Genomic DNA, 40,791 nt, shown 5'->3' on the forward strand with positions numbered 1-40,791 from the left:
CCGTCGCCGCGCGGGCCAGGCCCTCATCCAACCGCAGCCGCAACCCGCAATGAACATCCCCCTGCTGATCCTCTGTCCCATCGCCGAGCGCCATCTCGACATCCTGTCGCAGCGCTTCGACGTCACCTATGCCATCACCAACGAGGCGCGCAAACAGGCCGTCCAGGAACGCGGCCATGCGTTCCGGGCGGTGCTTACCATTGGCACCATCGGCCTGAGCGGCGAGGAAATCGCCGCCATGCCCAAGCTGGAGCTGGTGTCCTGCATGGGCGCCGGCTACGAAACCGTGGACGCGGCCGCCGCCAAGGCGCGCGGCATTGTCATGACCAACGGCCGCGGCGCCAATGATGACTGCGTCGCCGATCACGCCATGGGCATGTTGATCTCCGTCGTGCGCAATTTCCGCAAGCTGGACCAGCAATGCCGCGCCGGCCTCTGGCGCACGCAGATCCCGGTGCCGCCCGGCGTGTCGGGCAAGCGACTTGGCATCCTGGGCATGGGCGCCATCGGCGAAAAGATCGCCACGCGCGCGCAGGGTTTCGGCCTGAGCATCGGCTATCACAACCGCAATCCCAAGCCCGGCTCGGCGCACCCGTATTTCGACAGCCTGACCGCCATGGCCGAATGGTGCGACGTGCTGCTGTGCGTGGCGCCCGGCGGCGCCTCGACCCGCCACCTGGTCAACGCCGCGCTGCTGCGGGCGCTGGGTCCGCGGGGATACCTGCTGAACCTGGGACGCGGCAGCATCGTCGACACGGCGGCGCTGGCCGCCGCGCTGCGCGACGGCGTCATCGCCGGCGCGGGCCTGGACGTCTATGAAAGCGAACCCGAGCCGCCCGCCGAGTTGCTGGCGCTGGACAACCTGCTGCTGACGCCGCACGTGGGCGGCTGGTCGCCGGACAGCGTGGAAGCGCAGTTCACGATCTACCAGCAGAACCTGGATGGACACTTTTCGGGGCGGGGCGTGGTCACGCCGGTTTGACGCCGGACATTCAGCCCTTGCGCGCGACGATGTACGGCCGCCGGTCGCTGCCGCCGTCGGCGTGGATTTCCGTCGCCAGGATCTCGAACCCGGCGGCGGCCAGTTGCCGCTCCAGCGCCGAGGCGCTGAACGCGCCGGCATAGGGCGCCTTGCCGATGGCGCGCATGGCCGGCAGCAAGGCCAGCCGGATCAACGGATTCATGTCGCCCAGGCACGGCGTCTTGGAGATGAACAGGCCGCCGTCGGCCAGCAGGGCGTGGATGCGCCGCAGCGTGCCGGGCAGGTCGCGCACCAGGTGCAGATAGTTGAACGCCAGCACCGCGTCGTGTTGGCCGGCCCGCAATGCCGGATCCTCAGCCGTCGCGGCGAGGAAGGACAGGGCGGCAACCGGGGCGGCGGCCAGCTTTTCCTGCGCGATCGCGATCATGGCCGGCGAGAAATCCGTGCCCAGGTAGCTGGCCACGTCGGCCGCCAGCCGCAGGGCGGTGCTGCCGGTGCCGCAGCCCAGTTCCAGCACATGGTCGCTCTTTGCCAGCAGTTCGCCGGTGCGCCGCAGCGTGCGTTCATAGCCTTGCGGATCCGAGACAGCGGAAGCCGCGTATCGGCGCGCGCTGCGGTCCCAGAAACGGGCGTCGTTGCTCAGGGTCATGGGGCGGTCCTTGGGCGGGCGGGGCGGACGCCCGGCGCAAGGCAGCATACACCGGCGCCCCTGGCGCCGGGCGGGCGGATGCCCGCCGGCGCACCGGCCCAGGCGGGGACCGGACCCGTCGCGGGCAGGATTCAGGTCCGACGCTTGACCAGCACCACCAGCGACACGCCCAGGATGATGAGCGCCGACGCCGCCACCAGGAGCTGCGTCACGGCCTCGCCCAGGAACAGCGCGCCGCCGAACGCCGTCAGCACCGGCACGCTCAGCTGCACGGTGGCGGCGTGGGTCACCTTCAGTTCCTTGAGCGCCGCGTACCAGAGGATGTAGCCCAGGCCCGAGGTCACCGCGCCGGAAGCCACCGCATAGATCACGCCGGTGGGATCCAGGTCCACGTGCGAGGCCTGGAACTGCAGGAAGAACAGCACCAGGGCGATCGGCGTGGCGCGGATGAAGTTGCCGGCGGTGGCCGAGGCCGGATTGCGCGAGCCCCGGCCCGCCACCGAGTAGGCGCTCCAGGCGATGCCCGAGACGATCATCAGGAAGCCGTAGAACAGGGGCGGGGCGCCGACGCTGGGCAGCATCAGCATGACCAGCCCGCTGACCGCGAAGGCCACGCCGATGCTCTGCACGAAGGACAGGCGCTCGCCGATGACCAGGCCATACAGGATCATGCTGATCTGGATCGAGGCGAACAGCAGCAACGCGCCCGTGCCGGCGGGGATCTGGGAATAGGCAAAGGCGAAGGTCATCGCATAGGCCAGCAGCGCCAGCGCGCCGAACCAGCTGCCCTCCAGGTTGCGGGACTGTCGCTGCAGATACAGCACCAGCCAGAGGATCAGCGCGCCGGACAGCAGCCGGATGGCGACAAAACTGGTTGGATCGATCGGCGTCTGCTTGAGCGCGATGCGGCACAGCAGCGAATTGCCGGCGAATGCCAGCAGGGACAGCAGGGTCAGCGCGAACAGGCGGGGAGTCATGGAGGAGTCAGCCCAGGAAATGTTTGACGGCGTTGATTTCGTCTTGCTTGACCAGCATGGGGAAATGCCCCGTGCCCGCCACGGTGTAACGTTCGGCGCGCGGGCCGCGCCCGGCCATGGCGCAGGCGTTCTCCTCCGTCAGCACGTCGGAATTGGCGCCGCGCACCAGCAGCACGCGGGCCCGGATCCGGTCATACCAGTGCCACAGGTCCAGGTCCGCGCCAGCGTCGCGGAACAGCTGCTCCGCGATGCGGATGTCGTAGCGCAGCGTGTAGCCGCCCGCGCCATCAGGCTCGATCATGTGGGCGGAGACGGCGCGCCACTGCGCGTCCGACAGCGGTCCGCAGGACGCGGTCATGATCTTGAAGGTGAGCACCGCCTGCTCCAGGCTGCGAAAGCGCACCTCGCGCTGGATCGAGCGCGCCGCCTTCAGGAACACCTCGCCGGCGGTGACCGTGCCCACGTCGTTGAGCACCAGGCTGCGCACCGCGTCGGGATGCGTCGCGGCATACATCATGCCCAGTATCCCGCCCAGCGACGTGCCGATGATGTCCACGGGCCGGCCCCGCAGGCCGGCCGAGTCCGCCAGCGCGTGCAGCACGCGCAGATAGGTCTGGTGGTTGTAGTCGGCCGGATCCGCCAGGCGGTCGCTGTCGCCCCGGCCGGGCAGGTCCAGGCAGAGCACGCGCCGGTCCGCCGCCAGCGCGCGCGCCAGGAAGTCGAAATCGCGACCGTTGCGGTTCAGGGCATGCAGGCACAGCGCCACGCGTTCGGCGTCGGGCCGGCCCCATTCGTGGACCGCGATGCGGCAGGCGGCGCCGCCGATCTCGCAGCCGATGCTCAGCTGGCGGGGCGCGTTCTCGGCGCGCCTATCGGGATGATTCATGGTCTTCCATCCAAGGTGGGAGCACGCCGTCGATGGCGCAGGCGATGCCGGCCTGGGCCTGGCCGCGGGCCCTGAAATCGGCGATGCAGGCGGTGGTTTCCGCCACGACCTGATCGGTCACGGCGCGATGCGCGATGGCCTGCACCAGCGCCTTGGTCGCCGGCAGCGAGGCCGGGCTGCCCTGGACGATGTCGTCCACGCAGCTGGCCACCAGGCCGTCCAGCTCGCCGCTCGGGCAGATCTGGTGCAGCAGGCCCGCCTGCAACGCTTCCTGGGCCGACAGGGGCCTGGCCGTCAGGAACAGGTATTTCGCCAGCCTGGGGCCGAGCGCCTGCACCACATAGGGGCTCATCAGCGCCGGCAGGATTCCGACGCGGACCTCTCGCGTCCGGAAGCGGGCGTGATCGTTGGCGATGGCAATGTCGCAGGCCGCCACCAGCCCCAGCCCGGCGCTCAGCGCATCGCCCTGGATCTTGGCGATGGTGGGGACCGGCGAGTCATGGATCGCCTTGAACAGGCGGGCCAGCGTCGCCGCCGAGCGCAGGTTGTCGGCCGGCGAGGCGTGCGCGCCGGCCTGCATCCAGCGCAGGTCGATGCCGGCGCAGAAGGTGTCGCCCTCGGCCGACAGGACGATGGCGCGCAGGCCGGCCTGTCCGGCCAGCTCGCGCAGGGCGCTGGTCAGGGCGGCGATGACGCCCTGGTCCAGCAGGTTGGCCGTCTCGGGACGGCAGAGCCGCAGTTCGGCCCAGCGGCGCTTGGGGTCGAACTGGACGAGGACGGGCGGGCGGGGGGAGGGGTGGGACATGGCGGTCCGGGCGGTCGCGGTTCAGGCCAGGGCCGCGTCGGCTTCGGACGCCGAGGCCAGCTCGTCTTCCAGCGCCTCGAGACGGGCAATGGCCCGCTCGATATCGTTGCCGTAGACCTCCAGCATCGCGTGTATCCAGCGTTCCAGGCCCATGCCGATGCAGGCCGTGTAGGCGGTCTGGCCGTCCACGCTGCTGATATTGAAGCGCTGGCCGAAGAAGTTGCGGTGGAAGTTGGACGAGGAAATCGCCAGATCCTCGCCGTACACCATTTCCTGCTTGGTCGGGAACATCTTCTGCGTGACCGCGCGGGTGGAGTTGGGATCGAAGAACGGGTCCATCGCGTTCTCCAGCCGAGTCTCGACGCCCAGGGCGCCCGCCAGGTCATGGATGCGGCCGCGCGCCAGGCTCAGCGCCCGGGTCACCGGCTCCATCTCGCCGATGAACACGATCTCGCGCATGCTGAAGGACTTCAGCCGCCGCAGCCCCAGGTAATGGCTCTCGTTGCGGTAGCAATTCGCCGCCGTGGTGATGGTCTTCAGGCGGCCGACCGGCGCGTCGCGGTGATGGCTGTACACGGGATAGCAAGCCGCCGGCGGCAGGATATGGGTCGCGTGGGCCAGGCAGTCGTGGCTGATTTCGGTCCAGGCTTCCCGGCTGGCGCCGCGCCTGTCGTTCATGGCCTGGGCTTCAGTCGCGGACACCAGCAGCGGCAGCTGCGGGAAGTTCTTGAAGTAGTCCAGCGCATCCACGTCGGCCACCTTCAGCAGCGGCGGGAACTGCATGCGCTCGGCCTGCAGCGAGGCCGCGATGTTCAGGAAGCTGGCGTCCAGCAGGTCCTTCAGCCGGACCGCCAGCGGATCGAGCGTGGCCAGCCCTTCGTGGGTAGCCCAGTGCTTGCCGGAATCACACATTCACCACCCCCGCTTTCTGGTTGAAATTGTCGTAGATGCCGCGAACCGTGCGGAAGGCGCCGACATCGCCGGAGTCGAGCAGGATCTCGCAGCCGAAGTGGTCCTCCAGGAACAGCAGGAACTCCACGAACATCAGGGAATCGACGATGCGGCTTTCGATCAGGTCCACCGTGTCGTCGATATGGACGTCGCCCAGTTCCGGATTGCGCTCCGCGACGAAGCGCTTGATTTTCTGCGTCAGTGCGGCCAGGGCCGGGTTTTGATTATTCATTTCAGGCTGCCCCTATCTTTGCGAAGAATTTCCTTACCTTGGCCGTCATGGCCTCGTGGTGGGATTGCCGGCCCGGATCGGCCATGACGGCATTGCGAAATTGATAAGCGTCGGCGATGCCCGCGTCCCGGTACATGGCCGGGTAATACAGCGAGTCCAGGCACCAGCCGATATAGCGATCCAGATAGGCGCGGCATGCGTCGATATCCTCATCCGCGCAATTCTTGCGCGCCTTGTCGAACAGATCCGCCACGATGGCGCGGCCAAAGGCCATATGGCGCGCCTCTTCATAATGGTGCAGGGCATTGAGTTCGCGTATTACCGCGGGCACGGCCTCGTCGGCCGCGATAATGACGTTGTAGTAATCGAGCATTTCCTCCAGGATCAGGATCCTGGCGAATATCAGGAAGGCATTGGCGGCGGGCTTTAATGGCTGCGCCTGGAATTGCGAGCGCTTGTCGACATAGACCTTGCCGCCGTAACGGGTGCAGAAATTGGAAAAGAACCAGCTATGGTTGTTTTCCTCGCATACGAAATGGTGCATGTAGTCGGATACGTCCTCATAGCCGGGGCTGTGCATGCAGTTCAGCACATCGCGCAGCAGATGCCGTTCGCCGTGGACGTTGAAGCTGTAGAACCAGATGCTTTCCCATTTGCTGAGCCTGAGCAGCTGCTCGGGCGTCAGCGTTGCGCCTGCCTGGGTGCCATGCACCGTCATCAGCTCTTGCGGCATCCACATGACGTCCTCGGGCAGCGACTCGGGCCAGTCGATGTCCAGGAACGGATTGGTCTTGTTCCGGATGGACAGGGCCGTGAGGCGGTCGACAGTCGCCTTGCGTTGGGCGTGCGTGTCGGTCCTGACCGGATTTGCGGTATCCAGCATTTTGTCTCCTTCGCATGACATGGTTATCTTTCTGACGAAGCCGGCCCGTCGCGGGCGCGCCGGAAAACCTTGCGCCCCGGGCCGTAAAACAGCAAAACGCCTGCCGGCATGCGCATCCAGCGCGTGCGTGGCATATCCGGCGCGCTTTCTCGGGGAAAGCGCGCCTGAAACAGGAAGAGGGGATATTCAGACGACCGGCGGACGCCGGCCATGCCCGATCCGAAAATGCTGCGAATAATCAGACGCCCGGAGCGGAGAAATCATTGATAATCCCTTCAGTGACAAAAAATAACTAAACGGAGTATGCAGCCATGATCACCTGGAATAAATGGTGCGTCACGAATTTCACTCTTGCGGAACTTGGAGTAATTTTTGATGGACAAGCTGAAAAGCATGGCGGCATTCGTATGTATCGCGGAGCAGGGCAGCCTGACCGCCGCCTCGCAGGTATTGGGCGCATCCTTGCCGACAGTGGTGCGTACGCTGGCGGCGCTGGAAGCCGACCTGGGCGTGCGGCTGTTCAACCGCAGCACCCGGCGCATCGCGCTCACCAATGAAGGCCTGTGCTACCTGGACAGCTGCCGCCACGTGCTGGCGACCCTGGAAGAGGCCGAATCGGCGCTGCGCGAAGACACGGGCGAACTCGCCGGCCAGCTGACGATCACGGCGCCGGTACTGTTCGGCCAGATGCACGTGGCGCCGTCGCTGAATCGCTTTGTCCGGCAACACCACAAGGTGCGCTGCAGCCTGATGCTGGCGGACCGCCAGGTGAATCTGCTGGAAGAGGGCATAGACCTGGGCGTGCGCATCGGCCGGCTCAACGATTCCTCGCTCGTCGCGCACCAGGTCGGGCAGGTGCGGCGCATGGTGGTGGCCGCGCCCGCCTACCTGTCGGCCCAGGGCGAGCCGACGCATCCCAAGGACCTGCTGCAGGCCAACTGCATCGACTTCTCCGGCGCCGGCCATTCCTGGTGGGCCTTCCAGAACAATGGCCGCATGTTCACCTTGCCGGTGGCCGGCAACCTGGAGTTCAACCATGTCGCCCCGGCGCTGGGCGCCTGCCTGGACGGCCTGGGCTTTGGCATGTTCCTGTCCTACCAGGTGGCGCCGCACGTGGCGCAAGGCCGCCTGACCACCGTGCTGGCCGACTACGAACTGCCGCCCCGGCCGGTCAGCGTCATCTATCCGCACGCAAAGCTGCTGCCGGCCCGCACGCGCGCGTTCATCGAATGGATCAAGACGGATCTGGCCAGCGAGGGCTGCTTCACCAGCGCCGCCCCTATCCCCGCAGCACCTGCCATTCTTCCTTGCCGATGCGGCTGATGTGCTCGGTGCGATAGTCGTTCAAGAACGGGTTGAACTTGTTTTCCTCGGTGTGCTGATGCCTGAACCCGCACTTGGCCTGGGCCTTGGCCGACTGCAGGTTGTCGGCGAAATAGCCGCACCACAAGGCCCGCATGCGCAGGTCTTCGAAGGCATGGCGCATCAGTTCGCCGACGGCTTCCGGTATCAGCCCCTGGCCCCAATAGGGCACGCCGATCCAATAGGCCACCTCGGCCTCGTCGTCGGCGATCTCGAAATTGCTGTCCTGGCCGATCAGCAGGCCAGCCATGCCGATCGCCATGTCGTCTTCCTTGCGCGCCACGGCATAGACCTCCGGGCGCGCGAACACGGTCTGGATCACCTCCAGGCTATAGGCCGGGCTGTCGTGCACTGGCCACCCTGCGATGGGACCGACGCGGTCATCGCTCGCGTAGCGATACAGGCTGGGCGCGTCGCTGTCGCGCCAGGGGCGCATGATCAGGCGTGGGGTGTGCAGCATGATTCCTCTCTGGATTCCACCGATGAAACAGGCCGAATTGTAGAAACGGACAAGCGCGAGGGTAAGGCAGTGATCTGGGTAGAATCGGTAAATTTGAAAACTAGTGGCTGGAAATTGAAGAATCTTCCAGCAAAAAACAGCCTAAATGGAAACTTGCTACCAGGCTTTGGCTGACGGCGCCGATGATGTGTACATGGGCGACTGCCAATTCGACGCGCCGCTCGGCCGCCCCGTGCCGCTGGCCTATGTGACCGTGCTGGTCTGCCGCCAGGGCAGCGCCGAATGGGAAGTGAATTTCCAGTCGTACCGGATGGCGCCGGGCGATTTCCTGGTGCTGGCCGAGGATTCCATCGCGCGGCTAAAGAGCAGCACGGACGGGTTCGCCTGCGCCGCCTACCTGATGAAGCGCGCCATCGCCGCAGAGGTCGCGTCCGGTTTACCCAACCGCTTGTTCCGCTACCTGAGCCGCAACCCGTTCTTCACCGCGGAGCAGGGCGGGGCGGCATTCATGGCCGCCTGGCAGGCGCTGGCCGCCATGCTTGGCCAGCAATGCGCCAGCCATCGACGGGCCATGCTGGTCAATCATTTCCAGAACCTGTTCCTGTGGATCTGCGAACGGACGGATGCACTGCAGGCCGAGGCAAGCAACGATTTCAGCCGGCCCGAGGCCATCTGCTGGCGGTTCTGGGAATTGATAGGCAAGCACTGCCGGCGCCAGCGAGAGGTCGGGTTCTATGCCGACCTGTTGCACATCACGCCCTATTACCTGGCGCAACTGAGCCGGAAGTACTTCAACGACGCCCCCAAGACGCTGATCGACCGCCAAGTGGTGCTGGAGATCAAGAAGCAGCTGGCCCAACCCGGGCGCTCCATCCAGCAGATCGCCGATGCGCTGCACTTCGCCGACGCGTCCTATCTGGGCAAGTACTTCAAGCGCCATACCGGCGCAGGCCTGGGCGAACGACGGAAACACCAGGCGGCGGCCTTGGGCAATGCAAAAAGCAAAACCGCAATATGAAATGCAATTTTGCCATGCATCATTTTAAACAATGAATTAAACAGAAAATAATTACTAAAACATCATTTCATAAATTCAAGTCATTGATATTTATGGGATTTATTCATTTCTAAAATGTCGTAAATATGTTTACTGCATTGCAGCATTCAATCTAGAATCAATGCAGGCCGGCAAGCTTGACATGGATCACATGGCGCCCCGGCGAACCGGCGCGGCACGCATCAGGAATGAAACCCGCGGCACAGGATTCACTTCTGGCCGGCGCATTGCGTTGATGGCCCCCAAATCAAAGGAGAAACACCCGTCCACACCATGATTGGATGACCCGGGCAGTTGCATTCGCACGAAAGCGTTATTGATGTTGCGTGAAATCCGACAAAGGCGCCGCGAGCGTCCGGATTGGAGGAGACCTTTACTCATCCTGCGGGATGGGCACTCAACCAGCACTTTCGAGGGATTAACCATGCTTGCTTTTGTCAAAGACGCGGGGTATCGAATTGGTGAGTTTGAGTTCAAAGCGGGTTGGCTGACGGACGCCGAGAAATCCACGCTGGACGTCCTGGCCAGCCATTACGGCGACGTCGCGCGCACGCCGGAAAAACTGTCGGACGAGATCGATCTTTCCCACCTCCGGGCGGACGTGCTGCGCACCTTCCCAGGCATCGCCAGCGCTTCGGAAACGATCAAGGATCTGCTTGAGACGCGCTATTCGGCGCTGATCCTGAAAAAAAGCGGCCTGGCCGGCCTGGACCTGGACCAGCAGCGCCGCATCCTGTTCCTGCTATGCCTGGCGCTGGGCTGGCCCACGCCGACCGACAGGGTCAATCGCCAGATCATCTGGGACATCAAGAAGCGCGAGCTGCCCGCCGGCCAGGTTTCCACCTTCTCGGAAAACGCCTATGAGGCCAAGCTGCATACGGACACCCAGTACTTCCCGAATCCCGAGAGGTACACGCTGCTCTATGTGGTGCGGCCGGCCGACGACGGCGGCGTATCGCTGATCCGCGACGGCCATCACATCGTGGACTCGCTCAAGAACGGCAGCCAGGGCGACTGGGCGTTCCAGCACCTGTCCAGGACCAAGCTGCCGTTCCGCATCCCCACGTCGTACACCAAGGAACGCCGGCAGGACGTGGCCGAAGCCACCTTCGCGCCCATCTTTGCCGACAAGCCGCTGATCCGCTACCGCAAGGACACGCTCGAAGCCGGCCTGAAAGCCCATCCCGAGTACGACACCGCCGAGAACCGGCTGGCGCTCTACATCCTGGAGAACGTCATCGGCAACCAGGAATTCACCACCACTTGCCGGCTGGACGCGGACGACATCCTGCTGACCAACAACCATGAAGGCTTGCACGGCAGGACGGAGTTCAACGACCACGCGCGCCACCTGATCCGGATCCGCATCAGCGACCAGCGCCACGCGTCCCAGGACGCAACCCTCAGCTAAACAGGAGAACAGGCATGTCGGACACATTGGCTATCAACGCGGAGCCGTCGGGCATCCCGATACCGGCAAGGTACTTTGCCGCAATGGCGATTCTGATCGGCATCTTCATGGGGGCCCTGGACACGTCGATCGTCAATGTGGCCCTGCCGACCATCGCCAAGGAACTGGACGCCACGCCGGCCGCCATCATCTGGGTGGTGAACGCCTATCACGTGGCCAGCGCGGCCACCATGATCACCTTCGCGGCGGTCGGCGCGGTCTTCAGCTACCGCCGGGTCTATTGCATCGGGCTGGCCGTCTTCACCCTGACCTCGATCGGCTGCGCCGTGGCCAACGACCTCTGGACCCTGGTCGCATTCCGCAGCCTGCAGGGCTTCAGCTACGCCGCCATGGTCAGCATCGGCATCGGCATGTACCGCAAGATCTATCCGCCCGAGCTGCTGGGCTCGATCCTGGGCATCAACGCGCTGATCGTGGCGCTGGGCACGGTCGCCGGGCCCACGCTGGGCGGCATCATCGTGTCGACGCTGGGCTGGCCCTGGCTGTTCCTGATCAACGTGCCGTTCGGCGTCGCGGCGCTGTACCTGGGCCTGCGCAACCTGCCGGCGGACGAGGGCAGCGGCGCGCGGCTCGACCTGTCCAGCATCGGCTTTTCCGTGCTGGCCATCGGCTTCGTGGTGATCGCCATCGACCAGGCCGGCCGCTGGGACAACGGCATCGTCTGGACCTTGCTGGCCTGCGGCGCCGTGCTGGCCACCGTGTTCCTGCGCCGGCAGCGCCGCCTGGACGCGCCCTTGCTGCCGCTGGACATCTTCGCGTCCAAGCGCTTTTCCTTCGCCGCCGCGGCCTCGCTGGCCGCGTTCTCGGCACAGGGCATTTCCTTCGTGGCCCTGCCGTTCCTGTTCCAGTCCGTCTATGGATACAGCGCCATCCAGTCGGCCCTGCTGTTCACGCCGTGGCCGGTGGTGGTGACCGTGGCCGCGCCGCTGTCCGGCCGGCTGTCCGACAAGATCAACGCGACCCTGCTGTCCACCATCGGCGTCGGCATCTTCGCGCTGGGGCTGTTCCTGATCGCGTCCATGGACCACGCGCACGACGTCACCGACATCCTGTGGCGCCTGGGCCTGTGCGGACTGGGCTTCGGATTTTTCCAGGCGCCCAACAACAAGGAGATGCTCAGCAACGTGGCGCGCGCGCGCAGCGGCGCCGCCTCGGGCGTGCTGGCCACGGCCCGCACCCTGGGCCAGTCGCTGGGCGCGGCGGTGGTGGCGGTGGTGCTGTCCGGCGTGGCCAGCCAGCTGTTCGCGAGCGGCAAGGTCGGACAGATGCAGACCGCGCTGTGGATCGCCGGCGCGATCGCGATGGCGTCCTGCTGTCTCAGCCTGGTGCGCATCCATCGCTGAGGCGACAGGGCAGGGCCGCCGTGGACGAAGCCCGCGCGCGGCCATGGCACAATCGCCCTGTCATCCGAATGCAGACAGGCACGAGGCGGCAAGGACCAGGAAGCGGCCCTTGCCGCCTCGCCGCGTTTCTCCCATCGCTTTCAACTTCCATGGAAATCATGATGTCGGACAGCAAGACACTCGTCGTCATCGGCGGCAGCTCGGGCATCGGCCTGCGCACCGCGCAAGTGGCCGCCGCGCAGGGCGCCCAGGTCATCATCGGCGGCCGCGACCGCCAGCGCCTGGACGAGGCCCTGAAGACCCTGCCGCAGAATGCCATCGCCAAGCAGGTCGACGCCTTCTCCAGCGCCTCGCTGGCGTCGTTCTTTGAAGACCTGCCCGTGGTCGACATGCTGTTCACGCCGGGCACGAACTACACCGTCACCCCCTTCGCCCAGGCGACCGAGGAACAGGCGCGCAGCCCGTTCGAGGGCAAGTTCTGGCCGCAGTACTGGGCCGTGCACGCGGCCCTGCCCAGGCTGGCGCCGGATGCCTCGGTCCTGCTGATGTCGGGCGCGGCCAGCGCGCGTCCCATCAAGGGCGGCGCCGCCTACGCCGCGGCCAACGCGGCCATCGAGGGATTGGCCAGGGGGCTGGCCACGGAACTGGCGCCGCGCCGCGTCAACGCGATCGCGCCCGGCACCATCGACAGCGACCTGTGGCAGGCGCGCCCCGCCGAGCTGCGCGAGGCCGCCTTTGCCCAGTACCGCGCCAGCACGCTGCTGCAGGCCGTGGGCCAGGTGGACGACGTGGCCAACGCCGCCTGGATGCTGCTTTCCAACCGCTACACGACCGGCACGACGTTCTTCGTCGACGGCGGCTACGCACTGCGCTGAAGCGGAAACCGGCCGTCGGCGCGCCGGCCGGCCGGACGCGCACTGTTTTTCAACCGCGCACAGGAGTACAGATGGACGCGCGCAAGACCCTGCTGGACAAGCTCGAAGCGCTGGACGCGCTGGACGAAGACCATTTGCCGGTCGTCACGCTGGACGAGTATTTCGACGGCAACGAACAGGAGGACTCCATCGCGCCCAACCAATGGGGCTACGGACGTCCGACCCTGCGCGAGATCCATGCCCATTTCCAGGCCATCGCCCGGCGTCCCGACGTGCAAGGCGTCTACGTGGGCCTGCACCAGGATTGGGGCATGGCGCTGGAATGCGACGACTGGCCAGCCGCCGAGAACATCCACGTGATCTCGTCCGCATCGCAGGCGGACGCCGAGCAGTGGCTGGAAGGCCTGGAGGCCGACGGCCTCGTCACCGGCTGGCCCTACGGCAAGCATGCCGCCGCGCCGGAAGCGGGGGAGGGGTTCCAGGTCTATACGGTCTGCTGGGACTGATTCTTCCCGGGCGTGGTCCGGCCGCTACGCCTGCCTGGCGGCACGGCCCGCGCGCGGACATGCCTGTGCGCTGGATTCAGGCCCAGGCATCCAGGATCGTCCGTGCCAATGGCGCGACGTCTTCTCCGGCCAGCAGCCGCAGCCGGACCAGCAGGGCATTGGGGCGGGCGGCCGCGATGCTGAACGGCTCGCTGCCGATGGCGTCCACGCCCGCCTGGCGCAGGCGCGACACCAGCTCCTCCGCGCGCCGGCCCCGGCCGGCCGGCAGCCACAAGCCCCAGCCCGCCGTTGACGGCGACCCCAGTGTCTTCAGCTCCGTGCGGGCGACGGCCTGCCACAATGCGCGCGCATGTTCCGCCTGCCGCGCCTGGATCGCGCCGACAGTGCCGTCCTCCAGCCAGTGCCGCGCCAGCTCGATGAGCAGGGGCGCGCAAGCCAGCCCCCATGACATGGCCAGGCCCTCCAGGACTCGCCGGTTCGGGTCGGGCGCGACCAGGTAGCCAAAGCGCAGCCCGTCGCCCAGCAGGCCGGACATGCTGCCGACCAGCCAGGTCCGTTCGGGCGCCAGCCGGTACAGGCCGGAGGAGGCCCTGGGCGCCAGATGCCGGTAGGTCAGGTCTTCGATCAGCGCGAAATCATGCTTGCGGGCCAGCTCGGCGATGGCGCGGCAGCGCTGCGGCGGCATGACCCAGCCCATGGGCAGATGCGCCACGGGCATGCAGTACAGCGCCTTGATCCGCCTGCGGCGCAGTAACCGCTCCAGCTCGTCCGGCAAGGGACCGTCGCCGTCGAAGGCGATCGGTTCCAGGTCCAGGCCGAGCTGGCCGGCGACGAGCTTCCAGCCGGGATAGGTGATGGCGTCGGCCGCCACCCGCTGCCCGCGCTGCGCGATCGCCAGCGCCGCCAGCCGCAATGCCGCCTGTCCGCCGTGCGCGACGCAGATCCGCTCCGGCGGCACATCCAGCCCCATTCCGGCGAAATGCGCGGCCAGGGCCCGCTGGATCGACGTCCTGCCCAGCGGGCTGGCCTGTCCGGTCAGCTGCGCCAGGTCGGGCTGGGCGGCAACTGCCTTGAGCGCGGCGCGCAGGTCCTGCGCCTCCAGCGCTACGGCACTGCGGCCCAATGACGCGTACCTGGCCGCCGCCGACAGCGGGCCGGCATCCATCGGCCGCTCGCGCACGAAGGTGCCACGCCCGACTTCGCCGATGACCAGCCCCTGTTGCCGCAGGCTGGCGTAGACCCGCGCTGCGGTGCTGGGACCGATGCCGCGCAGCCTGGCGAAATCCCGCACCGGCGGCAGGGCGCTGCCGCCAGCGAGTTCGCCGCCGCGGATGGCCGCCGCCAGTTCCGCCGTCAATCGTTCATAGAGGTTCATGTCGCGCGCAGCCGGGTCCGATGTGATCAATACAATGAGTGGATTGTATTGCTATACGGCGCCATACTGCCTCACACAATAATTGGAGGTCATGGTGGACATGTCGATGCAGGCCATGTTGTTGATGTTCGCGCTGGGCTTGCCCTGCGGCGTGGTGGCGGTGACGGCGGGAGGAGGGGTGACGCTGGGCGTGCCGCTGCTGATGCTGGTCGGCATTGCCGCCGATGACAGCGTCATCGCGGTGAAGGTGGCGCTGTGGGCCGCCTTCCTGACGGGCTCGCTGGCCCATGCGAAGAAACTGCCGGAGACCGCCGTGCCGGTGCCCGGATGGCTGTGGCCCATGTGCCTGCTCGGTTCCGTGCTGGGCGCGCAGCTCCTGACCATCATCGACCCGATGCGGCTGCGCAGCGTGGTGCTGTTCCTGCTGGTTGCGTCCATCGTCGGCACGTTCTGGGCCGGACGCCGCCCGAAGACGGTCAACGTCTCGCCCAGCGCCATGCAGCGGCTTGCCGGTTTCGTGCTGGTGCTGGTGCTGGCGGTGTATTCCGGGTTCTTCGGCGCCGGCTATGGCGTCTTCCTGATCCTGACGCTGGTGGCGCTGCACGGCCACACGCCGTCCACCGCCGCCGCGCTCGGCACGCGGCTGAGCCTGGTCATCTCGACCGCTTCCGTGGCCGTGTTCATCTGGCGCGGCGTGGTGCCGTGGCCGACGGCGCTGCCGCTGGCGCTGGGCTGTGCGCTGGGCGGCACGCTGGGCGCGAAGGCGGTCAGCCGGCTGGGCGATGGCGTCGTGCGCATGACCACCTGGGCGGTCAGCATCCTGGCGGCGATCAAGCTGCTGGCGACGTAAGGGCAGGGCGCCCGGAGCGACCGCGCGCCGCCCGGGGCCAGGCCAGGGCGGCGGGAAAGCCGCCTGCAACAAGCAAAAGCCCTCCCGCGAGGGAGGGCTGAGCAGGCCGTTACAGCGCCTGCATCTCGGTGTTGGCATTGCGGCCGGGGGCCGGCGTCGCCGGTGCTCCTCCGGCTGGCGCGACCGGCGCCGAGGCGGGCGTGGCGCCCGGCACCGGCACTTCCACATACGGCAGCTGCAGCACCCGGCTCGTCATGCCGCGGATCTGGTTGGTCAGCGCCGGACTGTCGTTGAGCTTCTGGCCATACGACGGAATGATCTCCTTGAGGCGCGCCTTCCAACCCGCTTCCATCTGCTGTGGAAAGGCCTTGGCCAACAGGTTCAACATGATGGGAGGCGAGGTCGAGGCTCCGGGCGAGGCCCCCAGCAGCGCGGCAATGGTGTTGTCCTTGTCGGTCACGACTTCGGTGCCGAACTGCAGGATCGCGCCTTTCTCCGGATCGCGCTTGATGACCTGCACACGCTCACCCGCCGTCACCAGGCGCCAGTCCTCGCGCTTGGCCTGTGGGTAATACTTGAGCAGTTGGGCGTGACGGTCCGCGTCGGTCAGTTGCGCCTGGTCCACCAGATACTTGACCAGATCGAGGTTCTCCATGCCCACGTCCACCATGCTGGCGACGTTGTTGTGGGTCACCGACGAGAACAGATCGAAGGTCGAGCCCTGCTTGAGGAACTTGGTCGTGGCCAGCGCGAACGGACCGAACAGCACCACCGGCTTGCCGTCGAGCTTGCGCGCATCCAGGTGAGGCACCGACATCGGCGGCGAATCGGTATCGGCCATGCCGTAGGCCTTGACCGCGTGGCGGCCGGCAACGGCCGGCGCATCGAAGGCCAGGAACTGGCCGCCCACCGGGAAGCCGGCGTAGTTCTTCGACTCGGGAATGCCGGACAGCTGCAATACCTTGAGCGACGCGCCGCCGGCGCCGATAAAGACGAAGCGCGACTTGACCGTGCGCTCCTGATTGGTCTTCAGGTCCTTGACCGTGACGTTCCAGGTCTTGTCGCCGTTCTGGCGCAGCGCGGTGACCTCGTGCCGCAATTGCAGCTTGAAGTTGGGGTTGCGTTGCAGGCCCTGGGTCAGCTGGTTGGTGATGACGCCGAAATTCACATCGGTACCCAGCGGCATGTAGGTCGCGGCAACCTTCTGGCCGGCATCGCGGCCCTCCATCAGCAAGGGCGCCCACTGGCGGATCTGCGCCGGGTCGGTGGAATATTCCATGCCGTAGAACAGCGGGCTCTTGACCAGGGCATCGCGACGCTTGCGCAGATACTCGATGCGGTCATCGCCCCAGACGAAGCTCATGTGGCCGGTGGGGTTGATGAAGTCCGACGGCTGGCCCAGGCGGCCAGCCTTGACCTGGTGCGCCCAGAACTGGCGTGAAATCTCGAACTGTTCGGCAATGTTGATGGCCCGCTTGATGTCGACGGAACCGTCAGGCATCTCGGGGGTGTAGTTCAGCTCGGCGAAGCCCGAGTGGCCGGTGCCCGCATTGTTCCAGCCATTGGAGCTTTCCAGCGCCACGCCGTCCAGGCGTTCGAAGAGCTCGACGCGCCAGTCCGGCTGCAATTCCTGCAGGTAGGTGGCGAGGGTCACGCTCATGATGCCGCCGCCGACAAGCACGGCGTCGAGGGGCTTGTCGTTGTCCGGAGCCGGGACCGAACGTTGGTGCAGCGGCCAGTACAGGAACAGGGCGACTGCAATCACCACCGTCACGACCAGGCTGCCCAGGATCTTGAGAAACTTTCTCATGGGTATAAGACCTCACGGTTCAAGGGATCATATTGTTGTAGTTATGGGCACTTCAGGGAAAAGGGGAGTGCGGCACCTCCGGAGCGGGCGAATACGCAAGCAACTTCCTGGGGGGAGCCGGGATGGGGCTGTTGCGGGAATATCATGGAATGGGAGCCTGACCGGCGGCCCGGCTCGCGGCAAGCCAGGGCTGAATCTGTCGCTGAGTGCGGAGTCAGGTCACGCGCGCAGGCCCAAGACTAGCCGAAACCACTGTGTCGAACCGCAATACCCAGGAAGCGAGCATTGACTTCCAGGGCCCGCCCATTTTCCCTGACAAAAGTCAGCCAATAGGCGTGCAGGCGGTCCACTTTATTGCTGGATGGCACGGAAATCATGGAGCCTCCAGGCGGGATCCTTCCGCAACGCGGGCGAGCGGGTGCTGTACCGCTGGAACCAGAGCCGCGAGTCAAACCAAGCCATAGGCAGAGCTATGAAAGCGCATGCCCAATAGTCGCGTGAAGCGGCAACTAGCGGAGCGGTGCTGGCCCTGCCTTCCGACGCTAAGCGGAAGGCAGTCCAAGCCATCCATGGGTGCCAACGTAAATGCCGACTGCGAAGATCAGCACACTGGACAGGTAGGGAGCCCGCCGAGCAATTGCGCTGAACCAGGGAGGAGCACGCTGGGTAACGTGCCGCACGCCAAGCGCCGCAACTGCCCCAACAGTAACCAGGGTAATGGCCAGCCCGATCGAGAAGCACAACACCAGCACAGCCCCCAAGGTGAACTCCTTTAACTGCAAACACAGGAGCAACACGGTGATGGCCGCAGGGCAGGGAACAAGACCTCCCGTCAGTCCAAACAGGGCGATCTGCCAGTTGGTCACATTCCGGTTCGCGAATCGCCGACGGATGTCGGTGGCATGCGCCAGCTGGTGGGCGTCCTGATATCGCTCACCCGCGACATCCAATCCGCGCAACGCTTCGTGAATGTGATCGTGCTGGTGGCTGTCTGGCTCCAGGAACGCGACGTCATGGCTGTGGACGCGGCCATGCCCGGTGTCGGCCTGGTGTCGCTCCAGACCGTGGGTGTGCCCGTCGTGCTCATGATTGTGATGGGAGTGGTCGTGCGCCTCGCCATGCTGTTCCCGCCAGGTTCGCCAGAACATCCAGGCCGCGATCAGCACGATGACCACGCCCGAGGCCAGCTGGAAGTAGGGCTCCAGTTCCTCTGCCGCCACGCCTTGCCATAGATACATGCCGCCCAGGCCGATGCCCCACACGATCAGCGTGTGCGAGATGGTCGCGGTGACGCCGAGCAGCACGGCCTGCCACACCGTTCCCCGGATCGCGACGATGAAGGCGGCCATCATCGTCTTGGAGTGGCCAGGCTCGAGGCCGTGCAGGGCGCCCAGCAGGATGGCGCTGGGAATGAACAGCCAGGCGTGCGACGCGCCCCGGGCAAGCAGCTCGGCAAACGACAACATGGGAGACATGGCCCCTAGAGGTACTTGGTGATCTCTTTGAATTCGTCGATGGTGCGCTGCTTGTCCGCGTCCAGATCGCCCACGGCGTCTTGCAGGCAATGATCGATATGGTCCTGGATCAGGATCTTCTTGGCCTGCGAGATTGCCTTTTCGACGGCGTGCAGCTGCTGGGCCAGATCCAGGCAGGGACGATGCGCTTCCATCATCTGCAGGATGCTGCCCAGATGGCCTTGCGCCCGCTTGAGTCGCTTGGCGACAGCATCGTGATGGTGGTGGGGATTGGTTTTTTCCATGCGGCATCATATCCCCCCCGGGGGGATATGATCAGGAAGGCCATGTGGCCGGCATGGGATCGAAGCCTGGGATGTACCAGCGGCGAGCCGGCTGGAACGGGCACGCCACAATACAATCCACGCTCCAGAAGACACCACTGAACCAGCGAGACCAGTCATGCAGATCGCCATTGCGTCCGACCACGCCGGATACGAACTGAAGGAACAGCTCAAGAGCGCATTTGGCGACATCGAATGGCTGGATCTGGGCACGGATGGCGAAACGTCGGTGGACTATCCCGATTTCGGCTTTGCCATGGGCGAGGCGATCACCAGGCGAAGAACCACGCAGGGCATCATCATCTGCGGATCCGGCATCGGTATCTCCATTGCCGCCAACCGGTATCCGGCGGTGCGGGCGGCCTTGTGTACGGACGCCACCATGGCGCGCCTGAGCCGCCAGCACAACGACGCGAACGTGTTGGCGCTGGGCAGCAGGATCGTCGGGCTTGAGGTCGCGCGCGATTGCGTCCGGGCATTCCTGGATACGCCATTCGAAGGCGGACGCCATCAAAGACGGACGGACAAGCTGGGAAGCGTGAATAAAGCGGATTGAAGCGGCGCCAGCACGGCGGGGAACACGGGGACCTAAGCCGGCAAAGCGCGGCTGCAGGGTGAAGCCGCCCGAAATTCGCATAATTTTTACTTTACATAATACACATTATGCGTAATACGACCCCAGGCGAGAGATGAGCTCCCGTCGGCGTTCTTCGCTTGCGGCCGACGTTCCCGGTGCGGTTCCCATCTCCCCACGGATTCGCCATCTGAATCCTCGACTCACAAGGATCAACCGCCCGACAGCCTCCGCGAAATCCAGGCTCTCATCCCTCGTTATCGGCAACCCGCTAGAACGCCGCCTCATAGATCGCCAGCGCGTCAGCCTCAGTGACTTCCCGAGGATTGTTCACCAGCAATCGCGTCTGCCGCATGGCGTCGCTGGCCATCCGTGCCAGATCTCCCCGTTTGACGCCAACCTCGCCCAGGCTGCGCGGAATCCCCGTGTCGACCGCCAGCTGTTCAAAATAGCCGACCAAGGCAGCCGTCCTGGCCTCGTCGCTGCCCGTCGCGCCCGGTACCACCACCCCGGCGATCTCGGCATAGCGCCTGCTGGCGGCTGGCGCGTTGAATTTCAGCACTGGCGCCAGCACCAGCGCGTTCGACAGCCCGTGCGGCACATGGAAAATACCGCCGATGGGATATGCCAGCGCATGCACGGCCGCGACCGGGGAATTGGCGAAGGCCTGCCCGGCGAACATCGCGCCCAGCAGCATGGCGCTGCGCGCTTCCTTATTGCCGCCGTCCCGGCACGCGGTCAGGATATTGCGGGACAACAGCTCCAGCGCCTTGATGGCCAGCGTGTCCGACACCGGGTTCTTCAGATGCGCCGAGGTGTAGGCCTCGATGGCATGCACCATGGCGTCGATGCCGGTATAGGCCGTGGCGGCGCTGGGCAGTCCCAGGGTCAGTTCCGCATCCAGAATCGCCAGATCGGCGTACAACTGCGGCGCGACCACGCCCATCTTGGTGGTTTCCCCGGTCGTCACGATGGATACCGCCGTCACTTCCGAACCGGTGCCGGCGGTCGTCGGCATCTGCACCAAGGGCAGTCGCTGGCCGGACACTTTCCCTACGCCATACATGTCCGCCAAGGGCTGCTGGCCCGCCAGCAGCACGGCCAGCAGTTTCGCCACGTCCATGGACGAGCCGCCGCCCAGGCCCAGCACCACCTCCGCGTCTGCCTGGCGGGCGCGCTCGGCGGCTTCCAGCACGACGGATTCCGGAGGATCGGCGACCACATCGTCGATCACGGTCACCTGCCAGCCATGCCTGGCCAGGTCGGCCAGGGCCGGCGCCAGGAGGCCGCTCTTGTGCAGGAAGCCATCGGTGACGAGGCACAGCCGGACCTGCGCCGGATACTGCTTGCGCAGCAAGGCGCCGAGCTGGCGCGCCGCGCCGAATTCCGAAATGATGGTTGGGACAGTCTGGAATTGGAAAGCGTTCATAGGACGTTGCATCAGGAGTTGTTCAGCAAGGTTTCACGCAGGAACGCGGCGGCCCGGATCAGCATGACGCGCCCGGTATCGATACGGCCCGCCGACGTGATGATGCCATGCGCGTGCGCTGGCAGGTGATGATGTTCGACACGCGCGCCGGCCGCGATGGCTCGCGCGGCGTAGGCCACGCCCTCGTCCGCCAGGGGATCCAGCCCGCAACTCAGCAGGAACAGGGAAGCGTTGGACGGGCGCGGCGCCAGGAGTGGAGAAAGAAGCGGAGAAAAAAGCGAGGGAAAACGCGCGTCGTCCAAGGAAGTACCCGGTCGCAGGTAGTGGTCGCGGAACCAGTGCATCGAGTTGGCGGTCAGTGGGAATCCGGCCACGATGCGTTGGTACGAAGCCGTCTCGCCACGCAGATCGGTCACGGGATAGAACAGCACCTGCGCCCGCACGATGCAAGCCCGAGGCAACAGAACCTGCGTGTTCGCCAGGACCGCGGCCAGGTTGCCGCCGGCGCTGTCGCCCGCCAGGCCCAGCCGCGAAACATCCACGTCCAGGCTCGCGGCATGATCGACCAGCCAGCGCAACGCGGCGGCGCAATCGTCCAGCGGTGTTGGAAACGGATGCTCGGGCGCCAGGCGATAGTCGACGGCGTACACCGCGGCTCCGCTTTCCCTGGCCAGCGTCCGGCAGATGGCATCGTGCGTGTCCAGGTTGCCGATCACCCAGCCTCCGCCGTGCATGAACAGCACTGCCGGCGGCTTGCCCGATGCGTCGCGGCGATACTCACGCACGCGCAGGGTCGCGCCTGGAACCGGCACCTCATGATCGCGGACGACGGCGCAATCGGCGCGCGGCAGGCCATTGGCCTCGCAGCCGCGCAGGTAGTTCTCCCGCGCGGTGGCCAAGGGCACGTCCTGAAAAGAAATCTCGCCGCTTTCCCGATAGGCCTGGATCAGGTCCCGCGCATCCGGGGCGATCGAGGATAGCGGGACGCGCTCGACGTCCTGCTTGCGCCGTTCGCTCATCGCGCCGTCTCCGCGCGCAGCCACAGATAGTCCTCCGCGTTCCAGCGCACGGCCGCCTGGTACTGATCCGCGGTCCCGGACCAGTTGTTGATGACCTTGCCCGCCGCGTTCTTGTACCAGCTGGAGCAGCTGGCGGAAAACGCCGACGTGGTCATGTCCGCCTGCAAGCGCTCGTTGTAGCGGGCATACACCAGCGGCTTGACGCTCAGCGCCGCGCCCTGCTCCTGCCCTGCCCTTAACGCCTCGACGATGTAGCGCTGCTGGATTTCCAGCATGGTGATGATCGAGTTGTGATTCAGGTTGGTATTGGGCCCGTAGATCAGGAACATGTTCGGGAAATCCGGCACGGCCATGCCCAGATAGGCGGCCGCGCCCTCTGCCCAGGTCTGCGACAGGTTGGCGCCCGCGGCGCCCAGCACCGCCAGATCGCCATGGAAGGCCTGGCTGGCAAAGCCGGTGCCGAACACCACCGCGTCGAACGGCAGTTCTTCGCCGTCGGCCGTCACGATGCCTTGCGCATAAAAGCGCTTGATCGCACGCGTTTCCAGCGTCACGTTGGACCGCGTCAGCGCCGGATAGAAATCGTCGGAGCGCAGGATGCGCTTGCAGCCCAGCTCGTAGTCCGGCGTCAGCTTGGCACGCAGCTGCGGGTCGGCGACCTGCGCCGCCAGGTGCGCCTTGGCGATGTCGACGCCCTGCCGCTGCTCGTCCGTGCCCATCTGGGTGCGGCGAAAACCGTTCTCCCGGAAGGCATGCAGATGCTTGCGCGAGGCCTCGAAGGTAGCCGGGTCGGCCTCATAGGCGTCCAGTTGCTCCTGCGTGAACACCTGCTGATTGCGGGGCATGATCCAGTTCGCCGAACGCTGGAACACCGTCAGGTGCGCGACATCGGGCGCGATTTCGGGCACGTACTGCACCGCCGACGCGGCATTCCCCACGGATGCCACGCGCTTGCCGCGCAGTTCGACGGCGCCATTCCAGCGCGCGGAATGGAAGCTCGCGCCCCGATAGGTTTCCAGGCCGGGGAAGGCCGGAATCGACGGCTGGTTGAGCTGCCCCCACGCCGGCACGAAGTAGGTTGCCGTGTAGCGCTCCCCTCCCCGCACCTCGAAACGCCACAAGCCGCTTTCGCCGTCCCAGCGCGCCTCGGTGATCTCGCGATTCAGGCGCAGATGCGCGCGCAGGCCGTAGGCGTCGGCCAGGCGCTGCATGTAGCCCAACAGTTCCTCGCGCCCCGCGTACATGCGGCTGACGCGCAGGTGCGGAAAGAATGAATAGCAATAGAGATGGGCCTCGGTGTCGCAGGCCGCGCCCGGATAATTGTTGTCCAGCCAGACGCCGCCGATATCGCCGGAGCGCTCGAGGATGACGAAATCCTCGTCGCCGTTGCGCGCCAGTTGGGCGCCCATGCCCAGGCCGCCGAAACCGGCGCCGAGGATCAGGGTGCGGAAATGCGTAATGCGTTCACTCATGATGCTTCTACTCCAATCGAATCAGGCGCCGTGACGGTCCTGGTGGGCGCGGTCCACCTCGTGCAGGGACACATTGCGGGTTTCCGACAGCACGGCCAGCGCCAGCAGGGACAGCACCACGGTGCCGGCCAGATAGGTCACGATGGGTCCGGTGCCGCCGTAGTCGCGCAGCAACAGGGTCGCGACCAGCGGCGCGATCGAACCGGCCACGATGGTCGCGATCTGGTAGCAGAACGATGCGCCGGCATAGCGCATCGAGGTCGGGAAGATCTCCGAGAAGTACGCCGCCTGCGGGCCGTAGCAGAGCGCCTGGAAGAACAGCCCCATGCAGATGACGCCGAGGATATGGACGTTCGAGCCCGAATCCAGGCCAGGGAAATACAGGAACGCCCAGACCAGCAGCCCGGCATAGCCCAGCGCGATGCAGGCCTTGCGTCCGATGCGGTCGGACAGGTAGCCGCCGAACAGCATCGAGAAGAACTGGAAGATGTTCGCGATGAACATGATGAACATCACCGTCTGCGACGGCAGCTTGGCGTGCACGGTGAGATAGGTGATGGAGAACACCACGATCACGTAATAGACCGTGTTCTCGCCCACGCGCAGCAGGATGCTGAAGAACGTCTTGCCCGGATAGGCGGCCAGCGCGTCCTTGAGCGAGGCCGCCTTCTTGCGCGCCTCCTTCTGCCGCCGATAGGACTCCACAAAAATCGGCGCGTCCTCCACCGAACGGCGAATGTAATAGCCGACGAAGACGATGATCCCGGACAGCCAGAAGGCCACGCGCCAGCCCCAGTCCAGGAAGGCCTCCTTGGACAGCAGCGAGGACAGGCCGAACAGCACGATCGACGCCAGCACATTGCCGATGCAGGCCGCCGATTGCGGATAGCTGGCCCAATAGCCGCGCCGCTCGGGCGGCGAGTGTTCGGCGATCAGCAGCACCGCCCCGCCCCACTCCCCGCCCACGGCGAAGCCTTGGATGAAGCGCAGCAAGACCAGCAGCGCCGGCGCAGCGAAGCCGATGGCCTGGAACCCCGGCAGGCATCCCATAAGGAAGGTGGAAGACCCGACCAGCAGCAGGCTGAACTGCAGCAGCTTCTTCCGGCCCAGCCGGTCGCCGAAATGGCCGAACACGATGCCGCCCAGCGGCCGGGCGATGAAGCCGACGGCATAGGTCGCGAACGCGGCGATGATGGCGCTCAGCGGGCTGTCGACCTTGGGGAAGAACAGCGGCCCGAACACCAGCGTGCTGGCCACGCCATAGATGAAGAACTCATACCACTCCGCGACCGTCCCGGCCATCGAGGCGGCCACGACTTTCTTGATTTCACTGTTGCCTGCTTGCTGCGCGGGAATCCCGCCTGCCGGGGCGACGCCCGCGCTATTGCTGATGGCCATGCCGACCTCCTCCTCGTAACCGATTTCTTGTCTGTCTTGGGGAAAGCGCGATCATCAATCTTGATTGCGCTCAAGACATGTGGAATAAAATCCATATAGGAGACGGGAGCGTATCGCTGGCCCCAGAGCCGCGTCTTGCATCAGCGCGCAAGCGACTTGCGCCAGGCTGCAAAGACATCCTCCAGGAGAGACATATGCAGTTGGTTTTCGATGCCCGGCAGCATGCGCTGCCGCAACGGTGCGAGTTATGGCAGACGGCGCTGTGCAGCGCCTACATTGCGCTGGATGCGGAACTGCCGGGCACCAACGACTACCAGGGCAGCCTGAGCAAGGATGATTTCGGTCCTGTATCGATCACCGACATCCGGCTGTCGCAACATGTGATCCGGCGACGCAGGCAGCATCTGGCCCAGCTCGACAAGGACTGCTACTACCTGCAGATCCTGCAGAAGGGCCATGCCCAGCTCGTCCAGGGCAGGCACGAACTGCCGTCGAACCAGGCGGTCGCCGCGATGTTCTATTCCGGCGAGCCCTACGACCTGCAATGCCTGGCCGACATCCGCGCGCTCTATCTTGAAATCCCGCGTGAAAGCCTGAGAAACCGCATGGCGCGCCAGGATTTCCCCATCGCGGGCAACGTCGGCATCGGCAGCGGCGTCGGCAAGCTGGCCGCGCAGCTATGCGTCAACCTGGCGGCGGAAAGCCGCGCCATCACGCATGCCGACAAGGCCCGGCTGGGCGCCGAACTGCTCAACATCGTCGCCCTGGTGCTGGACCGCGACCCGGGTCCGGACACGGATGGCGACCCGCATCGGCTGGCGCGGCTGAGCCTGATCCAGTCCTGGATCGAACAGCATCTGTCCGACCCTGAACTGTCGCTCGAAGCCATCGCCCGGCATCACAACATCTCGGTGCGCCTGCTGCATCATCTGTTCCGCCAGGAAGGCGAATCGCCGGCGGAATGGATCTGGAGCCGGCGGCTGCAGAAGTGCCATGACCTGATCCGCTCGCCGCAGGAAATGCACCGATCGATCACGGACATCGCCTACTCGCTGGGCTTTAGCAGCTCTTCGCATTTCAGCAATGCGTTCAAGGCCAGGTTCGGCATGCGGCCCAGCGAGGCGAGACGCAGCTAGGCCGCGACCACGAGGCAACCGGCGCAGGCCGAACCCGGGCAGCGCCAACGGCCTGCACGCCTGTCCCCTGCAAACTTCAAGCGTACGGAAGCGCCTCGAACGCCGGCAGCGCTTGCGGCGGGACCGAAAGCCACGTCAGCCCGGGAAGGCGCTGCGCGTCGATCTGCGCGACAGCGCCTGCGCGAACCGCCAGGCAATCGCTGCCGTCCCTGTTCCCCGTAGCGCCTCCCTCCGCCGGTGCCCGGCGAATCGCACGCCTGTCCAGCGGACTCGCGTCGACGGCATTCGCCCTGCGGCCGGCACGCAATGTCAACAACTGAAAAGACCACGATCGCCTCGCCTGCGTCCTGGCTGGACAGGGGAAAAATCGAAGTTCTCCGACTGAATATGCCTCAGGCCGTACGTAGACTACGACGCTTCCCTGTATGCACAACTCATCTGGACGTATCCCGAGAGAATGTGCCAGACCCCTATCCGACCTTATGACGTGCAGGTGGCAACCGTGTCCCCAAGAATCTTGATCGTTGACGGCGATCGCCCACAACGTGATTACATTTCCGAGCTGATGCGCGAGGAAGGCGTCGCCCATGTGGAAACCGCAGACAACAGCCTCGAGGCACTGAACCTGATCCGTACGCAGGAGTTCGACCTGGTGATGACCGATCTGCGCATGCCCGCCGGAGACGGGATTCGCGTGATCCAGGGGATGGCGGACCTGCCAAAGCGCCCTGGCCTCGCACTGATGAGCGCCTCTCCGAAGCAATTGGTGAGAACGGTTTATTTGCTGGCCAAGCTGCTGGCCATCGACGTGGTTGGACAGTTCTGCAAGCCGGTCAGCGCCGATGAGATCCGAACGCTGATGAACCGCCTGCGGGAGTCCTCGGCATCGCGTTCCCTCCCCAGCGCGTCGCCTCGCGCGAATGACAAGCAGCGCATGCTCGAGGCCATGAAGAACGGCGAGATCCAGGTGTGGTATCAGCCCAAGCAGGCCATCGACCGGGGCGCCATAACGGGCGCGGAGGCGCTGGTGCGCTGGGTAACCCCCGATGACACGGTGCTTTTGCCCGCGAGCTTTCTCCCGGCGATGGTGATGCATGGCCTGGAAAAGGCGCTGACGCTGCATGTCCTGGAACAGACGCTGCAGGCTCAGGCTGCCTGGAAAGCGGCCGGCTACCCGCTCAATGTATCCATCAACCTTCCGTCGCGCCTGCTTGATGACCGCCGCTTGCCCGATTGCCTGCTCCGCATGGTCCAGGAAGGCGGCGCGGACCCATCAAGCATCACGTTCGAACTGACGGAAAACAGCACCACCAGCCTTCCCAGTGACTACTATGCCGGCGCGTGCAGATTGCGCATGATGGGTTTCGGGCTGGCCCAGGATGATTTCGGCCAGGGATACAGCTCCATGCACAACCTGACGACCACGCCGTTCACGGAGTTGAAAATCGACCGGGAATTCATCGAGCGGCTAGTCGAGGACGAGCAAAGCCAGGCAGTGGTCGAGAGCGCCATCATGATGGGCAGCCGCATGGGCCTGACCGTCGTCGCGGAAGGCGTTGAAACCGCCGGCCAGTACGAGTTCCTGCGCCGGTTGGGTTGCGACGCCGTGCAAGGTTTTTACATCTCCGGCGCCATGAATCGGGCAATCCTGCTGCACATGTTGAGGCAGCAGCACACATCGGGCGCAAGCCCAGCTATCGATTGATAAAAATAAATTAAGAAAATTAATAAACACGGTTAATAAACCGACACGACTGCCAATTTTTATTGCTCTTTATTGCTCGCCATTTCAACATTGAGGGTGACGTACACCCTCCGTGTACCTCGCAGCCCAACGAGACGCGAGTGGTTCGAGCCCCTATGCCTGTGCTATCCGCTAGACAGATTCAAGCAACCGCTCTGATTGTGGCATTACTGCTGGCGCTGACCGCATCGTTCGCCTACGTTGCGGTGGAGCGTGAAATCTATATCTCCCAGCAACGCCTGCGGCACCATCTCGAGCACGTGGAGATGGACTATCAGGCGCTACAGACCGCCATGGGCCAGCTATCGGCCAGCGGCGACCAGGACTACTTCCGCGAGGCGCGGCGGCATCTGCTCGTGACGCCCGCCGCCGGCCAGTCATCATTGCCCGATACGGAAAGATACAGCGTCTACGATTCCGTGTTCCACACGCGGCTGGAGCTGGAGCTACCCACAACGCTCCGGGCGGACCGGCTCGATGCGGCGGCCCTTGGCGTGTCGATATCGCAGCAGCTCTACAGCAGCCTGTCGCAGATGCCATCAAGCAGCCTGTTTCCCCTGATTGTCATGTCCAGGGATGGCCAGGTATCCATCAGCACCCCGTGCGAAGACGAATCGCCGCGCGCCTCATCGAACGCGGTCACATCCTGCCAGAACCGGCAAGCCATACTCGACGGCACAGCGGCGCATTTGAAGAGCGCCACCGAAGCGCTACGGCTGACCGCGGTCAAGCTGGGCGCCGGACAGACCGCCGTGCTTGCCTATCGGCTCATCCGGCCCACGGCCAGAAGCGCCCTCGCCGCGTCTATGAATCGGGAGTGGGTGGCCGTGTCTTACTTTGACACGGCGGAATCCTTGTCCCGAAGCTATGCCGGCATGCGGGGGTTGATGGGCGCAACGAGCACGTCAACCGTTGAACTATTTGACAACGAAGGACGGCCGATCAGCCCCGAACCCCTGCTAACGGAGCAGGCGCGTCCTGGCTGGAATATGGCCGGCGCCGGACTCATCTATCGCATCGATGGCCGGGCTGGCATTTCGGCGCGCTACTTCACCCCCTATGGCGACTACATACGATCCTTCGGCCCCGAGCTATTGGGCGTCGGGCTGCTGATATTCGTCTGCAGCATGGTGACGTTGCTGATCGCCAAATGGTATGTACAGCGCTTCTACGAGCCCGCCCAGCGGCAACTCAAGCGTATCGAGGAAAGCGATATATTCGGGCGCCAGGTCATCGATGCGTCGCAGCTGGCGATTGTCGTATGCGGGCGGTCCGATGGCCGGATTCTTCGGGCCAACGAACTCGCGTCGGAATGGTTCGACGATGCCGAGCGGATGCGTGAAACCGTGGCGCAGTGGACCGCCGCGCTCCATTGGGGTGAAGCATCGAGCCTGGAGCAGCGATTGACGCTGGGCCCCCGGCACCTGATCGGCAAGTTCCTGTTGACCCGATATGAGAATCAGGATGCCCTGCTGTGCACCTTCCGCGATGTAAGCGAGGATCAGCAGGCCAAGGAAACGCTGGAGCTCGCCAGGCAGGCGGCGGATGAATCGAATGCCGCCAAGTCCGAGTTCCTGGCCACCATGAGCCATGAAATCCGCACACCGCTATACGGCGTGCTCGGCATGCTGGAACTGCTGGCCTCCACCCCGCTTTCCTCCGTGCAGCACGGCTTCATCCGCACCATCCAGTCCTCCTCGGATCAGTTGATGAACGTCATCGGCGACGTATTGGACATGTCGAAGATCGAGGCGGGCGGGCTCACATTGCACTCGGAGCCCTTCTCCCCCATCGAGCTGACCGAAAGCGTCCTGCAGGTCTTCGGAGCCAAGGCCGCCGCGAAAGGCATATTCCTGCATAGCACCATCGACACGGCCGTGCCCATGACGCTGACGGGCGATGCGGGCAGATTGCGCCAGATCCTCAGCAACCTGATAAGCAATGCCATCAAGTTCACCGAGATCGGGCGCGTCACCGTGGCCTTGACCGTTGAGCTTGTACAGGCCGGTCCTCCTCGCCTGCAATGGCGCGTCTCCGATACCGGCGTGGGCATGTCGGAGTCAGAACTCGTTCACGTTTTCGAGCCGTTCTATCAGGCGCGCTCGGCCAGGCTGAACAGCGGCGGCACCGGACTCGGCCTGGCAATTTGCCACAAGCTGGCCACCATGATGAATGGGCGGATCCAGGCGCTCAGCCAGCGCAATGTCGGCAGCACGTTCCTGCTTGACGTGCCCCTGGCGCAGCCAGCGGCGCCGGCGCAAGACCACGAATCGACCGATGATGCATTGCGCGGCGTGAAGGTATACCTGCGGGCGCCCACGCAGGAGCTGCGGGATCACTATCGCAGCTGGCTGACGAAATGGGGCGCGGACTGCGAGCTGCTCGGCGGTCAGTCCACGCCGATGGAGGCCCAGGCCGTGCTGGTGCAGGTCCTGCCGGAACAGATGAGTCCCATTCCCGGGCACGCGCGGCAGGTGTTCTGCACCCAGATCGGCCCCCTGCAGCCCAATCCCGTGCAACAGGGCTGGCAGATAAGCTGCCTCGCGGTGCGTTCGCTGCTGCTGGCGGTGCAATTCGCCGCTGAACGGCAGCCCGCCAGCACCGCCCTCCCCGAGCCGCGCGGATCCGTGGCGACGCAACAAGCCCTGGGACGGCTGGGGCTGCGCGTGCTCGTGGTGGAGGACAGCGCGCTCAACCAGGAGGTCCTGCGGTGGCAGCTGGAATCCCTGGGTTGCGAAGTCACGCTTTGCGGCAGCCCCCTGCGCGCGCTCACGATCTGGTCCGATGACGTCTATGACATTCTGCTCACCGATGCCAACATGCCGGAAATGAGCGGGCGTGACATGGTGCGGCAACTGCGCGAGCAGGGCATGAAACGGCCGGTGGTCTGCGTCACCGCGAACGCCATGTCCGAGATTGAGCCGGATGTATCCGAGGGGCTCATCGACGCCTGGCTGATAAAGCCGGTGTCCTCGGATTCCCTCAAGGTCTGCCTGGTGAAAGTCTGCTCCTCGGCAGGCAGGGACGAGCCGGCGATCAGGCTGGAGTCCGAACTCCTGGACCAGTCGGATGGCGAGGATGTGCCCGATTTCATCCGCGATGTCTTCGTGACATCCATGTCCTCCGACCTGGAACTGTTGCGCCGCGCGCTCGATGATGGCGAGTTCCAGGCCATGGGCCCCGTGCTGCACAGGGTCCGCGGCGGGCTGACGATGGCTGGCGTCAAGCGTCTTGCAAGTGAATGCAGCATGCTGGAAGCACTGCTTGCCTCGGAAGACGCACCGCCCACGTTCATTTCCGGGCTGGGCCGATTCTGCGATGCCCTGGAAGACAAGATCCAGGCGGTGAAGCAGGTCATCGCCGCCAGCCACTCACAATGAACCAAGGGAACACCATGTTGGAAAAAATGCGTATCGTTCTGGCCGATGATCATCCCCTGGTCACGGCGGGGTTGAAGCACATGTTGTCGCAGTACTCCGATTTCGACGTGGTCGCGCAAGCACGCACGCCCGACGCCCTGATCGAGGCGATCGTCGAATTTCAGCCCCACGCCGTGATCACGGACTACAACATGCCGGGACCGACGCGCCACGGGGATGGCATCAAGCTGGTGAGTTATATCCGCAACAACCATTCCAGCGTGAAGGTCGTGGTGCTGACCATGATCTCGTCGGCCTCGATCGCCTCGAGCCTGTACAGCCTGGGCGTGGCGGGCGTGCTGTTGAAGAGCGACGACTTGCCCGAGCTCACGAAATCGATCAGGTCCATCCTGCTGCACAAGCAGCGCCCGCGCAGCAAGCAGCCACATCTTGACCGCAGTGAACCCGTGGACGACCGCGTGGCCCAGCTCACCCGCAAGGAGATGGAAATACTGCGCTATCTGTTCTCCGGCATGAGCGTCAGCGAAATCGCGGCCCAGCTCAATCGCGGCATTTCCACGGTGAGCTCGCACAAGGTCGCGGCCATGCGCAAGCTCGGCACGGAAAACGATCACGAGCTGATCATGTTTTGCGTGCATCATGGACTGTTCACCTCCTGAGCGGACGCGGCGGCTCGGGACGCCAGGCCGCCCTGCCAGACCCGCTCGCCCTACATGCGGTACTGCAGGCTCAGCATCGCATTGCGCGGCGCGCCGGGCATGTTCAGATTGGACTCGTGCCGTGCGCCGACACGATGTAGCCGGCGTCGAACAGGTTGTAGACGTTCAACTGCACCGCATACGGCCCCTGCCGCCACCATGCGGCGGCGTCCGCCGTGACGTAGCCCGGCAGCTTGACCGTATTGCCCGGGTTGGCGTAGCGCGCGCCCACCAGGTTCAGGCCGGCGCCGACCCCGAAGCCCTCGCCCAGGTCCTTGGTGATCCAGACATTGCCGGCATGGCGCGGCGTCAGCGTGGCGCGCTTGCCTTGCACGTCCCTGCCGGCGTCGCGCGCGACCGACTGCGTCACGCGCGCATCCAGATAGGCGTAGCCCAGCATCGCGCGCCAGCCGTGGGACAAGTCGCCCGACAGGGTCCACTCGGCGCCGTCGGTGCGCTGCGTGCCCACCGGCACCAGCGTGTTGGTCACCGGATTGGTGACCTTGATGTCGGTGCGTTCCAGGCGGAACACGGACACGGTGGTCGAGAGCTTGCCATCCAGGAAGTCGTACTTGGCGCCGACTTCATAATTGGTGGTCTGCTCCGGCGCCAGGTCGACGTTGTTGGCCGCCAGCGCGAAGGCTTCGCCCGAAGGCTGGTAGGAACGGCTCCACGACACGTAGTACGACTGCATGCCGTCGGGCTGGAACACCAGGCCCAGGCGCGGACTGAAATTGGAGTCGGTGCGCGACAGGTTCCGGCCGCCACGACGATCCTCGGTCTTCTGCTCGTAGCGGTCGTGACGCACGCCGGCCAGCACTTTCCAGTGCTCGCCCAGCGACATCAGGTCCTGCACATACAGGCCCAGGGTGTTGAAGCGGCCCAGGTTGTCCGAACCTGGCGCGCCAGTCACCTGGCGCTGCAAGACCGGCAGGCGCGGATCGAACAGGTTGACCACCGCGACGTTGGCCGCCGACCAATTCACCAGATCCTTGTTCTGCTGGCTCAGTTCCACGCCATAGAGCAGGTCGTGGCGCACCGGGCCCCACTGCTCGCGCTGCATCAGTTCGGTCTGGTTGGTCCAGCCATGCTCCTCGCGCCGCACGTTGCCGTGCGTCAGCGCCACGGTCCCGGCGGCCTCGTTGACCGAGCCGGGCAGCGTGTTGTTGCGGTTGAGCGTGTAGTGGTAATAGCGCGTGGCGTTGCGCAGTGACCAGTTGTCGTTGAAGCGATGCGTCAGCGTGGCGGCATATGACTGCATCCGCGTCTGGGTGTAGTCGGTGTCGCGGGCGTTCGCGGCGCCGTAGTAGGTGGACGGGTCCACCCGCACTGGACGGCCATGGTAGGCGGGAATGCCGAAGTCGGTCAGGCGGCGGTCTTCCAGGAATTCCGTCTGCAGCAGCAGCGTGGTGTGCTCGCCCAGACTGAACTGAGCGGACGGCGCGATCGCGTTGCGGTCGATGAACTGCTTGTCGCGATAGCTGTCGCCCTTCTCCACCGCGCCGGTCAGGCGCCAGGCCATGGACCCGCTTTCACTGGTGCGGCCCAGGTCGACGTCGAGCCGGTGGTCGTTCCAGGATCCGTAGCTCAGGCCGAGCTGCGAGATGTCCTCTCCCGGCCGCTTGGTCACGCGGTTGATCAGGCCGCCGGACGAGCCACGGCCATACAGCACCGCCGCCGGGCCCTTGATGACGTCGATGCGCTCGACGTTGGACAGGTCGCGGAAGTACAGCGCGTCATCGCGGAAACCGTCGACGAACTGGTCGGCGATGGCGGTGAAACCCCGGATCGAGACTTGGTCGCGCTGGCCGTCTCCGGTCGAGAAGCTGACGCCTGGCACGTTCTTGAGCGCGTCCTGCACCGACATGGCGTGCTGGTCGCGCAGCACCTGCGCCGGCACCACGTTCACCGTTTGCGGAATGTCGCGCAGCGGCGCGTCGATCTTGGTGGCGCTGGCGGACGCGGGCGGGTTGTAGCTTTGTCCGGCGTCGTCGCTGCCGACGACGCCGATGGCGGGCAAGGTGGCGATGGGCGCATCGCTCTGGGCATGGACGGCCACGGAGGCTAGCGGGCCCAGGACAAGCAAGGCGGAAGAAAGGGGACGGATGACGAGCATGGCCTGCGGGATCGAGTCGAAGTCGTTTGAAATGGAACGATTCGCCATTCTCGTAGTAACGATAATAAGTCGCACTACCTTTCTTATTACGTTGCCATGAAACGACGATATGTTAGACAACCGATGCATTCAGATTCTTTTCAGCTGGGTTGTGCGGATGGCGCTTGCACGCCCACCTCGCCGCTGGCGCTCCGCAAAGCATCCGCAGCCTTGACGCCTGCTTGCGGTCGCCCTGCCCTTTCTCGGATTTCGACGATTTTCCCTGGAAGTAGCGCTACTTATAGTTTCAACCACACGAAACGCGCGGAAACACACCGGCGCCTTGGCCTACCCGGCCAAGCCGATACCTCCACGGAGGCGCGCCGTCCCGCCAAACTCTTTCTTGTGGCTAAAAATGAACCGAATCTACCGCCTGGTTTGGAACGCCGTCACCCAATCCTGGACCCCTGTTTCCGAACTCACCCGCTCGCGCGGCAACGGCGGCCGTCCCCACAAGGGACGGCTCGTGGCGGTCGTGATGGCGCTGACCGGCACAGGACTGTTCCAGAGTCCCACGGCCAGCGCGCAGTCGTTTGAGATGTGCTCTGGCGGAGGCGGCATGGTCTATGGATACGACAGACTGCAAGGGCTCGGCTGTAGCGCCACCCCAGACGCATTCAACCTGCAAAACCGGGGCAGTGGCTCTGCTGCAGGCGGTCTTTTTACGTCGACCGTATTCGTGCGCAGCCTGGGCGACCAGTTTCTGCGGCTACAGGCACAGAACGGCATCGTGATGCTGAGCCCGGTCAACATGTCCAACAACGGCATCAGCGGCCTGACGGCTGGCGCCCTGAACGCCGCCAGCACGGACGCGGTCAACGGTTCGCAGCTGTTCGTCACCAATACCGGCCTGGCCGCCGCCCAGACCTCCATCACGCAGAACACGACCGCCATCTCGGGCCTGGGCGGACGCGTAACCGCCACGGAAGGCACTGTCACCACCCTGGGCGCCCAGGTCACGCAGACCACCACCAACCTGACCAACCTGCAAACGCAGATCGGCAATGGCGCGATCGGCCTGGTGCGCCAGAACGGCGCGGCGGGCGACGTGACGGTCGCCAGCGCCACAGGCGGCGCCACGGTCAACATGACCGGCACGGCCGGCGCGCGCACGGTGACCGGCGTGCGCGCCGGCGCGCTGAACGCGACCAGTGCGGACGCCGTCAACGGCTCACAGCTGTTCCAGACCAACGCCAATGTCACGGCCAACACCACCGCCATCGCGCAAAGCCGGACCGACATCGCCAACAACAGCACGGCCATCACCAGCGTGGGCAACCGCGTGACCACGACCGAGGGCAACATCACCAACCTGGGCACGCGCATGGGCACCACCGAGGGCAACATCACCACGTTGCAGGCGCAGATCGCCAATGGCACGACGGGCCTGGTGCGCCAGGATGCCGCCACCGGCGCCGTGACCGTGGCCAACGCCACCGGCGGCACCTCGGTCAGCATGGCTGGCGCCGCCGGTTCCCGCACGGTGACCGGCGTGCGCGCCGGCGGCCTGAGCGCGACCAGCTCGGACGCGGTCAATGGCTCGCAACTGTTCCAGACCAACGCCAACGTCACGGCCAACACCGCCGCCATCGCGCAGAACCGGACCGACATCGCCAACAACAGCACGGCCATCACCAGCGTGGGCAACCGCGTGACGACCGTCGAGGGCAGCCTGACCACCCTGGGCGGACAAGTCAACCAGACCACGACCAATCTGACCAACCTGCAGCAGCAGATCGTCAATGGCACGACGGGCCTGGTGCGCCAGGACGCCGCCACCGGCGCCGTGACCGTGGCCGGCGCCACCGCCGGCACCTCCGTCAACATGGCGGGCACCGCCGGCTCGCGCACCGTGACGGGTGTGACGGCCGGCGCGCTGAACGCGACCAGCACGAACGCGGTCAACGGCTCGCAGCTGTTCCAGACCAACGCCAACGTCACCGCCAACACTGCCGCCATCGCGCAGAACCGGACCGATATCGCCGGCAACACGACGGCCATCAACAACGTCACCAATCGCGTGACCACCGTCGAGGGCAGCCTGTCCAGCCTGCAAACGCAGATCACCAACGGCACGACGGGCCTGGTGCGCCAGGACGCCACCACCGGCGCGGTGACCGTGGCCGGCGCCACCGGCGGCACCTCCGTCAACATGGCGGGCACCGCCGAATCGCGGACCATGACGGGGGTGACGGCCGGCGCGCTGAACGCGACCAGCACGAACGCGGTCAACGGCTCGCAGCTGTTCCAGACCAACGCCAACGTCACCGCCAACACCGCCGCCATCGCGCAGAACCGGACCGACATCGCCAACAACGGCACGGCCATCACCAGCGTGGGCGACCGCGTCACGACCGTGGAAGGCGGCCTGTCCACCCTGGGCGGACAAATCAGCCAGACCACGACCAACCTGACCAACCTGCAAACGCAGATCGTCAACGGCACGGCGGGCCTGGTGCGCCAGGACGTTGCCACCGGCGCCGTGACTGTGGCCGGTGCCACGGGCGGCACGTCGGTCAGCATGGCCGGCACCGCCGGTTCCCGCACCGTGACGGGGGTGACGGCCGGTGGCCTGAGCGCGGCCAGCACGGATGCCGTCAACGGCTCGCAGCTGTTCCAGACCAACGCCAATGTCACCGCCAACACCGCCGCCATCGCCCAGAACCGGACCGATATCGCCGGCAACACGACGGCCATCAACAACGTCACCAATCGCGTCACCACCGTCGAAGGCAATCTGTCCAGCCTGCAAACGCAGATCACCAATGGCACGACGGGCCTGGTGCGCCAGGACGCCACCACCGGCGCCGTGACCGTGGCCGGCGCCACGGGCGGCTCGTCGGTCAGCATGGCCGGAACGGCCGGTTCCCGCACCGTGACGGGTGTCACGGCTGGCGGCCTGAGCGCGGCCAGCACGGATGCGGTCAACGGCGCACAACTGTCCCAGACCAATGCGAACGTCGCCGCCAACACCGCCGCCATCGCGCAGAACCGGACCGACATCGCCAACAACAACACGGCCATCACCAGCGTGGGCGACCGCGTGACGACCGTCGAGGGCAACCTGTCGACCTTGGGCGGACAAGTCAGCCAGACCACGACCAATCTGACCAATCTGCAAGCGCAGATCATCAACGGCACGACCGGCCTGGTGCGCCAGGACGCCACCACCGGCGCCGTGACCGTGGCCGGCGCCACCGCCGGCACCTCGGTCAGCATGGCCGGAACGGCCGGCTCGCGCACCGTGACGGGCGTCACGGCGGGCAGCCTGAGCGCGACCAGCACGGACGCGGTCAACGGGGCCCAGCTGTTCCAGACCAACGCCAACGTCACAGCCAACACCAATGCCATCGACCAGGACCGCACCGACATCGCCGGCAACACGGCCGCCATCAACAACGTGGATAACCGGGTGACGACGGTCGCGGGCGATCTGACCACGCTGCAAACCCAGATCACCAACGGCGCGACGGGCCTGGTGCGCCAGGACGCCGCCACCGGCGCCGTGACTGTCGCCGGCGCCACCGCCGGCTCCTCGGTCAGCATGGCCGGCACCGCCGGCTCGCGCACCGTGACCGGCGTCACGGCCGCCGCACTGAATGCAACGAGCTCGGACATGGCCAACGGCTCACAACTGTTCCAGACCGACGCGGGCGTCGCCGCCAACACCGCCGCCATCGCGCAGGACCGGACCGATATCGCCAACAACGGCACGGCCATCACCGGCGTGGGCGACCGCGTGACGGTGGTCGAGGCAGACCTTGCGAGCCGTGACAGCCAACTGTCCCAGACCACGACCAACCTGAGCAACCTGCAAACGCAGATCATCAACGGCACGACCGGCCTGGTGCGCCAGGACGCCGCCACCGGCGCCGTGACCGTGGCCGGCGCGACCGCCGGCTCCTCGGTCAGCATGGCCGGCACAGAGGGTTCCCGCAGCGTGTCCGGCGTCGCGGCCGGCGCCGTCAACGCGACCAGCTCGGACGCGGTCAACGGCTCGCAACTGGCCCGGACCGATGCGAACGTGGCCGCCAATGCCACGGCGGTCGATGCCGTGGCGGCCTCGGTGATCCGGCAGGATGAGCAGACCGCCGTCCTGGACCAGCAAATGACGCAAATCCGCGGCGCCGGCCAGGAGCTGGCGCGCCATACGGCGGCGATCTCCACGGACAACGCCAGCGCTGTCAGCCGCGCGACCGTGGCCCAGGGCAGCCAGGGCAACGCCATCGGCTCGGGCGCCAGCGTCACCGGCCAGGGCGGCGTGGCCCTGGGCAACGACGCCAGCGCCAGCGCGACGGGCAGCGTGGCGTTGGGCTCGAATTCGGTGGCGGATCGCGCCAACAGCGTATCGGTCGGCAGCGCCGGGCAGGAACGCCAGATCACCCATGTCGCGGCTGCCTCCTCGGCCACCGACGCGGTGAACCTGGGCCAGGTGCTGGAGCTCTCCGGTCAATCCGGCGGCCAGGCCGTGCAACAGGCCAATGCCTACACGGACGGCAGGATCGGCCAGCTGCGCTCAGACCTGAACGGGGGCATTGCCTCGGCCATGGCCATGGCCGGCCTGCCCAGCGCCATCCTGCCGGGCAAGGGCATGGTATCGATGGCCGCGGCCACCTACGGCGGCGAGTCCGCCGCCGCGATCGGACTGTCGAAAATGTCCGAGACAGGCGCCTGGACCTACAAGGCCTCCGGTTCCATCCAGCAGAACGGCAAGATCGGCGTGGGCATCGGCATCAGCTATCGCTGGTGAACGGCTGAGCGGGCCGAATTCTCGAACTTCTACGGTTTTCCGCCCTACCCGCCTTGCCTATAGTTTTACCCACATGGAGTCACTCCATGAATTCTTCGCGTATGCCTTGCTCGGCTGTTTCGATATTGCTTGATGGGGCGGCATAGCTAAATACCCTCTTATGGATCAGCCATGAATCGAATTTACCGCCTGGTTTGGAACGTCGTCACCCAATCCTGGACTCCCGTGTCCGAAGTCTCGCGAGCGCGCGGGAAAAGCGGCCGAGCCAACGGACCGCTGCTGGCCGTCGGCGGCATGATCGTGATCGGCGCCGGCCTCGCCTATGGCTCCGCCGCGAACGCGCAGTCTCTCCAGCTGTGCAATGGCACCTCCGGTCAATCCTATGCGGCGGATACCTACAACAGCATCACATGTACCGCGCAGCAACCGGTGTTCAGCCTGCAGAACCTGGGCACATCCACCGGCGGCGGAGTCCCCACCTCGACGGTGTTCGTTCGCGGCATGGCCGACCAGACTCTGCAGCTGCGGGCAACGAACGGCATCGTGATGCTGAGCCCGGTCAACATGTCCAACAATGGCATCAGCGGCCTGACGGCCGGCGCCCTGAACGCCGCCAGCACGGACGCGGTCAACGGTTCCCAGCTATTCGTCACCAATACCGGCCTGGCCGCCGCCCAGACCTCCATCACGCAGAACACGACCGCCATCTCGGGCCTGGGCGGACGCGTAACCGCCACGGAAGGCAATGTCACCAACCTGGGCGCGCAGGTCACGCAGACCACCACCAACCTGACCAACCTGCAAACGCAGATCGGCAATGGCGCGATCGGCCTGGTGCGCCAGAACGGCGCGGCGGGCGACGTGACGGTCGCCAGCGCCACCGGCGGCGCCACGGTCAATATGACCGGCACGGCCGGCGCGCGCACGGTGACCGGCGTGCGCGCCGGCGAGCTGAACGCGACCAGCGCCGACGCCGTCAACGGCTCGCAGCTGTTCCAGACCAACGCCAATGTCACGGCCAACACCACCGCCATCGCGCAAAGCCGGACCGACATCGCCAACAACAGCACGGCCATCACCAGCGTGGGCAACCGCGTGACCACGGCCGAGGGCAACATCACCAACCTGGGCACGCGCATGGGCACCGCCGAGGGCAACATCACCACGTTGCAAGCGCAGATCGCCAATGGCACGACGGGCCTGGTGCGCCAGGACGCCACCACCGGCGCAGTGACCGTGGCCAGCGCCACCGCCGGCACCTCGGTCAGCATGGCCGGCACCGCCGGCTCGCGCACCGTGACCGGCGTGCGTGCCGGCGGCCTGAGCGCGACCAGCGCGGACGCGGTCAACGGCTCGCAGCTGTTCCAGACCAACGCCAATGTCACGGCCAACACCGCCGCTATCGCGCAGAACCGGACCGACATCGCCAACAACAGCACGGCCATCACCAGCGTGGGCAACCGCGTGACGACCGTCGAGGGCAGCCTGACCACCCTGGGCGGACAGGTCAGCCAGACCACGACCAACCTGACCAACCTGCAGCAGCAGATCGTCAACGGCACGACGGGCCTGGTGCGCCAGGACGCCGCCACCGGCGCCGTGACCGTGGCCGGCGCCACCGCCGGCACCTCCGTCAGCATGGCGGGCACCGCCGGCTCGCGCACCGTGACGGGTGTGACGGCCGGCGCGCTGAACGCGACCAGCACGAACGCGGTCAACGGCTCGCAGCTGTTCCAGACCAACGCCAACGTCACCGCCAACACT

General features: G+C 65.6%; 31 protein-coding genes and 1 pseudogene. 15 read left to right on the forward strand and 17 right to left on the reverse strand.

Annotated elements, in window-relative coordinates; translation table 11 throughout:
• Positions 1 to 49: 49 nt before the first annotated feature.
• Positions 50 to 982 (forward strand): 2-hydroxyacid dehydrogenase, encoded by a 933-nt coding sequence (locus AC6LJ9_RS20490; protein ID WP_498149010.1) that lies wholly within the window; start codon positions 50 to 52, stop codon positions 980 to 982.
• 10 nt (positions 983 to 992) lie between these two features.
• Here the strand turns inward: AC6LJ9_RS20490 and AC6LJ9_RS20495 are convergent, their stop codons facing one another.
• The 7 genes from AC6LJ9_RS20495 to AC6LJ9_RS20525 all read right to left on the reverse strand — a co-directional run bounded on the left by AC6LJ9_RS20495 (position 993) and on the right by AC6LJ9_RS20525 (position 6,365).
• The gene (locus tag AC6LJ9_RS20495) at positions 993 to 1,631 is read right to left on the reverse strand and encodes a class I SAM-dependent methyltransferase (RefSeq protein ID WP_498149011.1); all 639 of its coding nucleotides are present in this window, start codon (positions 1,629 to 1,631) and stop codon (positions 993 to 995) included.
• A gap of 131 nt (positions 1,632 to 1,762) precedes the next feature.
• Positions 1,763 to 2,608 carry a DMT family transporter gene (locus AC6LJ9_RS20500; protein ID WP_212320046.1) on the reverse strand — a complete coding sequence of 282 codons (846 nt, stop codon included), beginning with the start codon at positions 2,606 to 2,608 and terminating at the stop codon, positions 1,763 to 1,765.
• A gap of 7 nt (positions 2,609 to 2,615) precedes the next feature.
• A complete protein-coding gene (locus AC6LJ9_RS20505) occupies positions 2,616 to 3,494 on the reverse strand; it encodes an alpha/beta fold hydrolase (RefSeq protein ID WP_498149012.1) in 879 nt (292 codons plus the stop codon).
• Positions 3,478 to 4,299, reverse strand: a complete 822-nt coding sequence (locus tag AC6LJ9_RS20510) for an enoyl-CoA hydratase-related protein (protein WP_498149013.1) — start codon at positions 4,297 to 4,299, stop codon at positions 3,478 to 3,480. Before AC6LJ9_RS20510 ends, AC6LJ9_RS20505 begins: the two co-directional genes overlap by 17 nt.
• 21 nt (positions 4,300 to 4,320) lie before the next feature.
• Positions 4,321 to 5,211, reverse strand: a complete 891-nt coding sequence (locus tag AC6LJ9_RS20515) for a class-II aminoacyl-tRNA synthetase family protein (protein ID WP_498149014.1) — start codon at positions 5,209 to 5,211, stop codon at positions 4,321 to 4,323.
• Positions 5,204 to 5,482: an acyl carrier protein gene (locus AC6LJ9_RS20520; protein WP_212322329.1), complete on the reverse strand. Its 279-nt coding sequence runs from the start codon at positions 5,480 to 5,482 to the stop codon at positions 5,204 to 5,206. Before AC6LJ9_RS20520 ends, AC6LJ9_RS20515 begins: the two co-directional genes overlap by 8 nt.
• Before the next feature lies 1 nt (position 5,483).
• Complete coding sequence (locus AC6LJ9_RS20525; protein ID WP_498149015.1) at positions 5,484 to 6,365, reverse strand: diiron oxygenase; 882 nt, start codon at positions 6,363 to 6,365, stop codon at positions 5,484 to 5,486.
• 375 nt (positions 6,366 to 6,740) lie between these two features.
• Between AC6LJ9_RS20525 and AC6LJ9_RS20530 the strand changes: the two genes are divergently transcribed.
• Positions 6,741 to 7,688 carry a LysR family transcriptional regulator gene (locus AC6LJ9_RS20530; RefSeq protein ID WP_498149016.1) on the forward strand — a complete coding sequence of 316 codons (948 nt, stop codon included), beginning with the start codon at positions 6,741 to 6,743 and terminating at the stop codon, positions 7,686 to 7,688.
• Here the strand turns inward: AC6LJ9_RS20530 and AC6LJ9_RS20535 are convergent.
• Positions 7,645 to 8,187 carry a GNAT family N-acetyltransferase gene (locus tag AC6LJ9_RS20535; RefSeq protein WP_498149017.1) on the reverse strand — a complete coding sequence of 181 codons (543 nt, stop codon included), beginning with the start codon at positions 8,185 to 8,187 and terminating at the stop codon, positions 7,645 to 7,647. The genes AC6LJ9_RS20530 and AC6LJ9_RS20535 overlap by 44 nt on opposite strands.
• Positions 8,188 to 8,332: 145 nt before the next feature.
• Here AC6LJ9_RS20535 and AC6LJ9_RS20540 point away from each other — a divergent pair, with 145 nt between their 5' ends.
• From AC6LJ9_RS20540 to AC6LJ9_RS20560, 5 genes are all read left to right on the forward strand, one after another.
• Positions 8,333 to 9,205, forward strand: coding sequence for a helix-turn-helix domain-containing protein (locus AC6LJ9_RS20540; protein ID WP_498149018.1), 873 nt, complete (start codon positions 8,333 to 8,335; stop codon positions 9,203 to 9,205).
• A gap of 463 nt (positions 9,206 to 9,668) precedes the next feature.
• Positions 9,669 to 10,655 carry a TauD/TfdA family dioxygenase gene (locus AC6LJ9_RS20545; RefSeq protein WP_498149019.1) on the forward strand — a complete coding sequence of 329 codons (987 nt, stop codon included), beginning with the start codon at positions 9,669 to 9,671 and terminating at the stop codon, positions 10,653 to 10,655.
• Between the two features lie 14 nt (positions 10,656 to 10,669).
• Positions 10,670 to 12,058, forward strand: coding sequence for an MFS transporter (locus tag AC6LJ9_RS20550; protein WP_212318285.1), 1,389 nt, complete (start codon positions 10,670 to 10,672; stop codon positions 12,056 to 12,058).
• A 158-nt stretch (positions 12,059 to 12,216) separates the two neighbouring features.
• On the forward strand, positions 12,217 to 12,933 hold the full coding sequence (locus AC6LJ9_RS20555) for an SDR family oxidoreductase (RefSeq protein ID WP_498149020.1): 717 nt from the start codon (positions 12,217 to 12,219) through the stop codon (positions 12,931 to 12,933).
• A gap of 71 nt (positions 12,934 to 13,004) precedes the next feature.
• Positions 13,005 to 13,439, forward strand: a complete 435-nt coding sequence (locus tag AC6LJ9_RS20560) for a YfbO family protein (protein WP_212318289.1) — start codon at positions 13,005 to 13,007, stop codon at positions 13,437 to 13,439.
• 76 nt (positions 13,440 to 13,515) lie between these two features.
• Here the strand turns inward: AC6LJ9_RS20560 and AC6LJ9_RS20565 are convergent, their stop codons facing one another.
• A complete protein-coding gene (locus tag AC6LJ9_RS20565; RefSeq protein ID WP_498149021.1) occupies positions 13,516 to 14,814 on the reverse strand; it encodes an aminotransferase-like domain-containing protein in 1,299 nt (432 codons plus the stop codon).
• A 91-nt stretch (positions 14,815 to 14,905) separates the two neighbouring features.
• Here AC6LJ9_RS20565 and AC6LJ9_RS20570 point away from each other — a divergent pair, with 91 nt between their 5' ends.
• Positions 14,906 to 15,664: a sulfite exporter TauE/SafE family protein gene (locus AC6LJ9_RS20570; RefSeq protein ID WP_498149022.1), complete on the forward strand. Its 759-nt coding sequence runs from the start codon at positions 14,906 to 14,908 to the stop codon at positions 15,662 to 15,664.
• A 109-nt stretch (positions 15,665 to 15,773) separates the two neighbouring features.
• Here AC6LJ9_RS20570 and mqo read toward each other — a convergent pair whose 3' ends face one another.
• The 3 genes from mqo to AC6LJ9_RS20585 all read right to left on the reverse strand — a co-directional run bounded on the left by mqo (position 15,774) and on the right by AC6LJ9_RS20585 (position 19,233).
• Positions 15,774 to 17,474 (reverse strand): malate dehydrogenase (quinone), encoded by a 1,701-nt coding sequence (gene mqo, locus AC6LJ9_RS20575; protein ID WP_498149023.1) that lies wholly within the window; start codon positions 17,472 to 17,474, stop codon positions 15,774 to 15,776.
• A gap of 542 nt (positions 17,475 to 18,016) precedes the next feature.
• Positions 18,017 to 18,940, reverse strand: coding sequence for a nickel/cobalt efflux transporter (locus AC6LJ9_RS20580; protein ID WP_498149024.1), 924 nt, complete (start codon positions 18,938 to 18,940; stop codon positions 18,017 to 18,019).
• Between the two features lie 14 nt (positions 18,941 to 18,954).
• On the reverse strand, positions 18,955 to 19,233 hold the full coding sequence (locus tag AC6LJ9_RS20585) for a metal-sensing transcriptional repressor (protein ID WP_212318307.1): 279 nt from the start codon (positions 19,231 to 19,233) through the stop codon (positions 18,955 to 18,957).
• 157 nt (positions 19,234 to 19,390) lie between these two features.
• Between AC6LJ9_RS20585 and rpiB the strand changes: the two genes are divergently transcribed.
• A complete protein-coding gene (gene rpiB / locus AC6LJ9_RS20590; protein WP_498149025.1) occupies positions 19,391 to 19,828 on the forward strand; it encodes a ribose 5-phosphate isomerase B in 438 nt (145 codons plus the stop codon).
• Positions 19,829 to 20,117: 289 nt separating this feature from the next.
• Here rpiB and AC6LJ9_RS20595 read toward each other — a convergent pair whose 3' ends face one another.
• From AC6LJ9_RS20595 to AC6LJ9_RS20610, 4 genes are read right to left on the reverse strand one after another with little or no spacing between them, the layout of a single operon-like run.
• A complete protein-coding gene (locus AC6LJ9_RS20595; RefSeq protein ID WP_498149026.1) occupies positions 20,118 to 21,275 on the reverse strand; it encodes an iron-containing alcohol dehydrogenase in 1,158 nt (385 codons plus the stop codon).
• Positions 21,276 to 21,286: 11 nt separating this feature from the next.
• Positions 21,287 to 22,294 carry an alpha/beta hydrolase gene (locus AC6LJ9_RS20600; RefSeq protein WP_498149027.1) on the reverse strand — a complete coding sequence of 336 codons (1,008 nt, stop codon included), beginning with the start codon at positions 22,292 to 22,294 and terminating at the stop codon, positions 21,287 to 21,289.
• Entirely contained in the window at positions 22,291 to 23,766 is a 1,476-nt protein-coding gene (locus AC6LJ9_RS20605; protein WP_498149028.1) for a flavin-containing monooxygenase, read from the reverse strand. The genes AC6LJ9_RS20600 and AC6LJ9_RS20605 overlap by 4 nt, the downstream gene beginning before the upstream one ends.
• Before the next feature lie 21 nt (positions 23,767 to 23,787).
• Positions 23,788 to 25,164, reverse strand: coding sequence for an MFS transporter (locus tag AC6LJ9_RS20610; protein ID WP_498149029.1), 1,377 nt, complete (start codon positions 25,162 to 25,164; stop codon positions 23,788 to 23,790).
• A gap of 194 nt (positions 25,165 to 25,358) precedes the next feature.
• Between AC6LJ9_RS20610 and AC6LJ9_RS20615 the strand changes: the two genes are divergently transcribed.
• The 4 genes from AC6LJ9_RS20615 (at position 25,359) to AC6LJ9_RS20630 (ending at position 32,083) form a co-directional block, all read left to right on the forward strand.
• A complete protein-coding gene (locus tag AC6LJ9_RS20615; protein WP_498149030.1) occupies positions 25,359 to 26,300 on the forward strand; it encodes an AraC-like ligand-binding domain-containing protein in 942 nt (313 codons plus the stop codon).
• 517 nt (positions 26,301 to 26,817) lie between these two features.
• Positions 26,818 to 28,005 (forward strand): EAL domain-containing protein, encoded by a 1,188-nt coding sequence (locus AC6LJ9_RS20620; RefSeq protein WP_498149031.1) that lies wholly within the window; start codon positions 26,818 to 26,820, stop codon positions 28,003 to 28,005.
• Positions 28,006 to 28,205: 200 nt separating this feature from the next.
• On the forward strand, positions 28,206 to 31,424 hold the full coding sequence (locus tag AC6LJ9_RS20625) for a hybrid sensor histidine kinase/response regulator (protein ID WP_498149032.1): 3,219 nt from the start codon (positions 28,206 to 28,208) through the stop codon (positions 31,422 to 31,424).
• 26 nt (positions 31,425 to 31,450) lie between these two features.
• Entirely contained in the window at positions 31,451 to 32,083 is a 633-nt protein-coding gene (locus tag AC6LJ9_RS20630) for a response regulator (RefSeq protein ID WP_498149033.1), read from the forward strand.
• Positions 32,084 to 32,133: 50 nt separating this feature from the next.
• Here AC6LJ9_RS20630 and AC6LJ9_RS20635 read toward each other — a convergent pair.
• Positions 32,134 to 34,238, reverse strand: a pseudogene (locus AC6LJ9_RS20635) (TonB-dependent receptor).
• A 394-nt stretch (positions 34,239 to 34,632) separates the two neighbouring features.
• Between AC6LJ9_RS20635 and AC6LJ9_RS20640 the strand changes: the two are divergent.
• Together AC6LJ9_RS20640 and AC6LJ9_RS20645 are read left to right on the forward strand one after the other, a co-directional pair.
• A complete protein-coding gene (locus tag AC6LJ9_RS20640; protein ID WP_498149034.1) occupies positions 34,633 to 39,027 on the forward strand; it encodes a YadA-like family protein in 4,395 nt (1,464 codons plus the stop codon).
• Positions 39,028 to 39,198: 171 nt separating this feature from the next.
• Positions 39,199 to 40,791 (forward strand): ESPR-type extended signal peptide-containing protein (locus AC6LJ9_RS20645; RefSeq protein WP_498149035.1); only part of this gene is annotated, 1,593 nt, incomplete at its 3' end.

It is taken from the genome of Achromobacter sp. 1011811831, assembly GCF_059760905.1.

What these genes read in the sequence shown, in the direction of transcription:
- AC6LJ9_RS20490 (WP_498149010.1), top strand. Translation starts at nt 50, where the DNA reads ATGAACATCCCCCTGCTGATCCTCTGTCCCATCGCCGAGCGCCATCTC.
- AC6LJ9_RS20495 (WP_498149011.1), bottom strand. Translation starts at nt 1,631, where the DNA reads ATGACCCTGAGCAACGACGCCCGTTTCTGGGACCGCAGCGCGCGCCGA.
- AC6LJ9_RS20500 (WP_212320046.1), bottom strand. Translation starts at nt 2,608, where the DNA reads ATGACTCCCCGCCTGTTCGCGCTGACCCTGCTGTCCCTGCTGGCATTC.
- AC6LJ9_RS20505 (WP_498149012.1), bottom strand. Translation starts at nt 3,494, where the DNA reads ATGAATCATCCCGATAGGCGCGCCGAGAACGCGCCCCGCCAGCTGAGC.
- AC6LJ9_RS20510 (WP_498149013.1), bottom strand. Translation starts at nt 4,299, where the DNA reads ATGTCCCACCCCTCCCCCCGCCCGCCCGTCCTCGTCCAGTTCGACCCC.
- AC6LJ9_RS20515 (WP_498149014.1), bottom strand. Translation starts at nt 5,211, where the DNA reads ATGTGTGATTCCGGCAAGCACTGGGCTACCCACGAAGGGCTGGCCACG.
- AC6LJ9_RS20520 (WP_212322329.1), bottom strand. Translation starts at nt 5,482, where the DNA reads ATGAATAATCAAAACCCGGCCCTGGCCGCACTGACGCAGAAAATCAAG.
- AC6LJ9_RS20525 (WP_498149015.1), bottom strand. Translation starts at nt 6,365, where the DNA reads ATGCTGGATACCGCAAATCCGGTCAGGACCGACACGCACGCCCAACGC.
- AC6LJ9_RS20530 (WP_498149016.1), top strand. Translation starts at nt 6,741, where the DNA reads ATGGACAAGCTGAAAAGCATGGCGGCATTCGTATGTATCGCGGAGCAG.
- AC6LJ9_RS20535 (WP_498149017.1), bottom strand. Translation starts at nt 8,187, where the DNA reads ATGCTGCACACCCCACGCCTGATCATGCGCCCCTGGCGCGACAGCGAC.
- AC6LJ9_RS20540 (WP_498149018.1), top strand. Translation starts at nt 8,333, where the DNA reads ATGGAAACTTGCTACCAGGCTTTGGCTGACGGCGCCGATGATGTGTAC.
- AC6LJ9_RS20545 (WP_498149019.1), top strand. Translation starts at nt 9,669, where the DNA reads ATGCTTGCTTTTGTCAAAGACGCGGGGTATCGAATTGGTGAGTTTGAG.
- AC6LJ9_RS20550 (WP_212318285.1), top strand. Translation starts at nt 10,670, where the DNA reads ATGTCGGACACATTGGCTATCAACGCGGAGCCGTCGGGCATCCCGATA.
- AC6LJ9_RS20555 (WP_498149020.1), top strand. Translation starts at nt 12,217, where the DNA reads ATGATGTCGGACAGCAAGACACTCGTCGTCATCGGCGGCAGCTCGGGC.
- AC6LJ9_RS20560 (WP_212318289.1), top strand. Translation starts at nt 13,005, where the DNA reads ATGGACGCGCGCAAGACCCTGCTGGACAAGCTCGAAGCGCTGGACGCG.
- AC6LJ9_RS20565 (WP_498149021.1), bottom strand. Translation starts at nt 14,814, where the DNA reads ATGAACCTCTATGAACGATTGACGGCGGAACTGGCGGCGGCCATCCGC.
- AC6LJ9_RS20570 (WP_498149022.1), top strand. Translation starts at nt 14,906, where the DNA reads ATGGTGGACATGTCGATGCAGGCCATGTTGTTGATGTTCGCGCTGGGC.
- mqo (WP_498149023.1), bottom strand. Translation starts at nt 17,474, where the DNA reads ATGAGAAAGTTTCTCAAGATCCTGGGCAGCCTGGTCGTGACGGTGGTG.
- AC6LJ9_RS20580 (WP_498149024.1), bottom strand. Translation starts at nt 18,940, where the DNA reads ATGTTGTCGTTTGCCGAGCTGCTTGCCCGGGGCGCGTCGCACGCCTGG.
- AC6LJ9_RS20585 (WP_212318307.1), bottom strand. Translation starts at nt 19,233, where the DNA reads ATGGAAAAAACCAATCCCCACCACCATCACGATGCTGTCGCCAAGCGA.
- rpiB (WP_498149025.1), top strand. Translation starts at nt 19,391, where the DNA reads ATGCAGATCGCCATTGCGTCCGACCACGCCGGATACGAACTGAAGGAA.
- AC6LJ9_RS20595 (WP_498149026.1), bottom strand. Translation starts at nt 21,275, where the DNA reads ATGAACGCTTTCCAATTCCAGACTGTCCCAACCATCATTTCGGAATTC.
- AC6LJ9_RS20600 (WP_498149027.1), bottom strand. Translation starts at nt 22,294, where the DNA reads ATGAGCGAACGGCGCAAGCAGGACGTCGAGCGCGTCCCGCTATCCTCG.
- AC6LJ9_RS20605 (WP_498149028.1), bottom strand. Translation starts at nt 23,766, where the DNA reads ATGAGTGAACGCATTACGCATTTCCGCACCCTGATCCTCGGCGCCGGT.
- AC6LJ9_RS20610 (WP_498149029.1), bottom strand. Translation starts at nt 25,164, where the DNA reads ATGGCCATCAGCAATAGCGCGGGCGTCGCCCCGGCAGGCGGGATTCCC.
- AC6LJ9_RS20615 (WP_498149030.1), top strand. Translation starts at nt 25,359, where the DNA reads ATGCAGTTGGTTTTCGATGCCCGGCAGCATGCGCTGCCGCAACGGTGC.
- AC6LJ9_RS20630 (WP_498149033.1), top strand. Translation starts at nt 31,451, where the DNA reads ATGCGTATCGTTCTGGCCGATGATCATCCCCTGGTCACGGCGGGGTTG.
- AC6LJ9_RS20640 (WP_498149034.1), top strand. Translation starts at nt 34,633, where the DNA reads ATGAACCGAATCTACCGCCTGGTTTGGAACGCCGTCACCCAATCCTGG.